This is a genomic window from Bradyrhizobium sp. JR4.3 (genome assembly GCF_040547695.1).
Taxonomy (GTDB): Bacteria; Pseudomonadota; Alphaproteobacteria; order Rhizobiales; family Xanthobacteraceae; genus Bradyrhizobium; species Bradyrhizobium canariense.
Genome location: NZ_JBEPQF010000046.1, coordinates 1 through 52,274, shown reverse-complemented (window position 1 = coordinate 52,274; position 52,274 = coordinate 1). Strand labels below are relative to the sequence as shown.

Sequence of the window (52,274 nt, the reverse complement as noted above, 5' to 3'; positions counted from 1 at the left end):
TCGATCTCTTCGAACGCCCTCCACCCCTGCGATGCTCCCATTGTGAAAGGCTCCTCGTAGGAATCGCTAAAACAAAAGTGCCAAAGTAGTGCTAGTTTGCTGTAAGCGGGGCGAGACCGTGAAATCCTCTTGCAGCTGTTGGCGGTAGCCCACCGCAAGTCTCCCAGGGTGCCGCGCGCATTGCCAAAAAGGAATTGCCTTCAACCCGGATCAAGTCCGTGGGGCAAGGTCCGGATGCGTCAGCCCCTCGATCCTTGTCCGCTTTCTGACGGCGGTGCACAAAGCTGTGAGATTCAAAACACCGTGCGCCGTTTGCGTATCGCGAACTGTTTCAAAGCACAATCAGGCGCTTAGTGCGCGCGAGGAGCGCTGGCACGGCCCTTGCTGTATCTCGCCGTAGGGCAATAGGCGCCAATCGGTGCGATGCTCAAATCCAAATGGAGAAAGTGAATGCGTAAACTAACAATCGGCGTCCTCGCGCTGTTCATTTCAAACACTACCGCGTTCGCCGGCTCCGGGGCCATCGCGTACTCTAAACCAGATGACGTGGTCGGTGTCTCGCACGGGTGTAGATCACAAAGGGGCGCTAAACGATGGGCCCTGCTCGACTGTCGCCGCAACGGCGGCTCGGATTGCCAAATCGAAGCTTACGAAAACAACGCTTGCGCCGCCGTTGCCATAGGCAATGGACGCGCGCTGGGACGTGCGTGGTGGTCCCACCCATTTGGTGAATTTGAAGAGGAGCTATCGCAGCAAGGCGCGGTGGCCAGATGCAATGAGACCGGCGACGAGGACTGCAAGCTGCGGGCCAGGGTTTGCCACTAAGGCCCATCAGTAAGCCAGGGGCCTAAGGAAGGAGGTCAGGCGTACCCAAATTCGCAGCAGACATATTCAGCCGAACCCCGCGACTGAAGAGATTTCTTTGCGTCAAGTTCAGTAAAATCGATCATGGGATCCGGCCGAGCCATCCCCTCCGAGCCGCCGTCGCTCGCCTCACCCAGAAGCGCAGCGGGCGAGCGACGGCGGCGGAGAGGGGTGGCGTCCATCCCTTTGGTAGGCCCGAGCATTGTCAGGCCGCCTGGCGTAGGGCCTCCTTCTTGTGGTCCTTCAACATATCCATGTTCAGCTAGCGACGGTCATCGAGCCAAGGCTCACGATTCGACGGTCAACGCACGGACGAGCCGTAGACCGCTCTCGCCATTGGGAAGATACGCACCACATAGGTGCGTCGCCTGATCTCCTCGTTGAGCCGCTCCAGCATGTTGGTTGACTTCATGTGCTTGCGGTGTGCCGGCGGCAGGCGGAAGTGGGTGTCCGCCATCCATCGCAGTCCCGCGCCACAACCTAGATCCGACGCTCCTGCTGTCTCCACGCCCGACGATCTCTCGGCCGAGCTGCGCCGCTGCCGCGCGCTTGGCCCCCAGGATGCCGAAGATCCGCACTGCCAGGCGGAGGAGAACCGCGCGCCTTCTTCGGCAGGCCGGCGCGGCCCGTGCCGCTACAGGCCGCGCCGGCCACACCGTCGACGACGAATGCTGCGGAAGGAGACAAGCGATGAACAACGTCGGCGTCATCGACACCTTCCTCAACACCTTCACCACCTATATCGATTCAGGCTTCGGCCTGATCAAAGGCGAAGTCACCTATCTCGCCTCGACACTGATCGTCGTCGACATCACCTTGGCCGGCCTGTTCTGGGCCTGGGGCGCAGACGAAGACATCCTGCAGCGGCTGGTGAAGAAAACACTCTACATCGGACTCTTCGCCCTCAACACCTTCTCGGGCGTCATGTTCAATAGCTTCGCCGGCCTTGGCCTGAAGGCCGGCGGCTCCTCCATCTGACAGCCGATTTCCTGGGGCCCGGCCGGCTCGCGCAGGTCGGTCTCGACGCGCGGCACCCACTGCTGGACACCGCAAGCCAGATGATGGGCTTCGCCAGCTTCTTTGCAGTTGCGGTGCTGATGGTGTCCTGGCTCCTGGTCGTGATCGCCTTCTTCATTCTGGCGGTGCCGTCGGCATCGGCACCGGACTGTCTCGCAGTTCACCACCACCTGTGGCGGTGGCCAGCCGACGATCGAGCAGGCGCTTCTGTCGTGCTCGCCGCACAGCCATGCTCGACCCCGGCGCCCGGCGGAGGTCATGATCTCATACCGCCTCCTTGAGGAGGCTGCGGCTCCTCAAGGTAGATTGCGACCGGACGACAAAGTCCGCGCCCGAATGTATCTGAACAAAGAGGGAAAGAGCATTGATGCTGTAGTCTTCGGAGAGCAAGGTCCCGAAGACCGTATCCAACTCCCGCCGCACTTCAGGCTGGCCCTCGGCGAGAACGAAATCGGTCAGGGTCATGTGGAAGCGGAAGTGATCGAAAACGTACGGGTAGCCCCATCGCACCAGATTAGTGGTCTCGATGTCGTCAAGCGGACCGCACAAACATCGTTGAAACTCGTCCGGACTCGCCGGCGCTCGAAACAGTCGAACTCTTCGACGATGCAAGAGGCAACGCCCTGCAACGTGGAAGTCGGGTTCACAGGAATTAGCGCAAAGACGCCACCCAGCAGATCGATTTTCGGAGGACCGATCGGCATGAAGGCCAAGCTGTCACGAACGCGGAGCGACCGCACCAATTCCTCGACGGAATACCCCTCCTTCAGCTGGAACGGCGCCTTGAGCGTCGCGTGGAAGCCGGAGCGGCGGAGCGCAGTGGTAAGAGCACCGCGAATTTGGTTCGTAGTAGCAGCCTCGAGTCCAGCCGACGCCACGGGCGAGCATCCGCAAAGGCGTCGCGCCCAAGCCACGTTCTCGCTGTTACCGTCAGCGGGTGTTCCGGAGCCGGTGTGTAGTAGATCGCCTAGTGGGGCGAGGACGGTTCGGGCATTATGCGACAGGTTCCACTGCTGTCACGTTGCGCCGAGACTTACAAACGGACGACTGGCCCACTTTGAACAGGCGGTCGGCCACAGCCTCGCGCACTTCCTCATCATGGAAAATGCCGACAATGGCGGCTCCACGGGCCTTAGCCTCGTTGATCAGCTCGACCACACTCTGGCGGTTGGCGCCGTCGAGCGAGGCTGTCGGCTCATCGAGAAGCAGGACCGGGTAGTTGACCATGAAGCCTCGTGCGATGTTGACGCGCTGCTGTTCGCCCCCCGAGAAGGTGGCGGGCGCCAGCGACCAGAGCCGCTTGGTGATGTTGAGGCGGGCAAGCAGCGCCTCCGCCTTGGCATGTGATGCATCTGCTGGAATACCAATGGCGATCGCTGGCTCGGTGACGATGTCAATGGTGGCGACGCGGGGGATGACGCGTAGGAATTGGCTGACATAGCCGATTGTGCGGCGCCGCACCTCGATCACTTCCCAAGGCTCGGCGTCGACGAGGTCGATGGAGTCGTCTCCGTGTTGCACGACGACGTGCCCGGCGTCCGGCTTGTAATTGGCATACAACGAGCGCAGCAACGTCGACTTGCCCGCCCCGGACGGCCCGTGTAGGCAGACGCACTCTCCTGCGCGGACCTCGAGTGAGACGTCGTCGAAAACGGCGATCTCTGCGCCGCCCTGAGTATGAAGCGTGAAGGTCTTGCAAAGGCCGCCGACGCTGAGGAGGATGGTCATGACCGGCCTTTCCTTAGACCTGCAGGATGGAGGAGACGAGCAGTTGCGTATATGGGTGGTGAGGATCATCGAGCACTTGGTCGGTGAGTCCCTCCTCGATCACTCGACCGCACTGCATCACCATCAACCGATCAGCGAGCAGACGCGCAACGCCGATATCGTGAGTGACGACAACGACGGCGATACCAAGTTCGCGGACAAGGCTGCGCAGCAGGTCAAGGAGCTTTGCCTGGACCGAGACATCGAGGCCACCGGTCGGCTCGTCCATCAGCACGAGGCGAGGGTGGGTAGCGAGTCCCCGGGCGATCTGCAGCCGCTGCTGCATGCCGCCGGAGAAGATTTCGGGCAGGTCGTCGATGCGCCGACCCTCGATATCGACCTTATCAAGCCATTCCAGTGCCGTCGCGCGTAAGGAGCCGTAGTGGCGGCCGCCGGCGGCCATCAGAGGCTCTGCGATATTGCCGCCGGCGCTGATATCAATGCGCAATCCGTCGCGCGGGTTCTGGTGAATGAGTGAAATCGTCGTTGGCAGGAATTGCTCGCGCGAGGCTTCGTCCATCGCCCAGAGATCGACGACGTGGTCATCGGAGGCAATCAGCACTTTGCCATCATCCGGCTCGATGCAGCCCGCAAGACAGCGGAGCAGCGTCGACTTGCCCGAGCCGCTCTCTCCGACAATGCCGAGAACCTCGCCCTGACGCAGCGAGAACGATACCGCGCTGCAAGCCGGAACGCGCCCAAAGGTCTTGGACAGGTGCTTCACCCGAAGAATTTCCCTCACCTTCGGTTTCATGATGCGGTCCTTTCGTCGCGCCGCTCGGCGCAATAGGCGGTGTCCGAGCAAACAAAGGCCCGGGTGCCGCGATCATCGAGGAGGATCTCGTCGAGATAGCTGTCCTGCGCGCCGCAAAGTGAGCAGCACGCCTCGAAGTGTTGCACTGTGAAAGGATGGTCAGCAAAATCGAGACTTTTGACATCGGTGAAAGGTGGGATCGCATGGATACGCCGCTCCCGGCCCGCGCCGAAGAGGGCCAGCGCGCGGCTGCGGTGAAGCTTCGGATTGTCGAATTTCGGGATCGGCGATGGCGAGGCGAGATAGCGTCCATTCACCATAACCGGATAATCAGCCGACATCGCAACGTGGCCAAGCCGAGAAATATCTTCATACAGCCGAACATACATAATGCCGTAGCGGCCGAAAGCGTGGATTTTCCGCGCGACGGCCTCATGCGGAATGAATCGCCGCAACGCTTCGGGCTGCGGCACCTGGAAGACGATGATCTGGTCCTCAGTAAGCGGCCGCTCAGGAATGCGATGACGCGTCTGAATCACCGTTGCGTCCCCAGTACGCTCGGTCGTAGCAACATCGGCGACATGGGCGAAGAAGCGGCGAATCGAGACGGCGTTGGTGGTGTCGTCCGCGCCTTGATCAATTACCTTTAGCACATCGTCCCGGCCAAGAATGCTCGCGGTAACCTGGAGTCCGCCAGTGCCCCACCCCGGAGGAAGTGGCATTTCACGGCTGCCGAAAGGCACTTGGTAGCCCGGCACGGCCACCGCCTTCAGGATCGCACGCCGAATCATTCGTTTCGTCATCTCGTCGAGATAAGCAAAACTGTAGACGCCGCTGTCGTCGAATGTGAAGTCAGTCTCCACCGAGTGCCTCCGTGATCATACCTGGCCCGGGTGTGGGTTTTAGACTGGGGCTTGCATGTCGTTCCGCATAGTCCGCGCGCATCTGGCCGAGCAGCTGCATCTCGGCTTGGAAATCGACGTAGTGGGGCAGCTTCAGGTGCTGCACCAACCCGGATGCCGCCACGCTATCGCAATGAGAGAGGACAAATTCGTCGTCTTGTCCCGGGTAAGTAGCCGTCTCACCCAGTTCGGCGGACCGCAGCGACCTGTCGAGGATGGCCATCGAGAGCGCTTTGCGTTCACTATGGCCAAAGACGAGGCCGTAACCGCGCGTGTAACGAGGCGGCAGCGCACCGTCGCTGGTCGTCAGATGCACGGTTTGACATTCGGTGAGGCAGATCGTCCCAATGCCAACAGGTATGTTGAGCTCAGGAATGGTCAGGACAATCCCAACGTCACCGGAGCGTAGTTCGGCAACGAACGGATGGTTACGCCCATAGCCGCGCATCGTCGAATAGCAGAGGCCCATCAGGAAGCCCTCATCACCGCGGGCCAAGCTCTGCAGCCGCTGGTCCCGTGTGGAGGGAAACACCAGTGGATCGCGGGTGATGTCGGCAACCTTCGACTGCCCGTCAGGCCGGACGTCCTCGACGATATCGGCCAGCGCGAGGACGCCGCAATCCTTTGTCAAAGCGTGAGCCGCTGAATCGTGCCCCGGCTCTGCAGCGTCATCTTCGGTTTCCTTTTCATACCGACTTTCGCCGTCGCCGGCGAGATCGGAGAGATCGTCGCTGCTTGCTCCCAAAAGAGCGATATCAAGGATGCGGTGGGTATAGTCATAAGTCGGCCCGAGGAGTTGGCCGCCCGGCACGTCCTTGTGGGTTGTCGCGATGCGTCGGCGTACCACCATCGCCGCGGGGTCGACCGGTTCGGCGTAGCCGAACCGGGTGAGCGTGGTCCGGAAAGCGCGCAACAGGTAGACCGCCTCGGTGAGGTCGCCCTCGGACTGCTTGATCGCCAGCGCCGCCAAGTCCGGGTCGTAGAGCGAGCCCTCGCTCATGACTCGGTCGACGGCGAGTGACAATTGCTCGCGGATCTGGTCGACGCCGAGGTCGGCAATCGCCGGATTGCCACGGCGGCGCTTGGCGAGGAGACGGTGCGAAGCAGCGATGGCGGCTTCGCCACCCTTGATCGAGGTGATCATGGTTCCTCGGCTTTTGTGGAGCGCGGCAGGCCGACAACGGCGAGGTCGTCGGTGAGGAATATGTCGACGCCGAGCGGATAGCGAGCGGCATTCTCGCGCCAGGACGGCCAAAACCAGTCCGGCAGGCCACGAGGCGCGAAGCTGGTCGTGGTCTCGATTCCGGGCCCGGAAAGACGGACGACCGGCCCGCCGGCGAGCGAAGGCACTTGCAGCAGAAGCGTCGTCGAACGGTCAGGATAGGTAGCCACACCCGGATGGAAGCTGCCCAATCCCGGCATCCGGCCAACATCGCCGATCAGCGCACAGGTCGCAATTCTCGGATCACTGACTTGTGGCGCGTTTGTATGGAAATGGAGATAGCGCCGCACCGAATCCCGCGAGAGCGCCGGGTCGAGCCAGATCGAACAATCGGGGTCGATGAGCGTCAGCGCGATAGCGGCGATCGGCCCGCTCATCGGCCGAGGCGGCTGGGCGGGGCCGGGAAACGAAACCGGTGTGCCGGGCCGCGACAGCGCTGTCAGCAGTCGGCGGAAAGCTGACTGCGCATCGTGAACGGGATCGCGGAATGCAGGCGGGATCAGATCAGCCGTCATTCGCCATGTCTCCCTGGCCCAGCATGAAGAAATCGACCTTGCTCCGTTGGGCCTCGCGTCGGATCGCCCGCTCTGCTTGGCGCACGCAGCGATCAATCGCGGCAATGATCGGGCCGATCTCGCCCGCCCCGGTAGCTTGGTCGCGCTGCATCAGTCCATCGAACACGGCGGCGAGTGCCGCGTGGCGCTTGTTGCGGCCGAGCACGTAGCCAATGCCAATCTCGCCAGTCTCGATCTGGAGCGTACAGCGCGTCACAGTCGCCTCGCCGATATTGAACACAGTGCCGGTGCGCCCGACGGCCCCCCGCAGCATCGCTGCACCACATTCGGGACGCCGTATCCACTGGAATTTTGGCCGAGCGACCGCCGCCCAGTGACGGTCCAGTTCTGCAATCGGTGCTTTGGCAAGCAACGTCATCCAGTTTTGGCGGCTATATTGATGGTGCGTCACTGAGATATTCATTTGTCTCGGATCAACTCACAGCGCTTGACGTCCGGCCGTCCAGACCCCTCGGACGACAGGACCGGCTCGGTCGGCTACGCGGATGAGGTCGGCGCGCTTGCCCACAGCGATCTCGCCGCGATCGAGAAGGCCGAAGGTTTCCGCTGGTTGCTTGCTTCCAAGTGCAACGGCCTCAGGAAGCGTTAGCCCCCCGGATTGGCTCGCTAAGTACCAAATGCCGCGCAGAATGCTGGCAGGGATGTAATCTGAGCAGATGATGTCAATGAGGCCGTCCTGCGCGAGCTCCCGCACCGAGACGTTCCCAATATGTGACCGGCCGGCGACGAGGTTCGGTCCCCCAACGATGATCGTCATGCCCGCGGTGCGGGCGGCTTTCGCCGCCTCCAGAGTAATTGGAAATTCGGAAATGACGAGACCGTATCCGACCGCTTCCGTGATATGGGCAAGAGTGGTGTCATCGTGGCTAGCGAAAGGTACACCGCGCGCGCGACAGTGTGCGACGAGGCGACGCCGATTTTCTTCCGTGCAGTCCTCTGTGGTCGCGACGGCGGCAATCGCTGCCTCGATCTCCGCCGCCGGCGTATTTTTGCGACGTTCTAGATGGCGGAAGCGCTCCGGGTCCCGCCGCGGCCCGTCATCCATGATGGTCACGAATCGAAGTTCGGGCTGGTCGGCATATTCAAGGAAAAGTTCAATGAGGTCGTGCTCGCGGGCGTCGCAGCGCAGGTGAAGCGCGTGGTCAGCCCTAAGCAGGCCGTGACGGCGCGCCTCCCCAAGCCCCTTGAGCATCAGAGGCAGCAGGCGCCGTCGCTCCGGGTTGCCCACCGCTCCAACGATCACGGAATCGAACACAGTGGTCGTCCCAGCCGCGCAGACCTGAACGTCATGAGCAATCGCCGCCCCCAAGGGGTCCCAAGTCATGCCGGCGCGCGGGAGAATCTGCTTTTCGAGGTGGTCGGTATGGACGTCAATCAAACCGGGCAGCAGATGATCGCCTTCAAAGTCGAGGGCGCCCCACGCAGTGGTATTGGCTGTCGAAATATCAGCTATCGCGCCGTCAACGATCTGGACCGTTCCTTTGAAACAGGTCGACCGGGTCACGATCTTGGCGTTGGTCAGGACAACCTCGCGGGATTGATGAATAGTTTGTGGAACTTGACTTAGCGTACCGATCGATTGACCCATCAGAGGACGCCTCTTTCTTGCTTTTAAACCCGCTTGAGTTCTATCAGCAGTCAAAGGCGCAGTGAGAGACAGCGCGATGACAAATCGTGTGACTTTGATGGAATTGTACAATGTCCTCAATCGAAAGGCGCTGTCCCAAAAAACGTTCGACCAGGCCACTTCGGTTTCGTCGCCAACGTGAATGAGCAGTAAGGTCCCGGATGGTTCTTTCCGAAGGTACAAGTGGCGATGTGATTCCTATTCTGTCAATTCAGCTTCATCTGGCCCGCTTAGTCGGAGCATGTCGAGCACATTGCCGTTCCGGGCACGCCTATTCGGCTCCGGCATGAACCGTCTCCGCTTCAAGGCAGGTTGTCATGATGAAAATGATGTTTTCAGTAATACTAGCCATCGCTGCCGCCTTTATCGGGGTGACCGCAGCCCATGCCGATCCGGTCACACTGAGGGTGGGCTATGCCTTTCCGGCCCGCGACGGCCTCTTCCGCCAGCCGATTGTCGAGCGGTTCATGCAACAGAACCCCGACATACGAATCGTCACGGAAGCCAACGCCGCCGACTGTCCGGCCCTGTTGCAGCAACTATTGAGGGCGGCGGTCACCGGGGATCTGCCAGACGTCGTTGCCTCGCTTTGCTATCCGGATATGCCGGTCCTTGCTGAGCGAGGACTGCTCGTACCACTCGACAGCTTTCTTGCCGCTGACCCGCTATGGGCCGCGGTCGGTGTGAGGCCAGAGGCGCTCGCCGCGACGCAATGGAAAGGCAAGACGACCGCCCTTCCGGAATCAGTATCGACGAGCGTTGTTTACTACAACATGGACGTCATTCGTAAAGTGCGTTTGAATCTCTCAAACTTGGATCTTTCTTGGGACGATATCCTGTCGCTCGCCGACAACATCCGCACGTCGATCCCTACACTTGTTCCGATCTTCTTTGAGTATTATCCCGACAGTTACAATTGGTCGTTCCACGCGCTGGTATATAGCCATGGTGGCGACGTGTTCACACCCGACGGAAAGATCGCCTTCGACGGCGCTGCCGGGCAGGCCGCCTTGCAGTTGATGCGCCGCTTCGGTGAGACTGGCATGGTCGACATGACCACCGAACAGGCGCGCCAAGCCTTTGCCTCGGGCAAAATCGGCATTTATGTCGCCTCCAGTTCGCGCCTGGAACAATTGACCGCCAACCTTGGATCTACGCGCGACATCCGCACCGGTCCGTTCCCGCACTCGGCTGCCGGCGGCAGGATGCCCTCGGGTGGCAGCGGACTGGCGATCATGACTCGCGATCCAGCGAAACAGCGAGCGGCGTGGGAATACCTGAAATTCGCTCTCGGCGCGGAGGCGCAAACGCTGATGGTATCGAAGACCGGATTGACGCCGGTCAACTCGATTGCGGTCAGGGACCCGAAATACCTTAGCGACTATTACAAATCGAAACCGAACGCCCTCGCTGGCCTTGCCGGGCTCGCCCGGATAAAGAGCGTGAATGTCTATCCCGGCGACAACGGGCCCCGCATCACCGCCGTCATTCGAGATCACCTGCAAAGTGTCGTGACGCTGAAACAGACACCGGACGGCGCGCTCGTCGACATGGTCCGCGATGTCCAAAAGCTCTTGCCGAAGCGTTGAAGTTTCTGTTTGGTTCGGCGCCATTACGGGTGCGGAGAGCGATCAATCATTCTTCGGAAGCTCGTCGCTGTTTCCCAAAATCTTCATCAGAGCAAATTCTCCTGCGCTCGACGGTGACGAGAGGAATTCATTCTCGCGAGCTGCCGACCAGCTAGCTGACTGTCATTCAGGGTTGGCAGAATTTCCAGTCTGCTGTCTCGATTGCAAGGTGCTATCACGGAGATGGGTGCATAATCGTGCACCTATGTCATCTTGGCATCGCATTGCCCAAGTGCAGTTGAATACGGTATGGCGGCTCGTTGACTGAGCCTGGACGTGCTAAGCGACCGCCAGGATGGGTATGAATGGCGCGGTCGTACCTATTCTGTCAGTGCAGTTTCATCAAGACCGGGTAGCGATCGCCAGAATGCCTTAGCAAGATGCCGGCACGATGAGGGCCGGTCTGGACAGAAAGTGGGCCATGAGTGACATCCACCTTCATCACATCACCAAATCCTTTGGCCCAACGCCGGTCCTTCGGGGTATTTCGCTTGCGATCGACCATGGAGAGTTCCTGACGCTGTTGGGGCCCTCGGGGTGCGGTAAGTCGACGCTCCTCAGGATTTTGGCGGGGCTGGAAGTGCAGGACAGCGGCTCCGTGAGGATCGGAGAGGGGCTAGTTGATGGCTTGCGGCCGAAGCTCCGTGATGTCGCCATGGTGTTCCAGTCCTACGCGCTTTATCCCCATATGACCGTAGCCGCCAACATGGCCCTGCCGCTTCGCATGCGGCGATTGAAGTTCTGGCAAAGGCTGCCGATCCTGGGAAGATTCATGCCGGGCGCCCGGCAAGTCTCGGCCGAAATCGACGCAGAAGTTGCCCGCACCGCAAAGGCGCTGGGCATCGGCCATCTGCTTTCCCGAAAGCCCGGCCAGCTCTCCGGCGGACAACGCCAGCGCGTCGCCGTGGGCCGCGCGATGGTCCGCCACCCTGCCGTCTTTCTAATGGATGAGCCGCTCAGTAATCTGGATGCCAAGCTCCGGGTCCAGATGCGCGCCGAGATCAAGGACCTCCATCGTCGTCTGGGCGTCACCTTCGTCTACGTCACCCACGACCAGGCCGAGGCGATGACGCTATCTGATCGAGTCGCAGTGATGCTCGATGGCGAGTTGATCCAGGTCGCTCCACCCCAAGATATCTATGCCGACCCCGACGACCGCCGCGTGGCCGAATTCGTCGGAAGCCCCAAGATCAACCTTCTCGACGCGATTGTGCGCGAGCGGGGCCTGGTCGATGCCTTCGGCACCAGCTTCAAGATCCTCTCCGATGCGCCGCCTGGTACGGCGCTCGCCCTTGGCATCCGTTCGGAAGCCTTCCACCTTTCCGAGTGCGTCGGCGTCAATACCCTGACCGGGGCGGTCCGGCTCATCGAGCACATGGGTTCCGATCTATTCGTCCATCTCGACCTCGCCGGCCTCGATCATCCGCTTATCGCCCGGCTGGCCGCCGAGCGGGCGCCCCAGATCGCGCTCGGCCAAACGCTGCATTTGTCGGTAAATCCCGACCGCATCCTGGTCTTTGGCCAGGACGGCAAGAGGCTTCGGTCCAGCGGGTCGGGGGAGACACCGAAGCTCATCCCGATCCGGCAGTTCGCCCTGTGAATGCGCTCGGTCGCACTCAGTCCGCGGACGCGCCAGAGCGCGCCGCTCAGGTGCCTTTGCGTCGGCAGCGCCTTGCCGAGGGGGTGGCTGCCTACACCCTCGCGGGGCCGGCGGTCCTGCTGCTTGTCCTGCTCTTCTTCGTACCTGTGATCGCGGTCTTCGTTGTCGCACTAACCGACTGGCAGTTTGGCGCGCACACCTTCGCCTTCGTTGGAATCGCGAACTTTCGCGAGGTATTCGCCGACGACGGATTTCGAGCCTCGCTCCTCAACACCGTCATCTATGTCCTGATTGTGGTGCCCGGCACCGTGATTCTCGGCCTTGCCATCGCAATGCTGATCGAGAGCGGACGGTCGCTGCGCGCTCTTTACCGCGCCATTCACTTTCTGCCATTCATGGCGACGCTGGCTGCGATGGCGATCGCATGGGAGGCGCTGCTCCATCCTACCATCGGCCTCGTCAACCAGACTTTCTCTGCGCTGGGGCTGCCCACAGCCAACTGGTTGCGCGACGAGGTGACGGCCTTGCCGGTGCTTGCAATCATCGGCATCTGGCAGAACCTCGGCTTTGCTATGGTTCTCTTTCTCGCCGGCCTCAAAGCGATCCCCCACGACCTCTACGATGCCGCCGAGATCGACGGTGCTGACCTCTGGCTCGATCGCGTCCGGACCGTCACCTTGCCAATGCTCGGTCCAGTATCGATGTTCGTCGTTATCGTCGTGGCGCTCCGCGCTTTCGAGGCCTTCGACACCATCAAGGTGTTGACCAAGGGAGGGCCAGGCCACGCCTCTGATGTACTGCTCTACACGCTCTACCGCGAGAGCTTCGAATATTTGCGCACCGGCTACGGCGCAGCCGTCGCCGTCGTATTCCTTCTCATCGTTGTGGCACTAACGATCATTCAAGCCCGCGTCATGGACAAGAGGGTGCACTACCAATGAACGCCCGCCTCTCTCCTCAGGCCGCCATATTGCGCCACGCCGTGTTGCTGATCACGGCAGCCATCATCCTCGTCCCCTTCGTCTGGATGATTAGCCTGTCCATGAAACCGCCGGGTGAGATATTTCGTGAACACTTCGCATTTCTCCCCGAGCAATGGTATGCGGTACAGAACTACAGAAAAGCGTTAACCTCCGCGCCGCTTGCGCGCTATATGGGAAATGGCATCCTGGTCTGCGCCGCAATCTTGACACTCCAAATCCTAATCTGCGCCCCTTGCGCCTATGCTCTCGCCAAACTGCGCTTTCCTGGCCGTGATCTGATCTTTGGTCTCGTATTGATCGGGCTCCTACTGCCGCACCAGGTGCTCTCGCTGCCACTTTTCGTGCTCTGCTATGAACTCGGTATCCTCAACACCTATGCAGCGCTTATCTTTCCCTTCGTGGTCTCGCCGTTTGGCATCTTCCTCTTCCGCCAGGTGTTCAAGACCATTCCCGACGACGTGGTCCACGCCGCGCGCCTCGATGGGCTCTCGGAACTGGGCATCGTTTGGAAGGTGATGGTACCGATGGCGCTCCCGGCGGTGATTGCATTCTCGATCTTCTCCGTCGTGGGCCGTTGGAATGACCTCTTCTGGCCGCTGATCGCGGTCCGTTCGGAGAGCCTGATGCCGCCACCGCTCGGCATTATTGCGTTCGCGAATGAGGAGGCAGGGAACGATTACGGGCCCCTCATGGCAGCCGCCACAATCGTCATTCTTCCCCTTGTCATCGCCTTCCTCGCCGCTCAGAAGTGGTTCGTTGAAGGAATGACAGGGGGAGCCGTCAAATGATGAAGCCTTCTTGAGAGTCAGTAACGAACGGTCTGTATCTAATCGGCCTCCGCTCGGCTGGCCTGGCTTTGCCGACGCCCCCCAATTTGGTACGTTTCGGACAGTAGGATACAGCGAGCGCAAGAATACGGCTCCAGAATAATGTTGGGCGTCCCCGCGCCGGTGCGTTAGCGTCGGCTCCAGTGGAGCGAAGCGCCAGTTCGGCACAAGTGAAATCCCGCCGATTTCCTGCTGCACATGGGAATTTTCCGGCAAATTTCGACTGCCATCTGCCCCTTACGGTCATTGCCGCGCCGGTTTGATGTGCTAAGGCGCTGGACGTTGGCGGGGGCTTTGGCGCAGACGTTCCGCCAGCGCAGGCCCGAGATCGATGACCGGACAGAATCACCCATCTTCCCTCTACGCCAGGCGTGGTGCGAACTCGCTATGGCGGATCGTGGTCGAGGCCATCCGCAAGGATATCATCGGTGGGACGTATAAGCCGGGCGAACGCCTACCTACAGAAACTGAGCTAGCCGCGATCTTCGGCGTTCACCGCAATACTGTGCGCCGGGCATTCGCGGTGCTGAAGGAGCGCGACTATGTGCGCATCGAGCAGGGACGCGGCACCTTCGTCAAGGAGCGCGTCGTCCACTCCCGATTGGGGGCGCGGACCCGTCTGAGCACGACCGTGCGCGACATGCACAGGATCAGCGAGCGCCGGTTCGTCGGTTCCGCGCGGGTTCGCGTCGACAGGGAGCTTGCGCGCGACCTCCGTGTGCCACAGACCCAGTTCGCACGCAGAGTCGATACGCTGATACTGATCGATGGTATCGCCGCCTCGATCTCGTCGAGCTATTTCCCACTGCCTCGATTCGAGGGAATCGAGGCGCTGATCGAACAGTCGGGCAGTCTCACGGAGTCCTGGAAACACTTTGGAATCCTCGACTATCACAGATTCGAGACGCGAATTTCCGCGGGTTTACTGTCGCAGGCCGATGCCCTGCTGCTTGCGCTGCCGCGACGGCAACCGGTGATTTTGATGACCAACATCAATGTGGACCTTGACGGCGTTCCGATCGTGGTCACAAGAGGCCGAATGGCGCCGCAACAGATGCAAGTTGTTATTCGATTTAGCGAGTGATGAAATGAACCCGTGTTTCGTCTGAGGAGATGTTTGCCACTTTGATTAGCAGGCAGATTCGCCGTTCTTTCCAGACCAGAGAAGCGCCGATGCTTCACCAGACTGCTTGCATGGGCGCCACCTCGCGGCTGCCGCTTCCTGTACCAAACCATTTCATTTCTATCGGCGAAAGCGCCCAGCAGACAGCGCAATCCATCTCTCGAATCGTTCAAGCGGCGTCGCATCTAAAAGAATGACATAAAGGAATTCCTCTCCGGAAAGTGGACGAGCGAGATTTTCCTGCCTCATCAATCATAAGCGACTCACGTAGCTAATCCGCAGTCCTCCAGCAGGCGGTGACAGGGCAGGGAGCCGATTTACAGTTGCAACATCAAGGTCGATGTCGACGGCGCTTCGATCGCCGCCTCAACCGCCCGAATGGCCCAGCAATATGTGGTGGAGTCATTCGCTTCAGCGAGTGATTAGCCGAGTGCCGGATCTTTGTTTCGGCTGAAGGTACGTTTGGCGCATTCATCCAGAAACTGTCAGCGCTGGTTCAGCGAACCGACATCGGCACTTTAGATGTCGGGCTCATCTTCCCGCCAGAACGCCAGTCGAATCCGTCGAATCTGGCGTGAGACTTCGCCACCAGTGGTCGGTCTTGCGGGACACCATCCCTGCGCTCGCCGAACGCTTTGCGGCCTCGTCTCGCTAGGAAACCGAAAACCTACAGTCAACGATCGCGTCTTTGTGAATGGAGACTTTTGTGCTGAAGAAAATTATCAAGCGAAACTCGAACGAGACGACCTGCCATCGCGCATCACCCTCACGACAATCATTGAACAGCGGCTGTATGGGGCACTCGGACCCGGCTTCTAGATCCGCCCAGATCGAGCTGTGCTCTGCCCTGAATGGGCCGATTCATGGCGACCGTGCGCGGTACATAAGTGCGATCAAACAGGTGGTTTTGACTTCAGCGGCAGGTTTACTCGCCCTGAGCGGCGCACAAGCAGCTGACCTTCCCGTCAAAGCAAAAGCGATTGAGTACGTGAAGGCCTGCTCGCTCTATGGTGCCGGATTCTACTACATTCCGGGGACCGACACCTGCATCAGACTGGGTGGATACCTGCGTTTTGACACAACTCTCTTGCCGAACGGCGTAACCGGCGCGGGCGGAGCTAACAACCGCCTTAGTAACTATTACACCATGCGGTCTCGTGAGGCCCTCGACATCGATACGCGTACCGCGACCGAGTACGGCGTCGTTCGGACCTTCTTCGAAGGCCTGCTCCAGTGGACCACAGGTGGCTACGCCGGTGCTGGCGCGGGTCTCTCTGGCGGTGCCACGACGTACTCCGGTGACGCAGTCGCAGGCGGTTACCTCCAGGTGTACCTAGCCTTCATCCAGTTCGCCGGCTTCACCTTCGGTCAAACGCAGTCGCAATTCAACACACCCTGGACCGAGTATCCAGCGAACATCTTCGAGCTGCCGGGCAGCGGCGGCGGAGACGCCGTCAATCAATTCACGTATACAGCCGACTTCGGTCAGGGCATCACCGCTTCCTTCTCGGCTCAGGATCAGGTCGCCAGATACACAACCAACATATGGAACGTGAGCGCCGCGACGCCGGCAGGTCTCGCAACCGGTGCCTACGGTGCCAGCGACATCGGGGGATCGCGAGCTCCAGATCTCGTCGCTATGCTTCGCGTTGACCAGGCTTGGGGCCTCTTTCAGGCATCGGTCGCAGCGCATGACAACCATGCCGCATATTATGGCGCGGCCGAGACGACTGGTCATCCGGCCGACAAATGGGGCTGGGCTGGGCAATTGGCCTTGTCGATCAAGAACCTTCCGACCGGGCTGGGTGACACCATCAATGTGAGCGGCATGTATGCCAATGGCGCAAGCCGCTATGGGTTCAACAGCTATATGCCGACGACTTTCGCGAGATACGGCGGTACCGGAGCAGCAGGTGCTTACCAAAGCCTCGGCATCGCCGGTGTGTCTGACTCCGTCTTTGTCGCCGGTGCCGGTCAGGAGCTGACCACGGTCTATGGTTTCAACGGTGGGTACACCCACAACTGGGATCCATATTGGGCCACCAGCCTCTATGGAGCGTGGGCTGCTGTCCGGTATGACAGCAGAGCGAAAGGCTACATCTGCGGCGCATTCGTAGCAGGTATCGGGCTATCGAGCGGCGTTGCCGGTTGCAACCCCGACTTCAACTACGCGGTTGTTGGTGCACGCGCAATCTGGACCCCGGTCAAGAACCTGTCCTTCACAGCCGAGATTGCTTACAACATGCTCGATCAAAAGTACGCAGGCGGAAGCACTGTGACGCTGCCGCTCCAGTCAGGTAGTGCCAAACCGGGTGCTGCGTATGAGCTGAAGGACCAGGGCGCCGTGAACATTCTTCTGCGCGCACAGCGGAATTGGTGAGCTCCGTTCAACCAATGCCTATCCCGACCCGAAGTCAGAGCATCACATCCGTCGTGACGACCTGCAAAATATTGTGCCCCTCAAGCAGACCGCCGAAGGGCCGATGCCGACAGCGGTTCGCGACGTGACGAGTCTACCGAAATCCTGATATTTGACGGACCTCCATATAGAAAGACATATAAAATGGCTCATGAAAGCTATTCGCCGGCCGAAATCCTGCGGTTGATCGACAATTCAGACGAGCGCCATTTCGTTGCCGAGCTCGAAACAGGCATTGTTACGCTCAGCCGCAATCGTCAGTATTTCAAAGGCTACTGCTTCTTTTCCGCGAAGCGGAAGGCACGCGAACTGCATGATCTTCCGATCGAGATACGCACGAAGCACCTTCTGGAAGTGGCGATGGTCGCTGAGGCAGTTCAGTTAGCCTTCGGCGCGAAGAAAATGAATGTCGCATTCTTCGGAAATTCTTTTGCTCACGTGCATTGGAACATCGTTCCCCGTTACGGCACCGATCCGCTGCCTGGCGATTCGATCTGGACGCTGGACCGCCAGTTGATCGAATCGCACTTCCTGCCGGAACAGGAGTTTTCGGAGGTGAAAGCCACGTTGCGCGAGGAGCTCTCCAAGCTCTGCGAGCGCGACCGGATTCCGATCTCCCTCTCCTGATCACGCGCACCCTCGTCGTGCTCCCCGTCATTGCCTTCCTCTAGAGTCTCCGATTGAGGCGTGCCTGACTGCGGTCCAGGCCCCTTATGATCTCAATAACTTCCTTGTTCCTGCGGATTGAGCTTCGCCACCGAAGTTTCGCGAACACATGTCCTTGAGCGAACCTATCGATATTGCGGGTCACGAACCGTTGTGGGAGAGAACAGTCTCGGCTCCGCTTCACAGATTCGACTGTCGTCAAACCGAGAGGAGTGTGAGCTCATGAACCAGTCGTTTGAATTGAGCATTGATCTAGATAAGGATGGCCGTCAGGACGGCTATCTCAACGTGAAGACGACCAGCGAGCTATCGCCATTCGGATGTTCTATGGTTCCTATCACATCCATACGCAACGGCGACGGCCCCTGCGTTGTGGTCATCGGCGGCTGCCACGGCGACGAGTATGAGGGGCAACTCATCGCAAGGTCGCTGCTCGGCACCGTAGAAGTCGAGGATGTTCGTGGCCAGTTGATCATGCTTCCCGCCGCGAATGCCGAGGCCGTTCGAGCCGGACGGCGTTTTGCCCCATCTGACGACGGGAATCTGAACGCCGTGTTCCCCGGCAGGGAAAGCGGCACGGCGACCGAGCGCATCGCGCACTTCATCGAGACGGTCCTGATGTCGCGCGCAGAACTTGTCGTGGACATCCATACAGGCGGTAGATCCATCGATTATTTCCCGTCGGCAATGCTTTCTGGAGCTATCGATGGCGACAGGCGACGCCGCGTCGTGGATCTCACCAAGGCACTCGGACTTCCGGTCGCGTTTTTCGTCGATGAGGAAGATTACACCCCTTCGAGCATTCTCGGCGCATGCGACCGCGCCGGGGTCCTCAACATTTCCGCCGAAATCGGCGGAGGAGGATCAGTCAACCTATCGACGCTCGAGCAAGCGCGCACCGGCGTCATACGTCTGCTGCATCGGGCCGGCGTCCTTTGTGATGGCCCTTCGAACTCAGCTCCCGAGGTCGCGTTCATGCGTCGCCTCCCGATCAGCTCAACCGTTTTCTCGCCAGCAAGCGGGCTGCTAGAGCCGCTCGTGCAACTAGGCGACTGGGTCACCAAAGACCAGTTGGCCGGCCTCCTGCATTCTATTGAAACACCGTGGTCCAAGCCGACGCCGGTTTACTTCGCCGAAGCCGGGTTCGTACTCTGCCGTCGTCTGCCGGTTGCAACACAGATCGGCGATGGCGTCTTCAAGCTCGCGGTGCCGATGAAGGCGTAAGAAGCTCCCGCGGTTTGCTCTCATGACAGCAATCGCTGCAATTGACGGCTTCGGATTCTTCGAGCGACTGCTCACACCGAAACCGATTGCCCCTTAACGGAGCACCATACGATGATCACCCGCAGAAGCGTCCTGGTGACCGGAGCCGTGTCGACCGCCGTATACGCCATGCCGGCCGTCGGCAGAGCCGCCCAGAAAACGACCGTCACGATTTCGCAAGCCAATCCGACTTACCGGGCTCTTCTCTCCGAACTGACGACGCAATTCGAAACTGATAACCCCTCGAAGTCGATCAAATTTGTAGCTGACGGGGACAACTGGGACCCATTATTGAACAGCACGATCCGAGGTTCTCTTGTGAATTCCCTGCCGGACGGCTCCTGGCAAGCCCTGACCTATGCGGGGATCCTCGCCAACAGAAAGATCGCGCAGCCTTTGAACAAGCTCTTCGGCGGCGACACTGGGGGTCTTGAAGCCCTTCGAGTTTCGAGCGCGATGATCGATGCGGCAAGCGTCAATGGCGAAGTCTTCAGCGTCCCGTTCGGGACGACCATTCCCGTCATCTACTGCAACATGGACCTTCTTCGCAAGGCGGGTTACCTGAATCCGAAACCTCCAGCGTCCTGGGATGAAATTCATGAATTCGGTCTAAAGGTCAAAAGTCTAAACGAGACGGTCAGCGGCGGCTTCATCGAATACGAGGCCAGCAACGCCTGGATGTTCCAGACCCTATTGTCGTCTTACGGGGGGGAGATGATGAACCGGGTACTGAAATCAATTGCCTTCGACAGCCCGGCAGGTCTCCAGGCGCTGACCACTCTTGCGCGTTTTGGTGAAACCGTCAGGATAGATATGTCCGCGGAGCAAGCTCGCCAGGCGTTCAAGTCGGGTAGCACTGCAATGCATATTCAGTCCGCAAGCGGCATGACTTCGACGGCGAAGGCGGCGGCCGGGCATTTCGAACTGGCCATCGCCCAGATTCCCATTGCGCCTCAGGGTCGACTGGCGGGAGCCGGTCATGGTTTCTTCATGTTTACCAAAGATCAGGCCAAGCAAGAAGTCATGTTGGATTTCATGAAGTTCGCCGCCAGTAAAAAGGGCCAGATGATACTGGCGAAGAATAGCGGGTACATGCCCGTCAATCTCGCGGCTCTCAAGGACTCCGTATTCCTCGACGAGTATTTGACGATTAACCCGCTGCATCGGGATATCGTGGAACGGCTTGCGGTGACAGGGGACCAATTCTCGTTCCCGAGCGATAACACGGCCAAGATCGTAAAGATGATGTGCGATCAAATGCGCGGCGTCCTCTTCTGGGGCAGCAAACCGGAGGAAGCACTGCAGAACATGGCAGGCCAAGCCAAGAAGCTCCTTGGATAATTGCAAAGCTGCAAGCATACTCGTCGGCGACTCCGTTGAACGTGCCCCTAAAGATGGTGTAGGTGACAGCGGCGGCCACCGTGCTTCTTCGGCATTGGCCGGGAGCGAGTCAGCTTGCCTCAGGGAGCCAGTTGATGATGAGATCATCGCTCTTTGAGTCTTGGTTTCGAGGGTTACATATCGCGACCGCTCAATGGCGGCTCGTGGTTTGCCTCAAGCAGCAGTGCCGTCGGAGGCCGTTCGCGTAGGGTTTTCAAGATGGACGACTATTCGTAAAATCTCCTCCGCAGAGCGTCTATATCGACGGTTGGACCTCCGCCGAGTTCTACGGCCAGAACTGAAGTTCCAACACGTTCACAGGCGGCGAAGAGACTTCCCGCGTTGTGATCCTCCTTGTCCAAAGCGAATGTCATTGGCGTTCCAAAGATCTGGACAAGTTCAATGAGCCCCGCTGTGTCGTCTCGGCCACGTACGGAATCATCGCGCAAAACGTATACTCAGCGCTACGTCCTCCCGAGTGCGTGTCCACGGCGAGTGCCGCCCGGGGTAACGAGGCCGTTTCGATAAAATGGGCGTGGACTTGAGTAGGCATTCCAATTGACAACACTGGGAAGGCGGCATTTGGAGTTCCCCATCAAATGGCGAGACGCTCGATCCGGGGTAGACCGCAGGGGCCCAGGGCCACTCAAACTAGAGGCAATGATGACTTGACCGCTTATCGTCCGCCTCTTTAGCTCTTGGGCTAGCATGCGAAGCGCGATCTGACCTGCTATTCGTCACCGTGGCAGCCGCCAGGCAATAATGTGCAGGGGCCGGTTCCATTCCTGACCGAGATAATCTCGATTATCGCTTTGTCGCTAATGTCACCTCGGTCACGTGAGGTTGACGCAGTAGACCGTCCTGAGAGTATCGATCGAATAATTCGGTTAGCTTTGCGGCAACGGCTTGCTTGCCAATGGCCGAGGCAGATCGCTGCATGAGGCTGGACGAGAAACTCAGTGCAAGGAAGTGTGAAAGGTCCACATCGAAATCCCAATTCCAATGCCGAACGATCACGTCTGCGAATCGGAGGTCAGCAACGAGCTCGCTGCAAAAGTCGATCGTCGAGTACGTTCCAGCGAGGGTTGTGAAAGTGCCCCTGCGATATTCTGGAATGCACTGTTCGACGAATTGGTGGTATTCGGCAAGCGCCGGGCTGTCCCAGTATCGGTGTCGATTGTGAACAAGCGCCAACATCCCATCTGGGAGCAATGTGCGCGCGACCTCGGTGTAGAACATCTGTCTATCAAACCGGTGGGCCGCTGTAGCTGCCGCGATGGCAGACACAGACTTGTCTGGAAATGGCAGCCGCTCAGCTGCTGCAATGCGGAACGTGATTTGCAGATCGTGGGGCGCTGACTTGCCAGCAATCTGAAGCATGTCTGCATTCGGCTCAACTCCAATAACGGCGAGCCTTCCCTGCGCTTCCGCGGCGAGCACCCTTGTGAAAATTCCTGTGCCGCTTCCCACGTCAACGATAGGGGCGTCGAAGCGTTTGTTGGTGACGTGATCAATGATTACCCTCGCAACTTCAGCGGGATAGCTGGGTCTATAAAGGTCATAGCTTTCGCCCTCGCCAGTGAATTCGGACCAGGGGGTCTCAAAATTGGGAAAGTTGGTAGTCATCGTAACCTTTCAAAGATCTCCGAAAGCTATGCTCTGATAAGTTTGCCGATCATTGACAGGCCGTTGCGAAGTTGGTCGTGATCGGTAGCGACCCCAAGTCCGATTCGGACTCTCGTGTTGCCTAGAGACGAACCAACGGCGAAGGCATTTCCAGCCCCGACGACAACACCTCGTTGCTTCGAAGCTTCGACAAAATCACTGAGGCTTAGGTGGTCTGGCAGTTTGATCCAGAGGTGGTAACTTGCCGGATCGATATCGAATGGCATGCCGAATGCCTCTTCCGCGATATTCCGTCGGCTTTTCGTTTCGAGGCGCACTGAATCTATAATTTTAGATGCCAAGCCAGTCGTTAGCCAATGGGTCGCGATCTCCGCGATGAGAGGCGCAACCATCCAATTTGTCGTTCTAACCCCAGGCCAAAATACCCTCTGCGTCGTCGATAAACTTGGGCCGGCAACGTAGGCGATCCGAAGCTGACAAGCCAAGGATTTGCTGAGACCCGAGATATACCAGCTGCGTTCGGGCGCATACGCAGAAAGGGGGGGAGGAGCGCTCTGTGGAAGGACGCCATAGATGTCGTCCTCAAAGATCGAAAGATTATGACGGCGCGCGATCTTCGCGATTTCTTGTCGCCTCGTCTCGGTCATAATCGCTGATGTGGGATTGTGAAGAGTAGGCATGCAGTACAAGGCGCGCGCCTTCCCCTTAAATTTGTTGCACGCACGATCAAGGCTTTCAGGTTCAATCCCCTCCCCATCAATCGAGATGCCATACAACTTTACTCGAAATAGATGCGACAGTGGTTTGATCGCGGGATAGGTAAGTGCCTCCGTAAGGAGAACGCCACCTGGTTTAACATAGTACGCAAGCAACATAGCGAGGATGCTCTGCGTACCGTTAGCGAGCACTATTCGGTCTGGATCCAGCGTTTGTTCAAGTCGCCGTGCGAGCCAATTGGCACCGGCTTCACGATCCTGCGCTGTGCCGGTGAATCGAGGAAATCGAATGGCCTCTGCGACATTCGTCTTCGCAAGATAGGAAAATGATTCCTGGAGTGCAGTCCGTACAAGCGGACTCGGAGGTGGAAAATTGCGTCCGAAGTCGATGAACCGTGCGGAAGGCTGTGCAACTTCGCTAAGATTTGAAAGATTGTCCATTTTCCCCTCCATGGCTTGAAACCAGAACGATCTTCAGTCGGATTAACGGGCAATACCCGCGACAGTTGCCAGCGCGATCGAGCCGGCGATTGCAAAGCCTGTCGCGATCGGCACAGCAATTCCACGAATGGCTGGGACGCGGATTGCAGTGGTCACGTACAACAGTGCGAGTATGATGAAGGTTGCCGCAACAGTCGTCGGAAAAACATCGTCCGATAACAACGGGCGAGCGAGCAGCAGGATAGTAAGCACTGGCGTACCGTATGAAACCGGAATGCCAACAAATCGCGCATCAGATGTGAGTCCGACATTTTCGAAATAGCTGAGCCTGATCGCGCCCGCCAACATCAGCGCCAAGCTCGCGACGAGCGACAGCATCGTGCCTTGGCCAACAAGGACAATGATCGTGGCCGGGAACACAACGCCATGAATGAGATCGGCAAATCCATCGAAGCTTTTCCCGAACTCTGCCACACCTGGACGGCGAAGATGCCGCATCTTCCGGGCAACATGCCCGTCCCAATGATCCAGAAACCAGGTCCAAAGCATTGCCGCAACGCCGAGCTCGATCTCGCCGTTAAGGGCCAGGAACAGCCCGATGACGGCAAATAGATAGGCGAGGGCGGTGATGGCATTTGCACGGTCGCGCAGATACCCGATCATCGCCTTGCTCCCGTCGGCGGGATGGAACTTGCCGCGGAAACTGCGCGGATCATCGGCGGCGCGAACATCTTCTCCGCCAGGCGCAGATCATCTTCGCTGTCGATCTCGAACCAACGGGTATCGCTGCAATCCACCGCTGAAAGCTGCAGCTCTCGCTGCTCGACAAGCCGAGCGAGGATCTGCTCGACGTAGGCCGTACGATGCCCGCTTTCCACAGCGCGGTGCAGTGCTGGCACCAGCTGTTCGCGCGAGGCGTCTGCGGAAAAGCGCGTCACGTTGATGGTCTTGAAGAGACCCCTGGCCCGGGCCTCGACAGGCGTCTGGTTCATGACGAACGTGACGACAGAACCATCGTCAGCCAGCTCGACGGCGGAGCCACTCATTGCTGCGTTGAACGCCGCAACAGCCGCCACGCTCTGCTTGGTAGAAGAGACCGTTCGAAGTGTTCTTTCGAGGACTTCTCGCTCGAAGAACACGTCGCCTTCGAGAAAGACAGTGTCGCCGGCAAGCATTGCATTTCGCGCTAGCCATAGGGAATAGGCGCTGCCAGTCCGATCGAAGATGGGATTGTGGACATAATCGATGTCGACCTCCTCAAATCGATGGCCGCACGACTGTTCGATGGCTTCCTTGCGATAACCCACGACGATGGTTGCCTTGCGCGTCCCGAGCTCAGACAAATGGTGCAGCGCGTTGTGCAGCATCGGGGTTCGGTTCACCTCCACCAAGGGTTTCGGAACGAATTCCGTGTAGGGGCGCAGTCTGGAGCCCATTCCTGCGGCAAGGATCACCGCCCGTGTATCATTGAGCATTTCGAAATGTCCTCCTCGAAGGCTTCAGGCCGCTGCTTGCCTGGTCGCAGGTTGTTCAGGGTCTCGATGGCACGTCTAAGTCCCGACTCCAGCAGGTCCGGTGGAGCGCCGAACGAGAGACGCAGCCCGTTCACGTCGCCAAAGGCACTACCGGCGACGGAGCCCACATCGGCTTCCTCCAGGAGCAATCGTGCAATGTCGTCGGTGGATCGAAGGTGGCCGCCGGCCGGCAAAGCTGAGACAAGCCTACTGAGATCGAGATAGAAGAAGAATGAGCCGTCGGCGCCCGGCGAGGTTACGTCCTGCAGACCAGAGAGGATACGAAGGCCGTTGTTGCGAGCGTCGGACAGACGCTCATGCAGCTTCCGTTCAAAACTGCCGTCGCCGACTTCAAGGTGATGCAGGATCGCGTGCTGTGCGATTACATTGGCATTCGAGGTCGTATGGCTCTGCAGCTTCTTGGCCGCCGAAACGATCTCCGGAGGAGCTGCGAAGTAACCCAGGCGCCAACCGGTGATCGCCAGCTCTTTTGAGAAGGCGTTGACCAGGATTGTCCTTGAACGGACGCCGGGATGCGCCATGACGATCGACTCATGGCGCGAACCGGTGAATACGAAGCTGGAGTAGCTTTCGTCGGAAACAATCCAGAGCTGATAGTTGATCGCGAGATCGCCGATAGCTTGTAGAGTCGTTCGATCATAGACGGCGCCGGTCGGATTGTTCGGCGAGTTAATGATAATGGCTTTCGTGCGCGGGGTGACAGCGGCGCGAAGTGCGACGATATCAGGAGTATATGTCGGGGCGCGAACATCAACGAACACGGGCTTTGCGCCAGCGAGAAGGACCTGGGACGGGAATGTCGGCCAGCAGGGGCGAATGATGATGACCTCATCTCCGGGATTGAATACGGCCAAGGCAACGTCGAGCAGGCCCTGCTTTGCACCCGCAGTGATAGCGATGTTATCCGTATTCCAGCCGATGCCTGTTTCCGCAGACAGCTTTGCGGCGACAGCGCCGCGAAGCGGCGTCAAGCCGATGGAATCGGTATACCGGTTCGCCCCGGCATTGATGGCAGCAATCGCTCCGTCGCGCACGGATGATGGTGGATCGATGATGACTTCGCCGGCGGCCAGATCGATGATCTGACGGCCGGTCGCGGCAGCTCTCTTAGCCGCCTCACGGGCGGCGGCAGTGCCCGAACCTGAGAGCAAAGACATCCGTTGCGCCAACATGCGCGCTCCTCCTGCTTCGATTGCCGAGTTTGTTAAGGTGATCGCAACCGCTTCGTCGTTGGTACGCAGTCTGCCCCTGCGGATATCACTCTTCCGTTCGACAGCCGCTTCGTAGCCAAATGGCGCTTAAGAGTTCATTGAGACCGGAGCCCCTTCATCGCGCCTATGCACTTACACGAGAAAGGAGGGCCGCGGTTGGAGCAGACTTGAGCACACAGTATTTTGGAACCGAGGAGCCAACGCATCGATCGCGGCCGTCGGCCAGAACAGAGTTTGAGTGAGTTTGCATGCTGAACTCCTTGCAGTTGATGCTTGCGTAGCCCGATGTTCATCCTTCTAATAGTTTGCTCCCATCAGTAGATCAAATTACTAGCGTTGGTAGTTGACCCGAGCGCAATGTAAGTCGTTAGAATTAAGACGAGAGTTGCGGCTCTACGGTTCTCAGAGTCGAGCACGTCTAGGCGTGCTCTTGACGATGGCGTCTATCATTTGCAGGCATGTCGATGCACGAGGCGGTTTGAAACCCGCCGTAGTCCGATTCCGACAGTGCCGCCCGCGCCATCGACGAGGCCGATTGGCGCGCCGTGCGCGGGCTCTATGCCGTGCGCCGGATGCAGTCAACTTGGAGAACGGCCATTGGGGCATCATGAACGAGCCGGTGCAGCGTGAGTTCATCCGCCAACCGGACATCGTCAACTATCAGAATTACTATGTGCGGCAGCGCTCCGGACCGGACTTCGAGACCATGCGCGCCAAGGTGGCGGAAGCCGTGGGCGCGGCACCCGAGAATCGCGCTCACGCCTGACGCGACAGAGGCGCTGCAGCTCCTGATCGGCGGCTATAACAAGCTGAAGCCCGGCGATGCTGTGCTCTACGCCGTCTCGACTACGATTCGATGCAATATGCCATGAACGCGCTCAAGGCACGGCGCTGGGTCGAGGTCACCTAGCTCTAGGTGCCGGAGCCAGCGACCCGACAGGCCGCGTTGGACGCCTACGCCCGCGTGCTCGACGAGAACCCGCAGACGAGGCTCCTGCTCCCAATCCACATCAGCCATCGGACAGGCCTCGTCATGCCGATCGCCGAGATCGTGCGCATGGCCGAGGCCAAGCAATCGGCACCATCGTCGACGCGGCCCATTCGTGGGAACAACTCGATTTCAAGGTAGGCGAGCTCAAGACCGACCTCGTCGGCTTCAACCTGCATAAATGGATCGGCGCGTCGCTCGGGGCGGGGGTTCCTCGACATCCGGACGAACCGCCTCGCCGACGTCGACCGCGACATGGGCGACGAAGAGTTTCCGGAGACCGACGCCCGCCCGCGGGTGCACGCTGGCACGGTCAATTGCGCCACCGTGTTGACGGTGCCCGCCACGATCGCGCGCAACCAGGAGATCGGCGCGGCCACGAAGCAGGCCCGCCTGCGCTATCTGCGCGACTACTGGGTGCGCCGTGTGCGCGCGTTCAAGGACATCGAGATCCTGACGCCGGAAGGCCGGCTCCTACGACGAAGCTGACAACGACGCCATCGTGGCGAAGCTCAGAGATAGTTATAAGGTGCTCTCCGTGCGCCGGGCGGGTGTCGTCAAGGGCAATGCGTCCGCCTCACGCCGGCGCTCTATCCCGAGGAGGCGGATCTCGACCGCGAGATTGAGGCGCTCGTCGTGGTCACCGGCAAGAAGGCGGGCTGAAGCGTGCCGGTCCTTGAATAAGGCCGCCGCGTCATGACCCGGAGAAGCCCGGGTGAATCTGGGAACGACTCGGCTTTTGCCTCCAGACCCAGTTGAAGCAACTTCAACAATAGCCCGCTCCAGCAGGGCTCGAGAAGGAATATCATCCCGCCCGTGGGCTGGCGCATGTGGTCCAGGCGAAACATGCTGGTGTTCGCAAGCACCCTGCTGACGGTTGGCGGGCTTGCCGACGAATTCGCCGCAAGCGTATTTTTCGCGGCGGCATCACACTCTTAGTCGTAGCCTCCGGGGTGCGCTGGTTACCCTCGACCACGAATAGGGCCGTTGAAAATGCGAGCGCTATTCAGAAGAGAAATCCGAGGAGAGACGAAGCCCACGAGCAGCGCCGAGATACCACTACGGGCTCGGCTCGTTCGCTGGGATTCGTCTATTGTGCCTGCGCCCGCTCGCTTGCCTCAATCAAGCCGGATGATCTGCTCGTGCTCCACCGGCAGATGTGCCAGAGTATCCGTCCGAAGGACGGCCGCCGGCAGGGGGGCGAGGGCTGCGCCAGCGATCGCGCTGCCTCGGCAGCCGCGGCCGCTTCGCGTGCTTGTTTCCTGCGCGACCGCGCGCTCGGTGCCTGCATCGATGGTCCGCTCGGCACGCAGTTCGCGCTTCATTGTCGGATTGAGTGCTGCAACCGTCTCCTCGCGGCGCTCGCCGACAACGGTACGATCGGGTGAGGCGCGCAACGTCGCTGCTTCCCGTCTCTCCGCAACCGTTTCGCGTCCGTGCGCTCGATGAGCCGCTCGCGTACTTCTCGGCACACAGGAACGCGTTTTCTCACGAGCCATAAGTCGTAAGCGCTTAGCCTAGGCCCTCTTGAAGCTGGCTTGACGCTTTGCGGAATCGCCACGGCATGAGGTCTTCGATTCTGCTATGGGGATGGCCGTCGATGATCGCTTCGAGTATTTCGGTGATGTAGGCAGCCGGGTTGACGCCGTTGAGCTTGCAGGTAGCGACGATCGACGCCAGCGCGGCCCGGTTTTCTGCCTCGATTTCATGACCGGCAAAGAGAGCATTTTTCCTGGTCAAGCAGACTGGCCGGATGGCATTCTCGACCGGGTTGGTGTCGAGCTCGAGACGTCCGCCTTCGAGGAAGCGGGTCAGCCCCTGCCAATGATTGAGGACATAGCGGATGTCCTCGGCGAGCGTCGAACCGATCGGCCGCGTTGCAACGTAAATCTTCAGATCAGCACCGGCCGCGATCATCGTGATGCTCGCAGCACGCGGATGACCCGGGACAGCTGCTCGGCATCAATGGCCGTATCCGTCCGCAACACGATATCACCGATCGCGATCTTAAGCTTGATTGCCGGAGCCTGACGCTCCCCCAACGCACCTCCCAGCACCAGCGGCGCGAATGTCGGCTGCGACGCCTCGCACGCCGGCAACAGGCCTCGGCGTCGAAAGCGCCGTCGCCAGCCCTAGATCCGCCAGTGCGTCTCTCCATACTTGCGCGCCACCTCGGACACCTGGGCACAGGTAACAGGCTCTCGGCGACGATCCGAGCTCTCTCCGCTTCTGAACGCACACGGCGCCTCGACGGCCCTCCAAGAACCTCCAGCCGGCTCACCGCCCCTGCCAATGAGCCGTCAAAATGCGCGTCATTTTTGCTGTCCAATCCATCCCGACCTCCGTCGAAGCCGGACGCTTCTCGCGCAGCTATCCAGATCCCGAAGCAAGGGTTCCGGCTAAGCGCTTACCGTAAGTCTCTGGGCGACAGGTGCCGATGCGAGCTTACGCTTCACTACGCGCGGGGCAGGGGCAGACCGCTCGGGCTATTGCTGCGGCACCAGGTCATTCGTCGCTTTCCCCTGAGGGCCTACCTCGCTGTCTGCCATCCCCCAGCAGATCGAGAAGCCGGTGCCGAACCTTTCTTGGATACGAGATCTCCGTCTGCGCACATTATGGCGGCACCATGCGGCACATCGACGTTGTCCGGCGAGCTTGCCCGCTGGACATTCTTAGTGATACGTCATGACCTGCGCGCGCGCACCATCCATAGATTCTGTGATCATCCTTCTCGGTGACAATGTTCGATGTCGCCTGTCCGCGCTCGTCACCCAAATTGTTCGGCTGCACACTCTACGGAGCAAAGCGCTCGCTGAATCGCACCCTTTACTCGATCAATGGGGCCGTTCACATCCGATGAATGTCTCGCCGATGCGCGGCGACTACAGGTGCGCCTTCTCCGCAACCGCACCGGCTTCACTACTCTCAAAGCACCCACAACTCCTTTGTTCAATCCGGCGTCTATGAGATCATACGCACGACAAAGCGCGCGGCTCGCACCGCGACAACATAAATCGCTCAAGAGTCTCATTAGATTTCTTCAACGACTATCGGCAGGAACTACTGGATTCTTCGCATTCCGTTTTGATCTATCGGGAGATAGAAGCGCTCGGGTCGAAAGGCGCCAAGCACCTCACATGATCCTTCCCTTGCAATTTCCCTGGTGAGCAGTAGCGCGACATATGGGGCAAGCGTGACGCCTGCGTGCGTCACCGCAATGAATATCTGTGCTTGACCAGGCAGTCGCCCGACGATCGGGTAGCCATCTTTGGGGACGGGGCAGGTCCCTCTCCGCGCGGCAATGGACTTCCCAAGGGAGGGGTCTTTGAGTTCGCCCCTTACTAACGAGACATTCTCTCTGGCAGCCGTGACCTCTACACCAGAGTCGCTAAGACCCGTGGGGTCGCCGGCATTGCCGACGATGAGAGAAGAAGGCCCGTTTGCGCGGAAATGAATATGATTAGCAAAGACAACGTGCTCGATGGGAGGGCCGAAATACGGTATTTGTGTCAGCACTTTGGGTGACTCATGAACCAATGGCGCATACGCGAGATCTTCAAGCAGCGCGTTGATTCCCGTGCCGCTGGCCAGCACGACTGCATCGACAAGGTAGCAAGTACGATCAGTCCAGACCACGGCGCCTCGGTTGAGAGGCTCTATCTTTGTACATTTTTCAGAGACGCGGTGGGCTAGTCCGGTAGCGACGGCAGCGTCGATCATGCGCTTCGTGAAATAAACAGAATCGAGCCATCCCTCCTGAGAAACCCGCACAATAACTTCGGGACCCCCCACGATGCAAAGATTTGGCTCAAGGTTCAATGCCTCATTTCGTGAAAGGTACTCGACGGTCCTTCCTAGCCCCGCGGCCATACTGGCTGCCTGAAGTAACTTCTTATTTTGCGTGGAATCGGTTGACCAACGCAATGTTCCGGTTGCTCTGATGGCGTCTACCAGACCAATGGGGCGTGCAAGTTCCATATGGTAGTCAAGGGCTTCAGACCTGAACTGCATGTAGTCCGATGTCGCCGCAGCAAAGAAGTTTAGGCACGCGAAACTTGATCCCGTCGCTCCAGAGCCGGGCACGGCGCCATCAAACAACAGTACCGTCATTTCGTTCGCGGCGAAATGAAGCGCGAGCGACGCGCCCATAATCCCCGCTCCAACAACAGCGACCAACATCGATTCCTCCTTCAGCCGGCCGGGTGCTCGTTGGAGCAGAAGCTATCGGCAAAGAGGGGCTCCGCCACGTCGTGATCGCTCGCTCTATTGTGTCTCTGCTGGCGACAAGTCAACACTTCAATCGGGGGCGCTGACAGAGGAGATTGTGGTTGTTATTCCATGCCGAACACCTGCAGGTGACGTTGGCTCGACCTTAATCAACTAGTCAGTGACATGCGTCTTTGATCCAGATCAACTACTAACGTTGGTAGTGGATGCAAATTGTTGCATGTCGACATAGCGTTGCAGAGTCGGGCACCAATTTCCGATACGGACATTCTGAGGTGGCACTGAGCGAGGTTCATCGCCTCATCACCCAACTTCTTGTCGTAACACCAACATGATCATCAAGTTTGTATAGGCTCCCCTTTGTATAGGCTCCCCGTTGATTTCATCCATTCTCAGTCGCATGATTCTCTTCTGGGGCGCTCAATCTAGGTTAACATCACTATTCGCGCCGCTCACAGAAGCGAGTCGACGAGTGTTTCGGTTGCACCAAGTTAGGAGATTCATGCGCGCGCCCCTCCGAGCGCTAATCACAAGGGAAACGGAATCAGTCCGCGCGAACTCTTTTCAACGACCTCCACTCGGCGGCGCTGCCACGTGGCGTTCAGCACCTTGGCGGCGGCCTTGATGCTCTCATGGGCGTCCGAGATTCACTAGCTTGAGGCCGCGCAGACCCGCCTGGCGAGCCAGCGCAGCAACGCCATCCGCGGATCGGCCGACATCCATGCCGGGGACTTCGCGCCGGCCATCACTGTACGCCGATCGCGACGATCCCCGCGCCGAGACAATGCGTCCAGCTGGCGGCTTCACGTAGGTGGCGTCGATCCACAGAGAGGGTCATCGCGCTCGACCGGACGGGCGAGGAACGTCCCGTCAACTATCAAGCATGCTAATTGATCTTGATGTCGGAAAAGGCGACTGATTGCCGAATGAAGGTTGGGCTGCTCAGTCGGGCTCCTCAACCGTCGCTCCTGGGGTGTTCGGCATGAAACGTGAACCACAATTTGTACTCGCCAACGGTCCTGATCGATGCACGCCCGCAGAAATGCTGCGTGCACAGGTCTGCTCCAATCTTGAACTCTCCGTCCTGATGGAAGCGCATGATGGCCTCTCCGCTGCGATCGCCGAGCGCGCAGGGTTCAAAGGTCTCTGGGCGTCGGGTCTTTCAATTGCTTGCTCTCTCGGCTATCGCGATGTCAACGAAGCGTCATGGAGCCAACTTGTCGATGCGGTCGAGCGGATCGTGGACTCGACCAAACTGCCCGTTCTGGTTGACGGCGATGGCGGCTTCGGCAATTTCAACAATGCGCGCCTCCTCGCCCGCAAGCTCCGTCAGCGAGGTGCTGCGGGCGTTGCGCTGGAGGACAGCTGCTTTCCAAAGATGAACTCGCTCATTGGCGATCGTCATCCCCTCGCGGATATCGATGAATTCTCAGGCCGCCTGCGCGCAGTCAAGGATACAGTCGCGGAAGACTTGGTCCTCGTGGCCCGGATCGAGGCGTTGATCGCGGGGCATGGAATGGACGACGCAATTTTACGCGCTCACGCCTACGCGGACGCGGGTGCGGATGCGATCCTGATTCACTCGCGAAAGAGCAGCGCGGACGAGGTTCTTTCCTTCACGCGCACCTGGCAAAGCCGATTGCCCGTCGTGATTGTTCCAACGACGTACTATCGAACACCGGTCTCTGCGTATCGTAATGCCCGCATCTCAACAGTGATCTGGGCCAACCATTCCGTACGAGCTGCAATAGCGGCAATGCGGCAGATTTGCCATTGCATCATTGCTGAAGAAGGTGTTGCCGGTATCGAGCCCAATATTGCGACGCTCGACGAGGTCTTCGAACTGTTGAGGTATGACGAACTTGCCCGCGCGGAAGCGCGCTATCTTCACCCTCCTGACTGAGGGCGATGACCTCTCATTTACGCGCAGCCACTCAATCTCGAAGGACCACCGCCATGCAACCGGCCGCCTTACTGGTACGCTCCACCGCATTTTTCAGTGAAGCACAGGCGTCCCCTCCCAGAATTAGATACGTCATATACGGGCGCGACAGCTCTTGCGCGGCTGATCCGAAACATGCTGCAGATCTAGGGGCTCATTTCCCTGCACTGGGCCGCTCGGTTTGCTGTCGCCCGCGATCAAAAGAACGGACGACTTTAATAGAGGCCGACGGCCGAAATCTTGTCTCGCATCGTGAGCCGGTTGTCGGTTCCAAGCCAATGTTGTCGTGTTGACGACGTGAGATAGAGCGAAAAACAGCGATTTTCAGTCTGGCGCGTTGCTTGCTTTGTTCGCGCTGTCGGCGTCGATCGCCTGCGAAGGCATCGTGCATAGTTTGGCAGCATTAAGCGAAGACGTGGAGACTGGCTGTGTCGCAAACTGAGATAGAGCGATTTGTCAATGATGTAGGGAAAAAGGGCAATCTGCTCGAAAACGCAAAACCGAGTGCTACAGGTCTTGCATCAGTTGTAGCGGTCGGAAAAAGTCACGGCTACAATTTTACTCTTGATGAAGCGAAGAGTTACATCCGGTGTCGAAGCCGACAGGAGTTGATTAGTAAGCAGCTCGATGCGACTGCCGGCGCCAATCCTGATTCAAGTGCTGCGCTCTCGACCGGCGTTGTGCAGGCCGCTGGGCCGGCCTGGTCCGCTGCGAAGGTGCCCACGAGCGGCGTACAGATCGCGGAAGCACACTCTAACTTCGCCTCGGCAGTCGAGCCCGTCGCTGTTGTTCTGGTTGTTGTTGTTGCGGTCGTGGCCTGACATGCCTTTCGCTATGACCGCATTGGCTCGTGCTCAAGGAGACGAGAAGTGCGACGAGAGCATGAAAGCAGCCCTCGTCCGGGGTGAGATCATTGCCATTAGGCTTATGAGATGCTGCTTCAAGGTTTATCCGTAACGTGATGACGCGCGCTGCCACCGAACACGACCGACAGAGTTCTGACCGTCGCACGCCCGAGCAACGGCGCACCCTGTCGCACGTCAAGCGCTTCACGGAGCGGTTAGCCGGTGACGTGGAGTTCCGCAAGGCGCTTTCGGAGAACGTCAACGCCCCTCGTACGCTAACAGAGCGCTACGGCATCGAAGTTGACCCAATGGAAATGTTGCCGCTCTGGCACGGAGACTATCAAAAATATCGCTTCAAGCCGGAGTCTGCCCAGTGGCCGCTGGCTACGATGTGGGACGAGCATCTGCGCGAGATGGTGCGCCATCGCGACCTCCTGCGGGACGAAGGCGAAATGTCGACGATTAACCCTCGTTTCCATGCCTGGCGCGAGCGCCAAATCCGGCGCTGCAACGACGAATTGGGCGCATCATCGCTATCGGTCACGTACCCGATCATAGCTTTCGAGTTGAGCGAAGGCTGCACCGTTGGTTGCTGGTTCTGTGGCCTCTCTGCCGACCGGTTCAAAGGCTATTACGACTACAGCAAAGAGCAGGCAGAGCGTTGGCGTGGCGTAGTTGGCGTCGCGAGCGAGGTGTTTGGTTTGGCAGCCCGTACTGGCTTCTGCTACTGGGCTACAGATCCTATGGACAACCCACACTACGATCGCTTTCTGTTCGACTACTATCGGATCACGGGCGCATTGCCGCAGACAACGACCGCTGCGCCGCTTAAGGATCAGGCACTCACCAGGCGCGTGCTCAGACTGTTCAACCTGTATGGCACCACACCGAATCGTTTCTCCGTGCTGAGCAAAGCACACCTCAATCAGATTCATATGACGTTTTCGCCAGAGGAGCTGCTGGGGGTCGAACTCATCTTGCAGGGCAAGGAGGCGCCGACCGCAAAGGCTTTCGCCGGACGCGCGCGCGAGCGGAAGGGGAAGCTCAGGTCTGCCATTAAAGATGATGCAATTGCGTCGGTGGAACGCGATCATACCACGATCGCGTGTGTTTCCGGATTCCTCGTAAATATGCAGCAGGGACGTTTGCAACTGGTGACGCCGGTACCGGGGAGCGAACGCTGGCCTCTCGGTTACCGCATCCTGGGTGAACGTTTCTTCAGGACGCCTGACGAGTTCCGGGAGGGGCTGCAGGGCATGATCGGCCAGTATATGCTCGAGAGCCCAGCCCCCCACCTGCCGATCCGCTTCCGCAGAGACCTGCAGTACAAAGCAGGGAACCGGTACTTCCAGCTCCGCGCCCGCAACATGGAACACCGGGTGCCGGACGACGTCGCTCCGATTTCCGTTGGCGATCTCATCGCGTTCGGCAACTGCACAGCGTCGGAGCTGGTTACGCGGGTCACGACTGACGGAACGAGCGTACTTGCAGTCGCTGACTTGCTCGATCGGTTGTACGCGGCCGGGGTAATCGAAGACGACCTCGACAACCGCTTCGCCGGGCAGACCAGTAATTGGACGACGAGCCGCATCGAAGCTGCCAGATACGCAGGCTCCCGCACGGACGTAGATCATGCCGATTCGCACTGAGGTACTACGTCAGTATCGAGGAGCTGCGGCATCTTACCATCTCGCAGTGTGGACTGGGGTGGCAAGCCATTTCGCATCCACCGTCCGCGGCTTCATGGCGCGCAGAACCGACATGACCGCAGAACCTTTTCTTGGCGTGCCGGGCTCTCCTAGGCAGCTCGAACTCATCCGGTCTACCACTTGCCTGAGCTCCGCCGGATGGGCTTTGGTAGCTCCGCGCTGGACGCGACCGAAGGACTTCCGCGCTCGCGGCTTCGAGCCAAGTCCTCGCTTTTCGCACATCCGCGAGTACGACTGGAACGCTGCACGCTCTTCAAGAACGGCTCGACCCGACCTGATCCTTGGCGTGGCGCCGCTTAATGTCGGGAGCGAAGCGGTGTGTCGGCTCATTCACCGCTCGGCTCTAGCACCCTCCGCTGGGCTAGCGCGTTCATACTTTCCAGTCTCCAGGCAACGAACGTGACACGGAAACATGGCTCGAAGCGCGCCGCCTAGGGCATTTGCTGAATTAGTTGACTTCATGTCCACGGCTCCAATCACGGAGTCGCGCAGAAGTTCGCATTGCCGTCCAGCCCACGAGGCTGTGGCCGGGCGAACGCGCCTAGCCTATCACAAATAATGTGGCATGACATGAGTATCGATGTGCCAATCGTCTTAGTCAACATGCCTATGTCGGCAGTCGAAAGACCGTCGTTGGCGCTCGGTCTGCTGAAGTCAGCGCTGACCCAGGCTGGGCTGCAAGCCACGATAGCATATGCCAACATCTGGTTTTTGGAATACATAGGCATTGCCGACTATGGGCCTCTTGAGAGTGGCCCGCCAGAGGAGGCGCTGGTTGATTGGCTGTTCGCGGGCGTTGCGTTTCCCGACTTCGCGCCGGAAGAAAGCGCCTTCCTGGATCTTTATTTCCAACGCAACCCGATACACGCAGGCAAATCGTTGGCCGAGCGTCGCGCGAATTGCCTCAGGCTGCGCTCGCTAATCGGCGGGTTTATTGATTGGACGGCTGACAAGATATTGAAGCAGCGGCCGGCCATGGTTGGGTGCAGCTCGACCTTCACCCAGCATGTTCCCTCGCTCGCGTTGCTGCGCCGACTGAGCGAGCGCTCACCGGATCTTGTCACTCTCATGGGGGGTGCAAACTGCGAGTCGGTAATGGGGCGGAGCACTCACACGCGTTTCCCATGGGTCGACTATGTCGTGTCGGGCGAGGCCGACTTACTGATCGGCCCGCTGTGTTGGGACATCCTTAATCGCGGCAGAGACATTCCGCCTGCTGACCTGCCCTTTGGCGTTTTCGGTCCGGCGCATCGCGAGGCTGGTTATCCCGCTGCGTCGACGCGCGACTTGGTGCCCCGCGCAGTGATCGAGAACATGGGTGACCTGCCGCTACCCGATTTCTCGGACTATTTTGCCGAGCTCAACGCGTCGCTCTACGCCGACCGCATCCATGCCGGGCTGCCGATGGAATTCTCTCGAGGCTGCTGGTGGGGCGAGCGGAGCCACTGCACGTTTTGTGGGCTGAACGGCGGATCGATGACCTATCGCCAGAAACCCGCGAGGCAGGCCGCAGAGGAGATGATTGAGATGTCGGCGCGCTACGGTTCGTCGCGCATCGAAGCGGTGGACAATATTCTGGCCACTGACTACCTTAAAAAGGCGCTGCCTCGCCTCACCGCGCTACCCGAGAAGCTCGCGATCTTCTTTGAGGTCAAAGCCAACCTGAAGCGCCACGAAGTGGAGAAGCTGGCTGCCGCCGGCGTCCGCTGGATCCAACCGGGTATTGAGAGCCTGGATACCCGTGTTTTGCAGCTGATGCGCAAAGGAACGAGCTCAGCGCATAATGTCCAACTCTTGAAGTGGTGCCGTCAGCACGGCGTGCGGGTCAGTTGGAGTTTGCTGTGGGGCTTCCCCGGCGAGAGCGACGCATGGTATGCGGAAATGGCTCCTTTGCTACCGCTGCTGCATCATCTACAGCCGGGACCTGCGGTGCGTTTGCGGTACCAGCGCTACAGCCCCTATCATTACGCAGCCGAGAAACATGGATTGAAGCTGCGCCCGGCCGTCTCCTATCGCTACGTCTATCCGTTGTCGGAGCGCGATCTGGCGGATCAGGTTTACTACTTCGAAGACAGTGAAGACGACGACGTCGGCGGCCATTTCGCGCCGCGCAGCGCTAATCGCCGTCCGGGGCTAAGCGCTGTCGCCAAGGGTATCGATGCCTGGCTGAAAGCCTGGTACGAGCCGAATTTGTCTATGCTGTCGATGCGGGACAGCGGCGACGAGATCATAGTCGAGGACACGCGAGCCGTTGCAGTCGAGCGCGAACACCGGGTCAGGGGCCTCGCGCGGGAAATTCTTCTCGCTGCGGACGAAAGCTCGCCTGAAACCCGCCTGCGCGAACAGCTGAGCGGGACGAATGTAATGCAGGCCGAGATTGAGGCTACGATAGCTGACATGATCGCTCGCAAATTGATTGTGCGGCTGGACGCGCGGCTGGTTGGGCTCGCGCTCTGGCATCCCTATACGCCAATCCCTCCGACGACTGCGTTCCCTGGAGGCTATTTCGACCGACGTGCCGCCATTGGGTACCTCGCGTGAATGAGGAAAACTGCGGGGGGTACCTCGGAGGGAGACGCTTCTTGTCAGGCGCACGACGAGATGCCAAGTATGGCGGAGCGGAGATTTCAAGCTTTTGGAAGTGTTGTCTCCGTATGTTCCTCCGGACTGGCAGCACGGCGAACAGTGGGCACCGGAAGAGCTCAAGGAGGGAATGCGCTTGCACAACGGCTTGCCAAGTGTGTCTGAGCCAGAGACAAGTCTAAGCCTTCGGGGCGTAAACTACAGGGCCAGCATTGGGCCACCAAGCCTGGAGCACGAAATTTTCCTCAGCCGAAGCTGATTACAAGGCGAGCTTCAGCACGTGTTACGTTCAAACGACGGGTTATCGGCGCAAGCGCCGGGCCGTCTTAACCGTAGTCGCCTGGCTCAACGAGACTGGCCAGCAGCGCCTATGCCTTGAGCTGCGCATCGACAGTTTCCCCGGCCTCGTCGCTGAGACCGCCGGAGACACGGCGCAGTGCCGACCGCGCGCGCGTCAATTGGTTGTTCACAACCGAAAAACTCGTGCAAAAATGGCGTGCCAAATCAGGCCAATCTCAACCAATCAAGACCTCTGTGTCGAGGTGCTGGTCAGCTTCTCGAAAGCCGACCTTCTAGCATTCGAACCTGGTCTCTAGCTGTCGATGCCGCCTATGACTCAACTGGTGACTGCGCTCCTCGCTAACAACCTCCTTGCCGATTCCAAGGCGGTCGGCAGGCTGCGTTACATGGACGTCGGTATCGAACGCTCCTAATTTCATCTGCTGGGGTGCCGCAGCCCATTGAGGAAAGCTTCGATCAGATCCTGCCAACCGCTGCCGCGATCGCGCCCCCTTCAAACAAGCGTTTTTCGTGATCGTGCAGCTCCATACCTGCAGCTCCTTCGACGACGTGAACAAGCCCGTGTCGCGCCTCGCCGCCAACATCCCACTCATCAAGCGCAACCTAGCGCCGCTGTCGTTCGCCGATGCGCCCCGGCAGACCTATACGCAAAGCCGTGCTCGGTGCTTACGAGTTGAAGAAAATCGACCTTCTCAAGGACGCCTTCATCCTTCATCTGGGGCTATGAGCGCTCGGCCGCTCGCTACTGTGCCGTTCGCCGATCCCTCGGCGAACCCGACTTCGCTACCGCGAACAGTTTCGCGAGCTCATCGCCGAACTTGTCCGCGCGCGCGTAGGTCCCGCATCGCGAGCGAGCTGGCAAAAAACGACGTCAAGAACGAACTGGCCACCGAAGCACAGACCGCGCTCGAGTGTCTCGATACCGCGTTACAAAGAGAAAGCCTGCCGGCCGGCCTCGATCTCGCGATCACTGGCGGGCTAGGTCGATCGATCGCGTCAATGATCGGCCTCACCGCAGATCGCTGCGGCATCCAATTGCCCCTTGCGAGCTGGGGAGCCGGAACCCAGCCATTGTCGGCGCTCGCCTTCGCCGAGCAAAACCAGGGCGATGCGCAAGTCCAAGTCCAAGACCACGATCGACGTGCTAATTGCGCTTCGCCCTGCGCTGCCCGGATGGTTGTCGAAGTCCATAAGTCAACCCTCGTGCCTCATGGCTGAACGTTATCTCACCCTGTCGCGCGAGGTCGGCCTGAAGCCTTGGGCGTTGCCGCGACCGCCTCGGGACGGCCTGTTCATCTGCTTGAGAAGGACATCTGGGTTGTGTAGGGGCTGGATGGTCTGTTTGCATCACCGCTCGGCGAGCATGTCGTCTCTAAGGGCGGTACGTCGCTGTCGAAAGGCTACAAGGCTATTCGTCAATTCTATGCCCACCGCAACCGCTCTCCGGTTCTCACCGCAGGGGGGAGCGGAGAGCGAGGCTCGAAGCTACGCGGGGCGTTGCTCAAAGTTACTTGGGTTCGGCCGGTATTTCGGGCAATGCCGTGGCGCCTAACTGCTCGAGGCCTGGTGAGGAAGTCGCGGCCGATGGCACGGTGGTCGACCGGGCTGCGCCCATTGGGGAGCGGCCGACGATAATGGTGAGCAAACCTTGGCCCCACAGCCGCTGTGCGACCCTCTTGGCGTCCTCCAACGTCACTGCATCGACGACGGCGTTATGCTGTTTGACATAGTCGATCGGCAGCTTATCAAGCTGATGCTTCAGCAGCGTTCGCGCAAACTTCGAGGAAGTGTTGAGGGCCAGCATCTGTGAGCCCTTCAGGTAAGACTTTGCATCGTCGAGTTCTTGCTGGGTCGGTCCTTCCTCGGCGATTCGGCGGGCTTGATTCTCGATCTGTTCGACCGTCTCGCCAGCGCGATCGGCGCGGGTGCCGCTATTGCCGACAAACATGGCGGAATGATCCATCCAGACCAAGCGCTCGTGGACCGAATAGGCCAGCCCGCGCTTCTCGCGGACTTTGCGGAACAGCCGCGACGTCAGACCGGTGCCGCCGAGGATGTGGTTGACGACATAGGCCGCCATGAAATCGGGCTCGCTGCGGCGGACGCCGGGACCGCCGAAAGTCACAACGGTCTGGGGCACATCGAGCGGAATGAAGACGCGCTGCGGCGGTCTTGCTGCGACCACGTCGGGCACCGGCGTCGACTCCGCCATGGCCGGCAGGCCGCCAAAAGTTCTGTCAAGCAATTTGCACAGGGCCTCCGGATCGACGTCGCCGACCACCGCGATCTTGAGCGTGTCTTTTGCCATCACGCGTCGGACATAGCGCTTGAGATCCGCGACCTCGATCTTTGGCACGCTCTCGATCGTGCCTCGTGCCTCCCTAGCATAAGGATGATCGTTAAAGGCGACTTCGAGGAATTTGCGATTGGCGAGGGACGAGGGATCGGTCGAGTCTTGCCGAAGGTTCGCAAGCATGCTGGCGCGAATCCGTTCGACATCGGCCGCGTCGAAACGCGGCGAGGTTAGTGCCATCCGTAACAGGTCGAAGGCCTCGTCCCTGTTGTCTTCGAGCGCGCGCAAGGCACCGCGGAGGTGATCGCGGGTCGATTCAAAGTTCAGCTCAATCGCGCGACGGTCGAGCCGCTCATGAAAGGTCTGGGAATCTAGATCGCCGGAGCCTTCACCGAGTAGGCCAGAAACCATGTAGCCGACGCCGGGTTTATCGGTGGGGTCTTGGGTCGCGCCGCCGCCGAATGCGTATTCCATCGCAATCAACGGGACAGTGGCGTCCTGCACGAACCAGGCTACTATACCGCAAGATGACACCAGGCGCTGGATCTTGGTCGCGCCACGCGTTCCGACCGCGGAGCGTGAACTTGGCGACGCGAACATCGCGGTCGAGAGCGAGGCTCCGCCGGCGAGGACCGCAAGACGTGTGAAGGAATAGGTCATGATCGCTTCTCCTGGTGGTTCCGCGTTGACCCTTTCATAAGATAGCCGGTCACGGACCGCTTCTTGTCGAGCCATCTCCCAGCGGCCGCGCGCACCTGGTCGGCGGTGACGGCGCGGATGCCGTCCTGCCAGCCTCGGACTTCGTCGATGCTGAGTCCAGTCGTGAGCCCACCACCATACCAGGTCGCGAGCGTTTGTTGGCTGTCCTGGGCGTAGGTTGCTTGCGCGATCAGCTGCGTCTTGACCCGCTCGAGATCCTCGGTGCGCGCGCAACTGTGCGCAATATCGGCTATCACTTGGTCGATGGCGCACTCAATCTCCCCGAATCCGACGCCGGGCTTCGGGGTCGCAGAAATCTCGAATTGCGAAGGATCGAGCGAGGTACGCTCGTAGCTAGTCTCCGTCGTGATCGCAATCTGCTTGTCGACTACCAACGCGCGATAAAGATGTGAGTTGGCGCCGCCACCCATCAATTGCGCGAGCACATCAAGCACGGGACTCTCGCCCGCGGCCGCGGGGTGAGCCGACGGCACGAGATAATAACGGCGCAAGATTGGCTGCTCGACGCGGGGATCGGTCAGCGTCACGGTACGCGGCGCGGCCGGCGTCGGCTCCTGCGGTCGCAGGCGTTCCGCGGGAATTGATGGTTGCGAGGGGATGTGGCCATAATTCTTCTCCACCATAGGGCGGATCGCATTTGCGTCGACGTCACCGGCGATGATCAGGATGGCGTTGTTCGGCGCGTAAAAACGCTTGTAGAAGGCGAGCGCGTCCTCGCGATCGAACTTTTCGATTTCCTGACGCCAGCCGATCACAGGGCGGCCGTAGGGATGGTTGAGGTAAAGCGCGGCCATCATCTGCTCGGCGAGCTGCGCATCCGGCTTATTAGCGACCGACTTATTGAGTTCCTCCAGCACCACGTCGCGCTCGGACATCACGCTCTCCTCTTTGAGGATGAGGCCCGTCATGCGGTCGGCTTCAAATTCCATCATGTTGCCGAGCTGCTCGCGCGGCACGTGCTGGAAATAGCTGGTATAGTCGGTCCCGGTGAAGCCGTTCTGGTTGCCGCCGCAGCGCTGCACGGTCTGGGAGAATTCACCCGCCGGATGTTTGGATGTGCCCTTGAACATCAGGTGTTCGACGAAATGCGCAAGCCCCGATTTGCCGGGTGGCTCGTCGGCGGAGCCGACCTTATACCAGATCATCTGAGTCGCAACGGGCGTCCGATGATCCGCAATCACCACGACCTGCAGGCCGTTCTGAAGCGTGAAGCTGGTTGGTCGATCCGACCCGACCGTGTCCCGGACAAGGACGCTTTCGTGCTCAGGAAGGTACCGAAGGTCACCATCCGCGCTATCATACGTTTCGACCGCCAGTGCGGTGCGCGTCGTCAAATCGAAGGCACCAGCTGCGGTGCTTCCAACCTTGGCGGTTACCGAACTCAAGTTCTGCATCGCATCGCACTTTCGTTCCAGAGAGCAACGTTCTGTGACAGACAATTCCGACAAAGAGGGAAAGCCGCACACCGTTTGGCAAGCGACGGAGCAAAGGCCGGGCCAACTGCCCGGCGGCCTGCGCACGGCCACGCTGCGCGCCAGCTGGACGCAAAACAAACGCGGGGCGTACGTTCTGGCCAAAGGTAAACCGCCGGCAAGTCGTGAACACGACAATTGCGCTCGAAAGCGCAACATAACTTGGCGCCAAATGGCAGAATGACAACTTGCAGCGAACGACAGATCGAGCGGCGACTACGACGCCGGCTCAACTTTCGCCAGGCTCGCTGTTACCGCATCAGGATGCGTATCCATCGAAAAGTCTGACGCACGGCGTCGTACCCACGGTTCAACTCGGGCGGGTAGTGAACATTGCCTGTTCGCTGGAGCCAAATCTCTGCGCAGCGGATTCCAGGGAAACGTGTTGTTCCCAAGGTCGTCATTAGATGGCGTTTCTGCAGCATAGGCGCGGCAGGTGCACGTCTCGTCAAATGCGATCAAAACTATCAGGGAGAATTCGTTTTTCAGATGTTCAGGATCGCCGATCCTCACATTCCTCACGGCAGGCTTCCGTCCGCCCGTTCCACGCATCACTCGCACTTGGGCACAGGCGCGGATATGGCGCCGGTCACGCTCACGATTCAGGGGGAGGCTCATCCGTGTGCTCAGTTCTATCACCTGAGCATTCGCAGGAAATATTTGAGGTCTCAGTTCACCATCTTTCGTAATCGCTCCGATACGGACGAAACCGCACTTGAGCGATCACCCAATGCTGCTGCATCTCAAGCCGGAAGTGCACTTAAAGTCGCATACCAAATGAGATGTTCCAACGACGAAACATCGTCGTACCGTGTTGAAATATCCTAGTCTCGTTGTCTTGCGGAGTTTCGCAGGCGCGAGCGCGCGTGGTGCGCTTTACCTGAGCCCGAGGCTTCCTTCAGGCCAATGACTGAGCCGACCCAAGAGCCACTGCCGACACCTCTAATGTTGGGTTTGCAACATGATGTCGGGGCCATGACGCCTCCGATTGAGAAAATCGCTTTTGCAAACCAAGCTATTGCATTTGGCACAAGGCTTGAAGGGGGAATATCATCCAGCAGGCCTGTGCAAGGAGGGGCAGTGGTGGCTTACAAGAGTGTCGCCTCTCGGCTTATTGTATGCGGCGGGTACGATGTTCACTTTCATAGTACCGCGATCCGTCGCAATGCGCGTGTGCGTATGGTCCTGTCGCGTGATTGACTTTTGGGTCGTGGTTGGAGACAACATCGATGCGCGTGCGCGCCACGGTGCTGCGCCTGTGCCAGGCCCCGCGCCCGCCGGCATGAACGTCCGTGATGCGGCCGAATTTGAGCAACTCGAGGCCGAGGTGCGGCGCATGGATGCCGACGGACCAGCTGCGGTTGATTGGAGCAAAGTCAGTACACTGTCACTCCATATCCTGTCGAACCAGTCAAAGGACATTTTGGTTGCCTGTTGGGCGAGCTATGGTTTGTTTCGGACTGGAGGATACCAGGGTCTTGCCGTCGGTTTAGGGGTTTTGCGCGGCATGGTGGACGCGCATTGGGAGGGGCTCTTTCCGCCGATCAGGCGGGAACGGGCGCGGGTCGCAGCGATCGATTGGCTCTTTGGTCGCGTCGGACCGGAGGTGGCCGAGAATGCGCCAACTGAAGCCGACTATCCGGCAGTGCTCGCCGCCTATGAGGTGCTCGATGATCTCGATGGCCAATTGCGCGAGAAGCTCGTCAATGAGCAAGTCGGGTTGGGCGAGTTACTGAGGGCGCTGCAACCGCATTACGACCAGGCCAAGCGCGTGATCGCCGCGGCGGCCGAAAGTACGACTGAGGCGGCCACCCAAGCTGCCGAGCCGGCCGCGGTGGCACCGGCAGTATCCATTCTGCCGGTCAAGAGTGCTCAATCGGCAATAGTGGAGGCATCGCTAACGGCTAGTTCCGATGACGACTGGGCCGGCTTTATCGACCGGTTGCCTGATATGCTGCGGCAAGCTACGGCCGCCCGGCGCGTCACTTCCCCCACAGACCCGAAGGTCTATCTGTTCGCTCGCGTCGGCTCGTGGATGCGCTTTGACGCACTACCGCCCGATACGGGTGGCCGCACGACCATATGTCCGCCCGCCGATAACATCGCAGCGTTAGAAGCCAAGGTGGCGACCGGTCGGCATGCCGATGTCGTGAATTTGGTCGAAGAGATCGTCTGGACCGCTCCGTTCTGGCTCGATACTCACCGGCACGCCGCCAAAGCGCTGAAGCAAATGGGGCCGCTCTTTGAGCCGGCGGCCGCGGTGGTGCGCGCTGGCTTGGCTCTGCTGGCCATTCGCTATCCGCGGATCTTCGAGCTTCAGTTTAACGACGGCCGGCCTTTTGCGGACGAGGGAACGCGTGCTTGGGTCGCCGCGGGTGGTGCGGACGTGTCGCCGGGCCGTGATCCTGTCGACGCGGCGGTTGCCGAGGCATACAGGCTTATCGGCGGCGGGCAGCCGCAGGCCGCACTCGAGAAGCTGTCCCATGCGTTGAATGGCGTGAGTGGGGAACGAGCGCGGTTCGTGGGCCAGCTTGCGCAAGCACGTTTCTGCATCGAAACCGGCTTCGTCACGACCGCCATCCCGCTGCTGGAGCACATGGAAGAGGTCGTCGCCGAGCGCAATCTCGAAAGCTGGGAGCCCGCGCTCGTCCTTGATGTCGCGGAATTGCGCTTCCGCGCGATGACCCATTCCGACTCGCAGCAGATGATTGACGAGCCTCGCCGCCGCGCCGCGCTTGAGCAACTCCGAACGCGGGTCGCAGGTATCGACATCGCACGCGTAAGCCAACTTAGTCGCTAGCTGATCTTGTCAGGGACATAGTCTCAAAGGGAGCTGATATGGCACAGGAAAGCTCGGTCGCGCCGAAGGAGCGCATCAATATCCGTTTCAAGCCGGCAACCGGCAACCTCAAGGAGGACGTCGAGCTGCCGCTCAAGTTGTTGGTCTTGGGCGACTTCACCGGACGGGCCGATGACCGCCCGATTGAGGAGCGAGAGCTCGTCAATATCGACAAGGACAATTTCAACGAAGTTGTCAAAAGCCAGGAACTGACTCTCCAGATCTCCGCTGAAAATAGGCTCGACGACCAGCCCGAGGCTGGCAAGCTGTCGGTATCGCTGAAGTTTGAGAGTCTGAAGGACTTCGAACCCGAGCGTGTCGCACAGCAAATCCCGGAATTGCATGCGTTGACCGAATTGCGCGCGGCCTTAATCGCCCTGAAGAGCCCCCTCGGTAACGTGCCAAGTTTCCGCAAAGCCATCCAGAATCTGCTCGAAGACCACGGCGCGCGGCCGCAGCTCTTGAGCGAGCTCACCAGCAAGAGCGAGTGAGCGGATCAACGAGCCGTTTCAGGAGCAAGTGCGCTATGACCGATACAAGCGCGCAGCAGCCGGCTGAAGTCGCCACCCTTTCACTGCTGGATCAGGTCCTCGTCGAAACCAGGATTACTCCGCGCGACGAGGAGTACGACCTTGCCCGCCGGGGCGTCGCAGCTTTCGTCGCCGAGCTCATCAAACCGAGCCGGGTCGACGAGCAGGTCAACAACGCGCTCGTCGATCGGATGATTGCGGAGATCGATCGCAAGATCTCGGCTCAGCTCGACGCCGTGTTGCACACAGTGGAGTTCCAGCAGCTCGAGTCGGCCTGGCGCGGGCTCAAGTTCATGGTCGACCGCACCGATTTCCGTCAGAACATTGAAGTGGAAATTCTCAGAGTCAGCAAGGACGAACTGCTGACCGATTTCGAGGATAGTCCCGAGATCGTCAAGTCCGGTCTGTACAAGCACGCTTATACCGCAGAGTACGGCCAGTTCGGCGGCCAGCCTGTCGCGGCCATGATATCGGCCTACGAATTCGGCAGTGCCAGCCAGGATGTTAAGCTCATGCGGTATATGAGCGCGGTAGCCGCCATGTCGCATGCACCAGTCATTGCCTCTGCTGCGCCGGAAATGTTCGGCGTCGAACATCATGAAGAGATCGCGGGTCTGAAGGACCTGCGATCGGTGTTCGAGGGACCAAAATACGCGAAGTGGAACTCGTTCCGCGAAAGCGAGGACGCTCGCTATTTCGGACTGACGCTGCCGCGTTTCCTGCTGCGCCTGCCCTATGGACCGGACACCGTTCCGGTGAAGACTTTCAATTACCAGGAAGCCTCAGACGGCGAAACCGACAATTACCTCTGGGGGAACGCTGCTTTTGCGTTCGCTACGCGCTTAACCGAAAGCTTCGCTAAATATCGCTGGTGCCCGAACATCATCGGCCCCCAGTCGGGCGGGGCGGTTGATGACCTCAATCTGCATACTTATGAGGCGATGGGGCAATTGCAGACGAAGGTGCCGACGGAGGTTCTGATCTCGGACAGGCGCGAGTTCGAACTTGCCGAGCAGGGCTTCATCGCGTTGACCATGCGCAAGGGCTCAGACAATGCCGCTTTCTTCTCGGCAAATTCTGTGCAGAAGCCGAAGTATTTCGGTAACACCCCGGAAGGCAAGACGGCCGAGCTCAACTATAAGCTCGGCAGCCAGCTGCCTTACATTTTCGTGATCAATCGGTTCGCGCACTACATTAAGGTGTTGCAGCGCGAGAACATCGGCTCGTGGGAGAGTAGGGAAGAGCTGCAAAGCGAGCTGAACAACTGGATCCGCCAGTATGTCGCCGACCAGGAAAATCCGTCGGCAGAGATACGCTCGCGGCGGCCTTTGCGAAAGGCGGAGATCGTCGTCGAGGACGTAGAAGGTGAACCGGGCTGGTATCGCGTCTTCATCGCCGTCGTTCCACACTTGAAGTACATGGGCGCGGATTTTGCTTTGACCCTCAAGGGCAAGCTCGACAAGCAGTAGAGGTGGTACACGATGTTCGACCGCAGCCTTATGGAGCGTTTGGAGGACGAGACGGCGACCAATGACGCGTCGTTCGACCGTTTCCGGGCAAGCGTCATGGAAAATTTACGTCGGGTCCTGAACTCGCGCCAGGGCTGCTGCGAAACACGGAAGGACTTCGGCATGCCCGACCTCAACGATGCGATGGGGCAAGGAGCCGACGCGGTGCGTGCGCTCGCACGTTCGCTCAAGCAGCAGATCGAGACATTTGAGCCGCGCTTGAAGAATGTTTTGATCCGCTTTCAGGCTGATTCCGACAACCCGCTGCAACTGAGTTTCCACGTCAACGCGACGCTCAATTATAACGACCGGATGGAGCGGGTTGCCTTCGATGCGATCTTCGAGAAGCATGTCCAGGTGAGGGGCTGAAGCGGTGGCCCTTAATCCCTATTACGAGGATGAGCTGTCCTATTTGCGCGAGCTCGGCACTGAGTTCGCTTCAGCCAATCCGAAGCTTGCGCCATTTCTCGGACGTGATGCCACTGATCCCGACGTAGAGCGGCTATTGGAAGGCTTCGCCTTTCTTGTCGCGCGGCTGCGCCAGAAGCTCGACAACGAATTTCCCGAATTCGTCCACGGCTTGTTGCGGATGGTATGGCCACAATATCTCCAACCTCTGCCGCCCATGACGACTCTCGCCTTTGCAATGAAGCCATCGGCGAGCGCCGCGAGCCTGAACGTACCGGCCGGCACGAGCGTTCGCTCGCGTCCAATTGAGGGAACGAACTGCACGTTCGTTACCTGCTATCCGATTGACGTGCTGCCGCTGGAGATTAGCGACGTTCAGCTTGAGAACCGGACGAATTCGGCTCGACTTATTTTGGTGATCAAGGCAGCCGGCCAGCGAGACCTGTCATGTCTTAAGGATGGTCGGCTCCGCCTCTTCTTCTCGACGGAGCGAGAGCCACAAGTGGGGCGCTATCTGTGGACTTGGCTGTGCCGGCACGTTACGCAAGCAACCGTGACAGTGGCGGATCGACAAGTCGTCACCATTGGACCCGCACAGATCACACCAATCGGCTTCAGCGATGCCGAGGCGGTTTTGCCCTGGCCGCGCAACGGCTTCTCAGGATTCCGGATCATTCAGGAGTATCTGAATTTTCCATCGAAATTTCTTTACCTCGAACTGTCCGGTCTCGAGCCGGTCGGAACCCACACAGAGACGGAATGCAGGCTCAGCATCGAGTTGCAGCGTCCCTTCCCCGCGCACTTGCGCGTGGGGAAGGGCCAGATTTGCTTGAATTGCACGCCCGCAATCAACGTCTTCAGCCACGACGCCTCGCCGATCCGCTTGCAGCGGACAAAGACCGAGTACCGGGTACTTGCCGCCGGTGGGCCGAACTTCAGCATCCGTTCCGTTGACCGGGTAACGGGCTATGTGCAAGGCCGCCCCGAACGCACCGAGTTTGAGCCATTCGACCTGTTACGACACGATCTGCCCGGCGCCGAGCGCAACCGCGTTTACTTTCGCGAGCGTATCCGGCCGGCGGTAGTCGGCCGGGGCGTCGATCACTATGTAAGTTTCGTTGACCGGCTCGACATCTGCCAGCATGCGCCGATCGACGTCGCATCCCTGCAATTGACTTGCTCCAACGGACCCATCGCCGACCGGTTGCCGGTCGGTGCAGTGGATCTGCCGACCTCTGATACGCCTCGCGCGGTCACCTTCTCCAATATCACGACCGTCGTTGCAGAGGTTCCGCCACCGGTCAATGACGGCCTGTTGCGGCGGCTGACGGCCAATCTGGCGCGCAATTACGGCGCCATAGTCAACGTAGAGACGCTGCGGAGCATTCTTGCCAGCTACGAGTTCCGTGCGGTCTACGACGTTCAGGCGCGTCGGCGCCTGGAGTTGCTGCTCGAAGGCCTCGACCAGTTCGTGACCACCGATACCGATCACGTGGTGCGCGGCGCCCCGATCCGAATGCGAAATATTGAACTAGCCGTGGTCGACAGCAAGATCGGTAGTGAGGGCGAATTGTTCCTGTTGGGGTCGGTGCTCGACGCCTTCTTCGCGACGTTCGCCGGCATCAACATGCTGCACCGGTTTTCGGTCCGGGGCACGGAAAGCAACGCACACTACGCATGGCCAGCGAGAATCGGATCGATTACCCCGCTCTGACCGCGCACGATGAGCGGGATGAGCTCTCGGCCTGCGGGTTCTTCTCGCTCGCCACGCTTCTTGAGCGGCGGTTCAGCGACGCTCCCCCGATCGGATCCACCGAGAATCCCGCACGTGAGGCGGTGCGCTTTCGCGCGGCGCCGACGCTTGGATTTCCTGCCGACGAAATCGCGGGAGTCAGGCGGGTCAAGGCCGCCGGCGAGCGCGTGGAGGTAACTGTCAATTTCCTCGGGCTGCACGGCCCTTCCTCGCCGCTGCCGGCCTTCTACACCGAACGGGTCATGGATGCGGACGGTATGGGATCGCTCGGCGACTTTTTTGACCTTTTCAATCACCGTCTGATTAGCCTGCTGCTGCGGATCTGGCGGTACTACCGCCACCATTTGCGGTTCGAGGAGGGTGCAACCGACCCGATCTCGGTGCTGATTGGTGCCCTCTTTGGCTTCATGCCCGCCGAAAACACAGCCAAAGAACGCAAATGGCGCGCACGGCTGCTGCCACACGCGGGCGTCCTTGCATTGTGCAGCCGGTCGGCCAAGCTTCTGGCCGGCGCGATTTCTAGCCATCTAAATATTTCGGCCCGGGTCGAGGAATTCATCTGGCGCGAGATCGATATTCCACCGGAGGCGCAGTGGCACCTTGGCCGGCGTGGTCTTGAGCTCGGCGTTGACACTCTTGCTGGCGAAACCATGCCGGATGTGGTGGGCAAATTTCGAGTTTGCCTCGGCCCGGTCAACCAGCAGATGTTTCGGTCGCTGCTGCCCAGTTGCGAGACCCACGCCATCCTTTGCCGTCTGATTAGCGTCACTCTGCGCGAGCCTTTGGCATGGGATCTCCAGCTGGAATTAGCGGCCGGGCAGACACCGGAATGGACTCTGGGCGAAGCAGAATTGGGCTGGAGTACATGGATCGACCCGCCCAAGGGAACCGGAGGCCTTGTTCTACTGTGATCGTTTTCGAGTTATTTGCTTATGGTGAAGATCACCGGCGATGACGGGACACCGGACCATAATGGTGCGTGATGGATCGCAGACCGGGTCGCGGTCAACCCAGTTGCCATAGGGTAGTGGCTGCACTCCAATGGCTTCCGAACCGAGCGGATCCTGGCTCCTTACGACCGTGTGCACGCCGTCACCTGCATGCGCCTCTTGGATGCGGATGCAGAGGGCGCGGACTGGCCCGAGGTCGCGGAGATCATGTTGCGCATCAATCCCAGCCACGAGCGGGTGCGCGCCCGCCGGGCTTATGAGAGACATCTGGTTCGCGCCAAGTGTGTGAGTAGGCATGGCTTCCCGCGGTTGGCGCTAAAGCGTCGTCCGTTAAGAAGCCGAATTGAGCGGGAGCGGACAGGCAAGCGTATGCGATAGCTGGATCAGGAAGAGGCACAAGAGTTCTCTGAGCCAGGCGAGGATACGGCGGAAGTTGTGGCCGACTGCTGAGAGCACGACGTTGGCGGCGTCGCCGGCGCGGCCTTTGAGATAGCAGCGGCCAAGGTGACCTTCGGCCTTCAGATGTCCGATGATGGGCTCGATGGCGGAGCGGCGCCGGAGCTCGCGCTTGATGGCGCCGAACACGCCGCGCTTCTGGCCCGAAATGAAGACGCGACGGGGATTTTGCGTGTCGTGGCCGCGATATCCCTTGTCGACATAGGCCCGCTCGATCGGACAGCCAGTGAGCGCCTCGGTGCGGTCGATGACGTCCCGCAGGGTATGACCGTCGTAGGGATTATCGGGCAGCGACCTGGCGTGCAGTACGAACAGGCCACCGGGCGCCCGGCGGTTGTTGGTGACGATGGAGGCCTTCACGCCGAACTCGTAAGGCGCGGCGGCCTTGCCTTTGCCGATGCATTCCACCTCCGGGGCATGGAAGGAATAAAGCTTCCAGCCGCGCTGGCGCTGCTGCTGCGAGCGGATTTGCACGGCCCGGCCAAGCGGGAGGGCGAATGCCTCCTCCAATGCCGGCTGGCCCTCGATCTTGCGGCGGATGTCGCGGATGATGCGGCCGAGCCGGCTGCGCAGAATGCGCAACTGCCGCTGATGCCGGCTGAACT

At 59.5% G+C, this 52,274-nt stretch carries 41 protein-coding genes and 3 pseudogenes; 24 read left to right on the top strand and 20 right to left on the bottom strand.

What is annotated here, in order from left to right:
- Positions 1–450 precede the first annotated feature (450 nt).
- Entirely contained in the window at positions 451–825 is a 375-nt protein-coding gene (locus tag ABIB91_RS37710) for a DUF4189 domain-containing protein (RefSeq protein WP_279682194.1), read from the top strand.
- Between the two features lie 301 nt (positions 826–1,126).
- Here the strand turns inward: ABIB91_RS37710 and ABIB91_RS37705 are convergent.
- A pseudogene (locus tag ABIB91_RS37705) lies at positions 1,127–1,312 on the bottom strand (transposase); the annotation flags it as partial.
- Here ABIB91_RS37705 and trbK-alt point away from each other — a divergent pair.
- Complete coding sequence (gene trbK-alt / locus ABIB91_RS41855; RefSeq protein ID WP_502917076.1) at positions 1,260–1,799, top strand: putative entry exclusion protein TrbK-alt; 540 nt, start codon at positions 1,260–1,262, stop codon at positions 1,797–1,799. The pseudogene ABIB91_RS37705 and the gene trbK-alt sit on opposite strands and share 53 nt — an antisense overlap.
- Before the next feature lie 346 nt (positions 1,800–2,145).
- Here the strand turns inward: trbK-alt and ABIB91_RS37690 are convergent.
- The 8 genes and pseudogenes from ABIB91_RS37690 to ABIB91_RS37655 all read right to left on the bottom strand — a co-directional run bounded on the left by ABIB91_RS37690 (position 2,146) and on the right by ABIB91_RS37655 (position 8,689).
- Positions 2,146–2,621 (bottom strand): annotated as a pseudogene (locus ABIB91_RS37690) (DUF1045 domain-containing protein).
- Between the two features lie 253 nt (positions 2,622–2,874).
- Entirely contained in the window at positions 2,875–3,609 is a 735-nt protein-coding gene (gene phnL / locus ABIB91_RS37685; protein ID WP_354129477.1) for a phosphonate C-P lyase system protein PhnL, read from the bottom strand.
- Positions 3,610–3,622: 13 nt separating this feature from the next.
- Positions 3,623–4,402: a phosphonate C-P lyase system protein PhnK gene (phnK, locus tag ABIB91_RS37680; protein WP_354171896.1), complete on the bottom strand. Its 780-nt coding sequence runs from the start codon at positions 4,400–4,402 to the stop codon at positions 3,623–3,625.
- The gene (locus tag ABIB91_RS37675; RefSeq protein ID WP_354171948.1) at positions 4,399–5,205 is read right to left on the bottom strand and encodes an alpha-D-ribose 1-methylphosphonate 5-phosphate C-P-lyase PhnJ; all 807 of its coding nucleotides are present in this window, start codon (positions 5,203–5,205) and stop codon (positions 4,399–4,401) included. Before ABIB91_RS37675 ends, phnK begins: the two co-directional genes overlap by 4 nt.
- A gap of 49 nt (positions 5,206–5,254) precedes the next feature.
- Positions 5,255–6,448, bottom strand: coding sequence for a carbon-phosphorus lyase complex subunit (locus ABIB91_RS37670; protein ID WP_354171898.1), 1,194 nt, complete (start codon positions 6,446–6,448; stop codon positions 5,255–5,257).
- Positions 6,445–7,041 carry a phosphonate C-P lyase system protein PhnH gene (gene phnH, locus ABIB91_RS37665; protein ID WP_354171900.1) on the bottom strand — a complete coding sequence of 199 codons (597 nt, stop codon included), beginning with the start codon at positions 7,039–7,041 and terminating at the stop codon, positions 6,445–6,447. The genes ABIB91_RS37670 and phnH overlap by 4 nt, the downstream gene beginning before the upstream one ends.
- Entirely contained in the window at positions 7,031–7,504 is a 474-nt protein-coding gene (gene phnG, locus ABIB91_RS37660) for a phosphonate C-P lyase system protein PhnG (RefSeq protein ID WP_354129473.1), read from the bottom strand. Before phnG ends, phnH begins: the two co-directional genes overlap by 11 nt.
- 15 nt (positions 7,505–7,519) lie before the next feature.
- On the bottom strand, positions 7,520–8,689 hold the full coding sequence (locus ABIB91_RS37655) for an alpha-D-ribose 1-methylphosphonate 5-triphosphate diphosphatase (RefSeq protein ID WP_354171902.1): 1,170 nt from the start codon (positions 8,687–8,689) through the stop codon (positions 7,520–7,522).
- A gap of 356 nt (positions 8,690–9,045) precedes the next feature.
- On the opposite strand from ABIB91_RS37655, the gene ABIB91_RS37650 reads away from it, so the two are divergent.
- From ABIB91_RS37650 to ABIB91_RS37610, 9 genes are all read left to right on the top strand, one after another.
- Positions 9,046–10,317: an extracellular solute-binding protein gene (locus ABIB91_RS37650; RefSeq protein ID WP_354171904.1), complete on the top strand. Its 1,272-nt coding sequence runs from the start codon at positions 9,046–9,048 to the stop codon at positions 10,315–10,317.
- A 460-nt stretch (positions 10,318–10,777) separates the two neighbouring features.
- Positions 10,778–11,956, top strand: coding sequence for an ABC transporter ATP-binding protein (locus ABIB91_RS37645; protein ID WP_279682209.1), 1,179 nt, complete (start codon positions 10,778–10,780; stop codon positions 11,954–11,956).
- Between the two features lie 83 nt (positions 11,957–12,039).
- A complete protein-coding gene (locus ABIB91_RS37640; protein WP_354171907.1) occupies positions 12,040–12,897 on the top strand; it encodes a carbohydrate ABC transporter permease in 858 nt (285 codons plus the stop codon).
- Complete coding sequence (locus ABIB91_RS37635) at positions 12,894–13,727, top strand: carbohydrate ABC transporter permease (protein WP_279682211.1); 834 nt, start codon at positions 12,894–12,896, stop codon at positions 13,725–13,727. The genes ABIB91_RS37640 and ABIB91_RS37635 overlap by 4 nt, the downstream gene beginning before the upstream one ends.
- Positions 13,728–14,097: 370 nt before the next feature.
- Positions 14,098–14,850 (top strand): phosphonate metabolism transcriptional regulator PhnF, encoded by a 753-nt coding sequence (phnF, locus tag ABIB91_RS37630; protein ID WP_279682212.1) that lies wholly within the window; start codon positions 14,098–14,100, stop codon positions 14,848–14,850.
- A 922-nt stretch (positions 14,851–15,772) separates the two neighbouring features.
- Entirely contained in the window at positions 15,773–17,269 is a 1,497-nt protein-coding gene (locus ABIB91_RS37625) for a porin (protein ID WP_279682376.1), read from the top strand.
- A gap of 183 nt (positions 17,270–17,452) precedes the next feature.
- Positions 17,453–17,935 (top strand): HIT family protein, encoded by a 483-nt coding sequence (locus tag ABIB91_RS37620; protein WP_279682213.1) that lies wholly within the window; start codon positions 17,453–17,455, stop codon positions 17,933–17,935.
- 261 nt (positions 17,936–18,196) lie between these two features.
- Complete coding sequence (locus ABIB91_RS37615; RefSeq protein WP_279682215.1) at positions 18,197–19,198, top strand: succinylglutamate desuccinylase/aspartoacylase family protein; 1,002 nt, start codon at positions 18,197–18,199, stop codon at positions 19,196–19,198.
- 111 nt (positions 19,199–19,309) lie between these two features.
- Entirely contained in the window at positions 19,310–20,578 is a 1,269-nt protein-coding gene (locus ABIB91_RS37610) for an extracellular solute-binding protein (protein WP_354171909.1), read from the top strand.
- Between the two features lie 843 nt (positions 20,579–21,421).
- Here the strand turns inward: ABIB91_RS37610 and ABIB91_RS37605 are convergent.
- The 5 genes from ABIB91_RS37605 to ABIB91_RS37585 are packed head-to-tail and all read right to left on the bottom strand — an operon-like array spanning position 21,422 to position 26,107.
- Positions 21,422–22,243 (bottom strand): class I SAM-dependent methyltransferase, encoded by an 822-nt coding sequence (locus ABIB91_RS37605; RefSeq protein WP_354129469.1) that lies wholly within the window; start codon positions 22,241–22,243, stop codon positions 21,422–21,424.
- A gap of 26 nt (positions 22,244–22,269) precedes the next feature.
- On the bottom strand, positions 22,270–23,400 hold the full coding sequence (locus ABIB91_RS37600) for an aminotransferase-like domain-containing protein (RefSeq protein ID WP_354171911.1): 1,131 nt from the start codon (positions 23,398–23,400) through the stop codon (positions 22,270–22,272).
- 42 nt (positions 23,401–23,442) lie between these two features.
- Positions 23,443–24,063 (bottom strand): CDP-alcohol phosphatidyltransferase family protein, encoded by a 621-nt coding sequence (locus ABIB91_RS37595; protein ID WP_354171913.1) that lies wholly within the window; start codon positions 24,061–24,063, stop codon positions 23,443–23,445.
- Entirely contained in the window at positions 24,060–24,875 is an 816-nt protein-coding gene (locus ABIB91_RS37590; protein ID WP_354171915.1) for a phosphocholine cytidylyltransferase family protein, read from the bottom strand. Before ABIB91_RS37590 ends, ABIB91_RS37595 begins: the two co-directional genes overlap by 4 nt.
- Positions 24,851–26,107 carry a pyridoxal phosphate-dependent aminotransferase gene (locus tag ABIB91_RS37585; RefSeq protein ID WP_354171917.1) on the bottom strand — a complete coding sequence of 419 codons (1,257 nt, stop codon included), beginning with the start codon at positions 26,105–26,107 and terminating at the stop codon, positions 24,851–24,853. The genes ABIB91_RS37590 and ABIB91_RS37585 overlap by 25 nt, the downstream gene beginning before the upstream one ends.
- Before the next feature lie 622 nt (positions 26,108–26,729).
- On the opposite strand from ABIB91_RS37585, the gene ABIB91_RS37580 reads away from it, so the two are divergent.
- Entirely contained in the window at positions 26,730–26,912 is a 183-nt protein-coding gene (locus ABIB91_RS37580) for a hypothetical protein (protein ID WP_279682225.1), read from the top strand.
- A 477-nt stretch (positions 26,913–27,389) separates the two neighbouring features.
- Positions 27,390–27,623 (top strand): hypothetical protein, encoded by a 234-nt coding sequence (locus ABIB91_RS37575; protein ID WP_354171920.1) that lies wholly within the window; start codon positions 27,390–27,392, stop codon positions 27,621–27,623.
- A gap of 629 nt (positions 27,624–28,252) precedes the next feature.
- Here ABIB91_RS37575 and ABIB91_RS37570 read toward each other — a convergent pair.
- From ABIB91_RS37570 to ABIB91_RS37560, 3 genes and pseudogenes are all read right to left on the bottom strand, one after another.
- Positions 28,253–28,531, bottom strand: a complete 279-nt coding sequence (locus tag ABIB91_RS37570) for a hypothetical protein (protein ID WP_354171922.1) — start codon at positions 28,529–28,531, stop codon at positions 28,253–28,255.
- Positions 28,532–28,646: 115 nt separating this feature from the next.
- Positions 28,647–28,991: pseudogene (locus ABIB91_RS37565) on the bottom strand (IS66 family transposase); the annotation flags it as partial.
- A gap of 1,203 nt (positions 28,992–30,194) precedes the next feature.
- Positions 30,195–31,313: an NAD(P)/FAD-dependent oxidoreductase gene (locus ABIB91_RS37560; protein WP_354171924.1), complete on the bottom strand. Its 1,119-nt coding sequence runs from the start codon at positions 31,311–31,313 to the stop codon at positions 30,195–30,197.
- 1,090 nt (positions 31,314–32,403) lie between these two features.
- Here ABIB91_RS37560 and aepX point away from each other — a divergent pair.
- The 5 genes from aepX (at position 32,404) to ABIB91_RS37535 (ending at position 39,958) form a co-directional block, all read left to right on the top strand.
- Complete coding sequence (aepX, locus tag ABIB91_RS37555) at positions 32,404–33,264, top strand: phosphoenolpyruvate mutase (RefSeq protein WP_354171950.1); 861 nt, start codon at positions 32,404–32,406, stop codon at positions 33,262–33,264.
- Positions 33,265–33,731: 467 nt separating this feature from the next.
- Positions 33,732–34,124, top strand: a complete 393-nt coding sequence (locus ABIB91_RS37550) for a Nif11-like leader peptide family natural product precursor (RefSeq protein ID WP_354171926.1) — start codon at positions 33,732–33,734, stop codon at positions 34,122–34,124.
- A 140-nt stretch (positions 34,125–34,264) separates the two neighbouring features.
- Complete coding sequence (locus ABIB91_RS37545) at positions 34,265–35,797, top strand: radical SAM family RiPP maturation amino acid epimerase (RefSeq protein ID WP_354171928.1); 1,533 nt, start codon at positions 34,265–34,267, stop codon at positions 35,795–35,797.
- Between the two features lie 630 nt (positions 35,798–36,427).
- On the top strand, positions 36,428–38,398 hold the full coding sequence (locus tag ABIB91_RS37540) for a RiPP maturation radical SAM C-methyltransferase (protein ID WP_354171930.1): 1,971 nt from the start codon (positions 36,428–36,430) through the stop codon (positions 38,396–38,398).
- Between the two features lie 852 nt (positions 38,399–39,250).
- The gene (locus tag ABIB91_RS37535) at positions 39,251–39,958 is read left to right on the top strand and encodes a hypothetical protein (protein WP_354171932.1); all 708 of its coding nucleotides are present in this window, start codon (positions 39,251–39,253) and stop codon (positions 39,956–39,958) included.
- Positions 39,959–40,247: 289 nt separating this feature from the next.
- On the opposite strand, the gene ABIB91_RS37525 is transcribed toward ABIB91_RS37535, so the two are convergent.
- Both ABIB91_RS37525 and ABIB91_RS37520 read right to left on the bottom strand, forming a co-directional pair.
- Positions 40,248–41,693 (bottom strand): M16 family metallopeptidase, encoded by a 1,446-nt coding sequence (locus ABIB91_RS37525; RefSeq protein ID WP_502917075.1) that lies wholly within the window; start codon positions 41,691–41,693, stop codon positions 40,248–40,250.
- Complete coding sequence (locus ABIB91_RS37520) at positions 41,690–43,147, bottom strand: M16 family metallopeptidase (protein ID WP_502917077.1); 1,458 nt, start codon at positions 43,145–43,147, stop codon at positions 41,690–41,692. Before ABIB91_RS37520 ends, ABIB91_RS37525 begins: the two co-directional genes overlap by 4 nt.
- Before the next feature lie 1,210 nt (positions 43,148–44,357).
- On the opposite strand from ABIB91_RS37520, the gene tssA reads away from it, so the two are divergent.
- Genes tssA through tssG form a run of 6 tightly spaced genes read left to right on the top strand, consistent with a single transcriptional unit; the run spans position 44,358 to position 51,174 of the window.
- On the top strand, positions 44,358–46,025 hold the full coding sequence (gene tssA, locus ABIB91_RS37515) for a type VI secretion system protein TssA (protein ID WP_354253296.1): 1,668 nt from the start codon (positions 44,358–44,360) through the stop codon (positions 46,023–46,025).
- A gap of 38 nt (positions 46,026–46,063) precedes the next feature.
- Positions 46,064–46,555 carry a type VI secretion system contractile sheath small subunit gene (tssB, locus tag ABIB91_RS37510; RefSeq protein ID WP_279682240.1) on the top strand — a complete coding sequence of 164 codons (492 nt, stop codon included), beginning with the start codon at positions 46,064–46,066 and terminating at the stop codon, positions 46,553–46,555.
- A 35-nt stretch (positions 46,556–46,590) separates the two neighbouring features.
- Positions 46,591–48,063: a type VI secretion system contractile sheath large subunit gene (tssC, locus tag ABIB91_RS37505; RefSeq protein WP_354171937.1), complete on the top strand. Its 1,473-nt coding sequence runs from the start codon at positions 46,591–46,593 to the stop codon at positions 48,061–48,063.
- Between the two features lie 12 nt (positions 48,064–48,075).
- A complete protein-coding gene (gene tssE / locus ABIB91_RS37500) occupies positions 48,076–48,471 on the top strand; it encodes a type VI secretion system baseplate subunit TssE (RefSeq protein ID WP_354171939.1) in 396 nt (131 codons plus the stop codon).
- A gap of 4 nt (positions 48,472–48,475) precedes the next feature.
- On the top strand, positions 48,476–50,224 hold the full coding sequence (gene tssF, locus ABIB91_RS37495) for a type VI secretion system baseplate subunit TssF (RefSeq protein WP_354171941.1): 1,749 nt from the start codon (positions 48,476–48,478) through the stop codon (positions 50,222–50,224).
- The gene (gene tssG / locus ABIB91_RS37490; RefSeq protein ID WP_354171943.1) at positions 50,188–51,174 is read left to right on the top strand and encodes a type VI secretion system baseplate subunit TssG; all 987 of its coding nucleotides are present in this window, start codon (positions 50,188–50,190) and stop codon (positions 51,172–51,174) included. Before tssF ends, tssG begins: the two co-directional genes overlap by 37 nt.
- Before the next feature lie 369 nt (positions 51,175–51,543).
- Here the strand turns inward: tssG and ABIB91_RS37485 are convergent.
- Positions 51,544–52,274, bottom strand: a 731-nt coding sequence (locus ABIB91_RS37485) for a transposase family protein (RefSeq protein ID WP_502917074.1), incomplete at its 5' end; no start/stop codon positions are given.

Coding starts and splice junctions, on each gene's coding strand:
- ABIB91_RS37710 (WP_279682194.1), top strand. CDS start 451: ATGCGTAAACTAACAATCGGCGTCCTCGCGCTGTTCATTTCAAACACT.
- trbK-alt (WP_502917076.1), top strand. CDS start 1,260: ATGTTGGTTGACTTCATGTGCTTGCGGTGTGCCGGCGGCAGGCGGAAG.
- phnL (WP_354129477.1), bottom strand. CDS start 3,609: ATGACCATCCTCCTCAGCGTCGGCGGCCTTTGCAAGACCTTCACGCTT.
- phnK (WP_354171896.1), bottom strand. CDS start 4,402: ATGAAACCGAAGGTGAGGGAAATTCTTCGGGTGAAGCACCTGTCCAAG.
- ABIB91_RS37675 (WP_354171948.1), bottom strand. CDS start 5,205: ATGACGAAACGAATGATTCGGCGTGCGATCCTGAAGGCGGTGGCCGTG.
- ABIB91_RS37670 (WP_354171898.1), bottom strand. CDS start 6,448: ATGATCACCTCGATCAAGGGTGGCGAAGCCGCCATCGCTGCTTCGCAC.
- phnH (WP_354171900.1), bottom strand. CDS start 7,041: ATGACGGCTGATCTGATCCCGCCTGCATTCCGCGATCCCGTTCACGAT.
- phnG (WP_354129473.1), bottom strand. CDS start 7,504: ATGAATATCTCAGTGACGCACCATCAATATAGCCGCCAAAACTGGATG.
- ABIB91_RS37655 (WP_354171902.1), bottom strand. CDS start 8,689: ATGGGTCAATCGATCGGTACGCTAAGTCAAGTTCCACAAACTATTCAT.
- ABIB91_RS37650 (WP_354171904.1), top strand. CDS start 9,046: ATGATGAAAATGATGTTTTCAGTAATACTAGCCATCGCTGCCGCCTTT.
- ABIB91_RS37645 (WP_279682209.1), top strand. CDS start 10,778: ATGAGTGACATCCACCTTCATCACATCACCAAATCCTTTGGCCCAACG.
- ABIB91_RS37635 (WP_279682211.1), top strand. CDS start 12,894: ATGAACGCCCGCCTCTCTCCTCAGGCCGCCATATTGCGCCACGCCGTG.
- phnF (WP_279682212.1), top strand. CDS start 14,098: ATGACCGGACAGAATCACCCATCTTCCCTCTACGCCAGGCGTGGTGCG.
- ABIB91_RS37620 (WP_279682213.1), top strand. CDS start 17,453: ATGGCTCATGAAAGCTATTCGCCGGCCGAAATCCTGCGGTTGATCGAC.
- ABIB91_RS37615 (WP_279682215.1), top strand. CDS start 18,197: ATGAACCAGTCGTTTGAATTGAGCATTGATCTAGATAAGGATGGCCGT.
- ABIB91_RS37610 (WP_354171909.1), top strand. CDS start 19,310: ATGATCACCCGCAGAAGCGTCCTGGTGACCGGAGCCGTGTCGACCGCC.
- ABIB91_RS37605 (WP_354129469.1), bottom strand. CDS start 22,243: ATGACTACCAACTTTCCCAATTTTGAGACCCCCTGGTCCGAATTCACT.
- ABIB91_RS37600 (WP_354171911.1), bottom strand. CDS start 23,400: ATGGACAATCTTTCAAATCTTAGCGAAGTTGCACAGCCTTCCGCACGG.
- ABIB91_RS37595 (WP_354171913.1), bottom strand. CDS start 24,063: ATGATCGGGTATCTGCGCGACCGTGCAAATGCCATCACCGCCCTCGCC.
- ABIB91_RS37590 (WP_354171915.1), bottom strand. CDS start 24,875: ATGCTCAATGATACACGGGCGGTGATCCTTGCCGCAGGAATGGGCTCC.
- ABIB91_RS37585 (WP_354171917.1), bottom strand. CDS start 26,107: ATGTTGGCGCAACGGATGTCTTTGCTCTCAGGTTCGGGCACTGCCGCC.
- ABIB91_RS37575 (WP_354171920.1), top strand. CDS start 27,390: ATGGGCGACGAAGAGTTTCCGGAGACCGACGCCCGCCCGCGGGTGCAC.
- ABIB91_RS37560 (WP_354171924.1), bottom strand. CDS start 31,313: ATGTTGGTCGCTGTTGTTGGAGCGGGGATTATGGGCGCGTCGCTCGCG.
- aepX (WP_354171950.1), top strand. CDS start 32,404: ATGCTGCGTGCACAGGTCTGCTCCAATCTTGAACTCTCCGTCCTGATG.
- ABIB91_RS37545 (WP_354171928.1), top strand. CDS start 34,265: ATGACGCGCGCTGCCACCGAACACGACCGACAGAGTTCTGACCGTCGC.
- ABIB91_RS37540 (WP_354171930.1), top strand. CDS start 36,428: ATGAGTATCGATGTGCCAATCGTCTTAGTCAACATGCCTATGTCGGCA.
- ABIB91_RS37525 (WP_502917075.1), bottom strand. CDS start 41,693: ATGACCTATTCCTTCACACGTCTTGCGGTCCTCGCCGGCGGAGCCTCG.
- ABIB91_RS37520 (WP_502917077.1), bottom strand. CDS start 43,147: ATGCAGAACTTGAGTTCGGTAACCGCCAAGGTTGGAAGCACCGCAGCT.
- tssA (WP_354253296.1), top strand. CDS start 44,358: ATGTTCACTTTCATAGTACCGCGATCCGTCGCAATGCGCGTGTGCGTA.
- tssB (WP_279682240.1), top strand. CDS start 46,064: ATGGCACAGGAAAGCTCGGTCGCGCCGAAGGAGCGCATCAATATCCGT.
- tssC (WP_354171937.1), top strand. CDS start 46,591: ATGACCGATACAAGCGCGCAGCAGCCGGCTGAAGTCGCCACCCTTTCA.
- tssE (WP_354171939.1), top strand. CDS start 48,076: ATGTTCGACCGCAGCCTTATGGAGCGTTTGGAGGACGAGACGGCGACC.
- tssG (WP_354171943.1), top strand. CDS start 50,188: ATGGCCAGCGAGAATCGGATCGATTACCCCGCTCTGACCGCGCACGAT.